Source organism: Rhodococcus sp. NCIMB 12038, assembly GCF_002165735.1.
Lineage (GTDB): Bacteria > Actinomycetota > Actinomycetes > Mycobacteriales > Mycobacteriaceae > Rhodococcus_F.
Genome location: NZ_NHML01000006.1, coordinates 172,702 through 230,372, shown reverse-complemented (window position 1 = coordinate 230,372; position 57,671 = coordinate 172,702). Strand labels below are relative to the sequence as shown.

Sequence of the window (57,671 nt, the reverse complement as noted above, 5' to 3'; positions counted from 1 at the left end):
AACCGATGGCGCCTGCTCCGATCACGGCGACCGGTCGACGGGCTTCATGAACGTTCACATGGTCTTCCTGTCTGCTGATCTCAGGTGTCGAAATATCTTCCTCCAGGGCGGACGGAGTGGCCCCAGAGCACCTTTGGTGCAACCCCGTCCGATAAACCTAGTCCAGCAGGTCAGGCTGTTCGCGCAGTATGTCGTCGAACAGTGGTCGGATGCTGAGCCACGCGGCGTACGAGCTGCCGTTCTCGCGGTGGGTGAAGGTAGCCGTTTCGTGGTCCATTTCGATGGGTGTTCCGGCGGTCATCGCTGCCAGTTGTACCTGTGCACAGCGCTCCATGGCGATGAACCACCACGCTGCTTCACCCGCTGACTGGCCAGTCGTGAGCAACCCGTGGTTCTGCAGTACCGCTGCTTTAGACTGACCGAGGGCGGTAGAAATTCGTTCTCCTTCATCCCGGTAACCTGCAGGGCCGCCGTAGAAATCGTAGATCGCGTGGTCTTCGTAGAAGGCGGCAGCGTCCTGGTTGATCGGACGGATCCCCATGCCCAACGACGACAGTGTCCGACCATGGATGGAGTGGGTATGCGCTGCCGCCACGACATCGGGACGGGCTTTGTGCAGTTCGGAGTGGATGTAGAAGCCGGCGAGGTTGACGGTACCTTCGCCCTCGAGCACTCGCCCCGAGTGGTCGACCCGAAGTAGGTCGGATACCCGTATTGACTTAAAGCTTTTGATGAATGGATTCACCCAGAATTCGTCGTGGACCTCGGGGTCACGGACGGTCATGTGGCCGGCCACGCCTTCGCCGAATCCGAACTTTCCGAACAGGCGAAGGGATGCTGCGAGTTCGCGCTTCCGTAGCAGTCTTTCGTCTTCGATCGAGAGTCCGACGGGCGGCTGAGGAAGGCCCGGTTGCGGCGTGAGCACGCTGGCCGGTCGATCGATGAGACCTGCGCTGGAGGGTGTGTCTGAAGTGATTGTCATTTTCCGTTACCTTTCGCTTGTGAGGTTTGGAATGGGTGTTCGGTTGCCATCGGGAATCGTTCGATTGCCCTGCACACGAGTAGTTGTAGCGAAGCGAATCATCTGTGTGCTCAGTGACTGGCGCGGTGTTCCAGGTGCCGTCGGATGGGAAAGGTGATGACGACGCCGAGAACCGCGGCGATTAGGCAGACACCTGCCGGGGAGATAGGGCTATCCGTTTGTTCGACGAGCCAAAAGGCGACAAGTGGAGTGGTGGCGCCGGCGGTAACTGCGCCGATGTTCCAGCCGAGAGCGGTGCCGGTGTAGCGATGCTCCGTTCGGAACAGCATTGGAACGCTGGCCAGCACTGGAGCAGCTGCAGCCATGGCGGTAGACATGAGCGCGATATAGGCCACGAGCACGGCGACGAGATTGCCGGTGGACATGGCGGCGAAGGCTGGGACCGCAATCACGGCGAAGACGATCATGCCGGTACGAGTCACCGTCATCAGTCCGACCCGGTCGGAGATCCTGCCGGCGAGGAAGGACGCACCTCCCGAGGTCATCATTGCCACCACAACAATCCAGTACACCGCCGTCTGCGGTAGCGTGAGTACCTGAATGAGATGAACGCTGAGGTAGCTCAGTCCGATGTAGCACGTACCGTTCACCGCGATGCTGGCCAGAGAAGTCAAGGCCAGGCCGCGCCCGTCGTCGGAGAGCAGGCGGCGTAGCGCGCCCCGCCGACTGCGGGCAGCAGTTGGCGACAGTGTTTCTTCCGAGCGGCTCCGCAGCCACAAGCAGTACAGGCACAGCGGCAGGGTCAGCAGGAAAGGAATACGCCAACCCCACGATCCGAACTGTTCGGTTGGCAATGCAAAAGAGATGAGGCCGACGGTGACTCCGGCGACGGAGTATCCGACAGTGATTCCAATGGCGCTGGCAGCTCCGTTGGCGCCCCGCTTGCTTACGGAGGAGGACTCTGCGATGAAGGTCATTGATCCACCGAGTTCGCCACCTGCAGAAAGACCCTGGACCGACCGCACCAGTACCAGCAGCACTGTGGCCCAAACTCCGATGGTCTCGTAGGTTGGTAGCAGCCCAATGGCTGTGCTTGCCAGCCCCATCGACAGCAGTGTCGCTAGCAAGGCTTGCTTGCGCCCGTAACGGTCCCCGATTCGACCGAAGATCAGACCGCCGATGGGGCGGAGCAGGAACCCGGTGGCGAACAACATCAGTCCCGACATCAACGCGGCGGCTGGATCGGATGCCGGGAAGAACAGCGGCGAAATGGTCACTATCAGGAAGCCGAACAGCGAGTAATCGTAGTACTCGATCACGGTGCCAACGCCGCCTGCCCAGGCTGCGCGACGACCACGCGATGCGCCGAGTAAGGAGGACGGTGCGAGGTCGTCCTCTGCAGTGGCCCTGTCAGGTATCACGATTGGCGGCGGGTCTGCAGTCATCGAGGGTCTCCACATCGTTCGTCGGAAACGGCCTCTCTCGTCACTCTTGCCGAGGCCGCGGTCACATCGACCGGGTCCGAGAGTTCCATCTCGCAAGTCTGGTGGGCAAGCAGCAACAAACCTTTGACGCTCGTTTTGTTCCCCGGAACAAACTCGATCACCGTCACAGGTTCAGTTCGCGGATTAACGACCGTTCGGGTTCTCCGGCGGAGTCTTCCTGGATGTCTGGATCGGCCCGGAAACTTGCAGCCGGCGAGCCTCCGCCGCAAGGAAAAGATGGACGACGTCAAGCGGTGTCTTCAAGTCCCGGTTCAGAGCGCTCATCAGCCTGTTCAAGCGATACCGGACGGTATTGGGATGACAGTGCAGCTCAGTTGCCGCCGACTCCGGGTGGCCGCCGTTGTCAAACCACGCTCTGAGCGTGCCGATGAGGAGATCCTGGTCGACGTTTGACATCTCTTGAATCGCACCGAAAACGTGCTGCTGCAACCCCGCAGCGAGGGCAGGTGAACTGATGAGGAGACCAGCTACCTGAGCATCGTCGAAGTGGGTGACAATGTGTCGCCCCTCACGGCCGGCATTACTGGCAATTCGTGCCTGAGCCACGGCAGCAGGAACGGCGCTTAGGCCCGAGAATGGCCTGCTGACACCGACTTTGCGGAACTTGAGCCGCGAGACATGCTCCGTTATCCGCAGTATGTCGATTTGGCCGGCCACCGCGATAAGACCGATGTCCGACCGTGCCTCTGATTTCCAGACCGATTGCAGCCCGATTCCCGCCAGCGAGGTGCGCGCCGTCTCGGGCGTATCCGTGTCTGGCGCTGAATGCTCGGTCATCAAGACGACAAATGTTCCTGCGGTGGGGAATTGCAGTTGATTGGCGACGTCGACCAGCGTCTGATCGTGTCCTGGCTCGCCACTGAACAGCATTGTCAGTAACGCCTGACGCCTGCGGTGGTTCCGTTGCTGGCGCTCGGCGGCGAACGTTTGATAAGCCTTCGCGATTTCCTGCGAGTACTTTTCGAAGGTGGTCCACAAAACCGAGGCCGACATGAGTAATGCACGGCTTGCGGGTGCCGGGCCGTCCGCGCCGAAGGTCTCGCGGTCCGCTTCCTCGCAGCCCAACACCAACTCTTGCCAGATATGGATGACGCCGATTCGGAAGCCCGACAGCACGGTCTCGAGCGGCATTTCCTGTTCGGCGCGGAGGAGTCCGGTGTTGTGCGGTCCAGGCACGGATAAGGTGCGATTCAATCGCACACTCTCGATTAGTCCCTCGATGTTCTGATGGACCGCCGGAACGAGTTCCTCGATTGCCATCGCCGCTGCGAAATGCGGCAGTTCGGCACGCAGCTTTTCGGCGATTTCGATTGCGAGCTCGTCGAGGCGCACAGTCAACCCTTGGCACACTGCTGCCAGGCGCTCGTCCACTGCGGACAGGGTTTCTGCACCCGTTGGCCCGGCAGCAGTCACATCATTGCCGTCTGCTGGTCTGACGATCACACCTACCTTCGTTCATGTCCATGGCGGCGGACCTTCGCAACCGGGCTCGGCAGCACCAGTCTACGCGGGCGCTTCGCCGCCGCCATCGCTACCGGTCACTTTCCCGGCAGGTTGGCCTGTGACAGGTAGGCGGCGGCCCTCCGCAGCACCTCGCTCCTGCTCGAGCAACTGGATCCGCTTTCTCAGCTCGCGGTTCTCTCTGGACTCCTCGTTCGTCGTCCCTGGCTTGATGGCCTCTTCGAGGTCAGCCTGTCTGAGCCAGTTCGTCAGACACGATGGCAGTCACACAGCCGGAGGTCAGCCGGATCGTGAAGAGGCGCGGGACGTGGGATCAGATCGAACGGTCCTCGCGGCGACGACCGAGCGGCGTGCGCAGGCGAACGCACTCTGATCCCGCTGCTGTTTGCCACCGACATCGAGGCCTGGCGCCGCCCCGGCGAACTCCTGGAAGGACGGTTTCCGCGCCTCGATCCGCATGTTCGACCCGGTGGTTCGCCGCCGCACCCGGGATGCGATCGTCGACGCCCACCTCGCTGAGCACACCGACGTCGGGATCGGCCGCCTACTGGCAGGTTGGCTAACAGAACTGTCGGAATTCGTCGGAATCTCTTTCGAACTCCTAGGTGCCGGATTTGGTGCGAGGGATGAAGTGGAACCTTCTCTTTCGTGCTGTCGCTTTCACGGGCTTTGACCGAGGAGTATCTGGACGAATTACTCGCGGTTGGCCGGCGACCGGGCTACTCCTCGGTTGCGCGCGGCGTCTGTTCAAGTGATATCCATTCAGCTCGAGATTGGAACCACCACGCCTGAGCTTCCGACGAGTTGCGTCACCGACTTGGAAACTCTGCTCGGGCGACGACCGAAGTCCGTGCGGTGGGCATTGGAGAACAATGCGCGTCTTCAGGAAGTGGCGGTTTTCTGAGCCGACGGGTTTCGGTCGGCGGTCAGGGCGATAGCGGTGAGCTCGGAGAACCGGTGGAGCGCGTCGGTGTCGCCTGCTACGCGGGCGTGTGGGCGTGCGGTTCGATCGCCGGACAGGGTGAGAAAGACTTCTTCGGATGAGCCCTCGATGATCAGCTCTGCGGACACGTCGCTGCTCACTATCGAGGTGCTCACCCCGGTCGGACCGGACTCGAGCAACACGCTGTCGCCGTCCGCGTCGATGCGAGCGGTGAGGACGGGGAAGCCGGGCCCGCTCGCCAGTGCGCTCGCCTCTGGGAACAGCGCCATGATCGCGAAGACCAACCATCGCCCTCTGTTGTGGTCGTCGCCCGCGCCGGTCGACATCAGCGGCACTCCCCATCGTGCAAGTTCCACCAAGGGTTTCTGCAACCCGAGCCCCCACTCGGTCAGGAAGTAGACGCGCGCCGACACCGGAGCGGGCTCGTCGGATGAGGCGACGACTCCCGTTTCCTCGAGTGTCCGAAGGCGTTGCGCCAGCAGGTTCGTGGCGATGCCGGGCAACGCCCTGTTCAGGTCCGAGTACCGGCTCGGGCCGACGAGAAGCTCCCGGACGATCAACATCGTCCATCGGTCACCGATGACATCCAACGCCCGCGCCAACGCGCAGAACTCCCCATACGACTTCATCCCTCCAGCTTACACTTGACAAAATCGTCGTGGTGCTTGAAATAATAAAGTCGTGATGAATACGATCCTGCAGCGGCGCCGAACGTCGCGTGTACCTGTCCTCGTTGTGCTGTGCGCAGCGACCTTGGCCATCAGCCTCGCCACGACCGCGATCAACGTGGCCTTACCCTCGCTCGCAGTGGACCTGCGAGCAAACAATCGCGAACTCCAATGGATCGTCGACGCCTACAACCTCCTCTTCGCCACGTTCGTCCTGGCGTTCGGCAGCCTCAGCGATCGCTACGGGCGCAAAGGCGCCCTGGTGCTGGGCTTGACGATCTTCGGCGGCGGAGCCGTCGGAGCGTCGTTCGCCGAGAGCTCAGGACAGTTGATCACCTGGCAAGCGGTGATGGGACTCGGGGCGGCATTCGTCTACCCGACCACGCTGTCGATCCTGTCCAACGTGTTCACCGAGCGCACCGAGAAGGCGAAGGCCATCGGAATCTGGGGCGCCACCACAGGAGTCGGCGTCGCGTGCGGACCGATCCTGGGCGGCTGGTTGCTCGAGCACTTCTGGTGGGGGAGCGTCTTTCTGGCGTTGTCCGTCGCGGCCGTGATCGCGATCGCCGCGGCGGTCGTCGTGGTGAGCACTTCCCGCGATCCCAGCACACCGCGTATCGACGTCGGTGGTTTGATCCTGTCGGTGCTCGCCGTCGGCACCTTGGTCTATACCGTCATCGAGGCGCCGGAACACGGCTGGGCCAGCACCTCCACACTGGCGGGGTTCATCCTCGCGGCAGCGCTGATGTTCGCGCTGGTGCTGTGGGAGCGTAGCCACGAGGATCCGATGATCGACGTCACGCTCTTCACGAACATGCGCTTCACCGCCGCGAGCGCCTCGGTGACCTTCGCCTACTTTGCGCTGTTCGGGTTCATCTTCCTCATATCCCAGTATTTCCAGCTCGTCCGCGGGTTCGGCCCTCTCGAAACCGGGTTGAAGTTCATCCCGGTGGCTACGTCGATCGCGGTCGGTTCGATACTCGGAACGATCCTTGCCGTCCGGCTGGGCAACAAGCTGATCGTCACCGTGGGGCTCGTGCTCTTCACGTCGGCGTTTCTCTGGATCGCTACTCTGAGTCAATCGACGAGTTACGTGGAGGTCGCCGCGCAGATGGTCCCATTGGGGCTGGGGCTGGGGCTGACGTCCGCACCGGCGACCGAAGCGATCATGGGTGCGGTACCGCGAGAGAAGGCGGGTATCGGGTCAGGGATGAACGACGCGACTCGAGAGGTCGGGGGAACGCTCGGCGTTGCGGTCATCGGCAGCGTGTACGCCTCCCTCTACGCGTCGACTTTCAATGCTTCCGATGCGGCACGACAACTGCCCGAGGCCGTCAGGTCGATGGTGGAGGAGTCTGTGGGCGCCGCCGGGATCGCTGCCGAGCAGTTGCGCAGCGCCGGCGACACCGGCACGGCGCAGGCGGTGGCGGACGCCGCGAACTCGGCGTTCCTCGACGGGCTGGCTTCCGGGGCATACGTCGCCGCAGGCGTCACGGCGCTGGGTGCGATCGTCGCCGCAGTGTTCCTCCCCTCGCGTCCGAAGTGAGCACCGCGACGGCCGGTGCCGATCCAGGCGCGACGCCACCGGTGCACGGGGCCATGTCGGCGCCGACAAGCCTCCCGGTGAACCGCTGCGCGTGTACAAGGGCGGATTCAGCTGGCCGTCGCAACACTGTGTCGTGCGCGAGTGTACTTGTTCGACAAAGACGTCCGCCGCCTGGCGCCAGATGGAGACCACACTCGGACCCATTTCCGGGTGCGCGACGGACACGGCATCGACCACCTGGAATTGGCTCGGTAGCCACGACGGATCGTCGATGTCGATCAGGACCGCGACGTCGGCCATGGTCAGGGTGTCGGCGGCGGCGCGACGGATCAGCTCGGCGGCGACCTCCTCGGGGAGAGGGTGGCCGGCGGCGGCTTTGAGGACTTTGTGGAAGGTGCGGGCATCGAGGACGGTCAGGTCCCGAGCGGCCTGGCGGGCGACGTGGCGTTGGTCGGCATGCTTGAAGCGGTTCTTCTTCGCGTCGCGGGCCTCACGGGTGCGGCGGTTGAGGTCCTCGCCGAGGGCGGTGAGCTGATCGCGGGTGTAGGGGCGGGACAGTGGTCGAGGTGCGCGAACACGATCCGCTGGTTGATCAGGTCGGCGACGCGCCGCAGCGGCGAGGTGATGTGGGTGTAGGCGCCCAGACGCAACCCGTAATGGCCGTGCACGGTCGGGTTGTAGGTGGCCGCCCGCAGGGTCGAGAGCAGCCGGCCGCGGAGTTTCGCGAACAGGTTCGGGTCGCCGGCCGCGGCGGCGATCTCGTGCATCAGCTCGTCGGTGCTGCCTGCGACCGGGTTGGGTCGGTGATTGCGGAAGAGGATCGGCAGCGCGTGGTCGAACACACCACAGCGCGACCGCCTCGTTGGTGGCGATCATCAACTCCTGCACGATCACGTACGCGACCGTGCGCAGCGAATCCGGGATGGCGACGATGGCGCCGTCCTCGTTCGCCGCCCAGCCGCGGGTCAGGTCGTAGAACGCGAGGGCGCCGCCCTCGCGGCGGGCGGTCAGCGACGCGTGGGTGGCCGCATGGGCGGCGGTCAGCTGCGCGTACAGGGGATGGGCCGGGTCGGACAGGATGCCGGGCACGTCGGCATGATCCACGGCCGCGCATCGCCGCGCCGGGACCTGCCCGCGGCCCACAGTGACGTCGACCAGCTGCCCGCCGGTGGTCACGGTGCCGGTGATCTGCAGGCTGGTGCGGTCTGCGTCGGTGGTCAGCGTGGCCGCCTGCTCCGCCGACGCACCCAGCATCGGGATGGTGCGGTTGGGCAGGTATCGGGTCTCCTCCCGCAGGAACGCCTGCTCGTCGGCGACCGATCCCGCCGCCACGAGGTACTCATCGTGGTAGCGCTCGGTATCCTTCTTCGATCTAGGTGACGGCGCCGGGCTGGGAACCGTCGCTCCCGCGTTGCGGCGGTCGATGGACTTCACCACCGGCGACATCGCCATCGCGACCTCATTTGCCTTCGGAGGCGCGTTCATCGGGGCACTCATCGGCGGACACCTCTCGGACCGTGTGGGCCGGTTGACCGTCCTGCGCGTCTCCGTCATTGTTGTGTCGATTTTGACGGTCGCCCAAGCCGGGGCCCAAGAGCCGTGGCACATCATAGTAATTAGACCGATAACGGGTATCGCCATTGGCATGTTGTTCGTCTGTTGCATCACCTACCTAGTCGAACTGAGTCCTATTACCCGCCGTGCGGAGCGCGCGGCAGTGGCCGCGCTCTTCGGCGTCATGGGACCCGCGGTAGTGGCAACTGTCGCGCGCATCGTGATCCCGAACGGCCTTGAGTCGTGGCGATGGGTGTTCGTGTTCTGTGGCCTCGGCATCTTGATCCTGCTGCCGACGCGCGGACTACCCGAGTCGCGGCTGTGGCTGATCGGACGAGGCAGGACAGCAGATGCGGAAGCAGCGTTGAGCACCATCGAGCGCTCCATGGGTGGTCGGTTGGCTGAGCCGATCGCTGCTGACATGCCCGAGCCGTCGACAGAGGACGGAACGCGCACGTCGGTGCGGCAGATCTTGCAAGGCAAGATCTTGCTTTCAACGATCGTGCTCTCCACCCTCTGGATCGCGTTCGCCGTGGTCACACAGACCTTCCCGACCTGGATGCCTACCATCCTCGACATGCGTGGGTTCGAGACTGAAGTGCTCCTGACAAATGCGGCGATTGCGCTGTACGGTGCTCCGCTCGGCGCGCTGCTCAGCTATCTCCTAACCAAGGTGGTGAGTCGATGGGTCTTGATGCCCCTCTACGTTCTGATTGCGAGGGGCGCCATCGCAATGTTCACTGTGACTAAGGACGAGATGGTCGTATTAATCTCGGCATTCCTCGTCCAACTCGTTGGCGGTGCGATCTCGCCGCTCGTCAATGTCACGACCGCCGAGGAGTACCCCTCGGCATTGCGTGCGACAGGCACTGGGTTCACATATTCGTCGAGTCGCTTGGCCAATACAACCGCGCCCTTCGCGGTTGCCGCGATTCTCGCTAGCGGCGTAGCGGCGGCTGGCTGGTTCCTCGTGACTGGGACGATACGGAACTCAGTCCGCGGCAGACGCGGACACCAAGCGCTCCACGACGAGCGTATGGGCGGTGTCCGCGCCCGGCGGCAGTTGCTCGCCCCGCAGATGGCGAGCTACCCATGCGTCACGTGCGGCCACGGCGGCCTTGGAGACTGCGGCCTCGGGCGCCACGAAGTCGAAGCCGTGGCTGCCTCCCGCCCAGACGTGCAGTTCTGCCTGGACGCCGGCCGCCCATAGCGCGCTGGCATAGGCGATGTCCTCGTCACGAAACACCTCGGCCGATCCGCAGTCGATGAAGGCCGGAGGGAGTCCCGCGAGGTCGACGGCACGTGCCGGGGCCGCATAGATGGAGACGGTGTCGGTGCCGCGGCGCTCGCCCAGTAGCGCGGTCCAGCCCATCCGGTTGCTGACCCGGTCCCATGGCCCTATGCCCACGTACTGCTGAGTGGACATCGTCTGGTCGCGGTCGTCGAGCATGGGGCCGATCAGCAGCTGGCCGTTGAGGCGGGGGCCGTTGCGGTCGCGGGCGAGCAGCGCGGTTCCGGCGGCGATCCCGGCGCCGGCGCTGGCTCCGACGATCAAGATCCGGTTGGCGTCGATGCCCAGGTCTGCGGCGTCTTTTGCCATCCAGACGAGGGCGGCGTAGCAGTCCTCGACCGGGTACGGGTCGGGGAATTCCGGAGCCAGCCGATACTCCACCGTCACCATCACCGCGTCGTGCGTCACGATCCAGGGCAGCATGGCGCTCAGGCCGGTCATCCGGTTGCCGGCCACCATCCCGCCGGCGTGCGTGTGCAGGATGCCCGCTCCGGTGCCGGTGTGGTCGGCGCGGGCGATCGTCGAGACGACGATCGGCGCGCCCTTGAAGCCGTCGATGGTGAGGTCGCGTCGCACGAGACCGTGGGCGGCGATCGTCTCGTCGGTGACGTCCGCCGGGCTGCCTTCTCGCATGATCGGGATCATCGCTTCGGTAATTCCTGGCGGCAGTTGCTCGGCGAGGGCTGCGAGCATCGGCTCCAGGGAGGGATCGAACGGCGGGCGCGGGAGGTGATCAGACATGACAGTCCTTTTCATAGATGTTCAGGAAATCGAGTTCGCGATGTGCTCGCCCGGGATACGTTGGGGCGGAAGTAAAGTGGTCTAGGGCGAACGCCCTGTGGCCTGTCTCGGCCAGGTTGTCCGTGGCTTAGATCTTTCGATGCTGGGTGCGGTGACATGTCAGGCATGCCCTGGTAGAGGCTATCGGCGCTGAAAGTCGCTGAGGCCGACCTCAGCGGACCTGATTCTTGCCGACGAAAAGGGTGCCGAGGACGGCGGCGAAGGCGATGGTGGCAGCCGTGGTGAAGGCTGTGTGCGCCGCCGAGACGGCTTGGGCTTGGGTGAGTGCGCCGGCGTGGGAGGCGTCTGCGCCGATTGTGTAGGCAGAGACGAGGATTGCCCCGCCGACGGCGCCGGCCAGTTGCTGGATGGTGCCGAAGGCGGCACTGCCGTGCGGCTGGAGCTCGGCGCGCAATGACGCGAGGGCGGTCGTGGTCATCGGTCCCCATATCAGCGCCTGCGCGCCGGACATGACCAGGTAGATCGTCAGGATGGTCCAGACGCTCGTGCCCTCATCGATCCGGGTGAACAACCAGAAGGTCGCCGTCAAGATGATCGCGCCGGGGATGGCCAGGGGGAGTGGTCCATAGCGGTCGTAGACCCGGCCGCTGAGGGCGGAGACGATCGTGATGATCACACCGCCGGGGACCATGAACAAGCCCAGCGCGAAGGTGCCTATCCCGGTCACCGCGGTCAGGACCAGGGGTAGGACGATCAGCGTGCCGAAGCCATTGACGCAGACGACGAACATGACCAACGAGGACACCACGAACGACCGGGCGCCGAAGATCCTCATGTCGAGCAACGCGCCACGATCGCGCTGCAGCACGATCTGTCGCCAGACGAATGCCGTGACGCCGGCCAGCCCGATCGCGATGGGTAGCCAAGGAGCGATCGGGGTGTGGCCGGACACCGCTTCGCCGATCAAGGACAGTCCGTAGACCAGTGCGCCGAACCCGGTGGCGGACAGCAACAGCGACAGTATGTCGAGTGTGATCGGCTCCGGCGTGGTGATGTTGCGCAGCTTCGCCGCTCCCATAGCGAGCGCAGTAATCGCGATCGGCAACATCAGGATGAACAACCACCGCCAATTCAGTTGGGACAGCACGATTCCAGCCAGGGCGGGTCCGAGTGCGGGCGCGATACCCGGTATGGCCGTGGCCAGTGCCATCAGCCGGCCGCGGCGACTAGCGGGCGCCAAGCGCATGGTGGTGGTGATCAGCAACGGCACGAACACGGCGGTGCCGACGGCCTGGATGATGCGCCCGGCCAGCAGCAGTTCGATGCCCGGCGCGAGGGCGCCGACCGTTGTACCAACGGTGAACAGTGACATCGCGGTCAGGAAGATCGTGCGTAGTTGGTAGCGTCGCATGATGAACCCGGTTGCCGGGATCAGTACTGCCATCGTCAGCAGGTAGGCCGTGGTGACCCACTGCCCGATGCTCGGGGTTATGCCGAGGTCGATGATCAAGGTAGGGAGGGCCACACCGAGCAGCATCTCGTTGAGCAGGACGACGGACGCCGAGGCCATTAGCAACCCGATGATCAGACCATCCCCGGGCGCCAGCCGGTCGCCGCGCCCGGTGTCGGGTGCCGGCGTCTCGACGGTTGATGTTGTCGTGCCTTCATTTATCACGTGTGCTCCGCTTCGCGCGATGAGTGGTACAAGACCACGGGGGCAGCCGATGGGAGAGCATCGGGCCGAGGTTCCACTCGAACTTAAAAGGAGGTAGTCTCCACTTGTTGCCACCGTAAGTTACGGAGACCGTCTCCGTTTTGTCAACGAGAGGTGGTCATGTAGTGACTGGAAACACAGAGCCGAGCGGGCGGCGGCCGCGCTCGGACAAGCAGCGCAATCGCTCGCACATCCTGCAGATCGCCGAGCAGTACTTCACCGAGCACGGCATCAACGGATCGCTCGACGCCATCGCCAAACGCGCCGGCATCGGCCCGGGCACCCTCTATCGGCACTTTCCCACCCGGGAATCGCTGCTGGCCGCCCTGCTGCAGGCGCGCGACGAAGAGCTGGACGCCCGCCGCGAGGCGATTCGCCAGGAGCCGGACGCAGCAAGAGCGCTCGCTCGTTGGCTGGACGCCGTGGGCGAATGGGCCACCGCCTTCGACGGCCTGCCCGAACCGCTACGCGAGGCCCTCACCGAGAACAAGTCCCCGCTGACCTTGACCTGCCAGGGCTTCATCACTTACACCGACGAGTTCCTGCACGCGGCTCAACGGGACGGCAAAGCCCGCAATGAAGTACGCGCCAGGGACCTGTTCCTGAGTGTGATCGCCACCAGTTGGGTGCGCAACGCCGCCATGGCCGAGGAGTCCTCACCGTCAGCACTGCGCGACTTGATGCGGACCGGCTGGGCGGCGCCGGCCGGCGTCGACGACTGATGAGTGCCGAATCGGGATACGGACCCGGACCACTCGCAGTCGATCGGCCCGTCGCGCACCGTTAACCCGAAAACGACTACCAGTACCTCGCGACCGGGACCTCGCCCCCGCGTCGCTTCAGTTGTTCGAGAACGGGCCGAAGGTGAATGTTGCAGACAGTTCGATCAACCTGTCCTCGACCCCGTCCGCGGCTGGTTCAAGCGTGCCGCGGTTGGGTCGGGACAGAGGTTGACACGTGCGGTGTTCCGCTCAGGTCGCCGCCGAACTCGCCGAGACAGCCGATGTGGTCCTAACCAGCCGAAAACCCGTGAAGTTCGCGCCGCAACGTCCGTTGCGGTGGGACATGCACTTCTGGTTCAACTACACCGGAATCGACACCCTCCCGATCGGGCATCTCCTCTCGCATCCGCCGACTTCACCGGTGTTCGACACCGGCCGCTACCGCGCCGCCCTGACCGCTGCCAAGGGCGCAACGCCGTGTCATGTTCCCCGAATTCGAAGGCAATTAAGCCTTCTGGCCCGACAACACCACCACGGCGGTCGACACCGTCATCCTGGTGGCGCTGGTGTGGTTCAGGTGGGGAGAGGATGACGCTGTGTCGGTGATGATGCGGGCGACGAGGTCGCGGCCCGGGCTGTGGTCGGGTGGCAGGGGGTGGTGGGGTCGGTGGCCGAGGCGGGCGGGGTGTGATCGGCGGGTCGGTCGTCAGGACCCGGGCGAGGTGTCCTCGTTGTGCCGCGGACGGTAGGCGAGGCCGTCGATGTCGGGGTCGGCGGTCCGCACGGCATCACCCAGCGGTGGGCTCGCACCATTCGGGCGGCGCATCCCGGGCTGGACGGGATGCACCCGGGGTGGTGGGCCGGAGTCTACGGCCGGCTCGGGCGGGTCCACTCACGCGGGCCGTGCTCGGTGTGGCGCGGGTCGACCGGGCACGTGCTATGCGTGGCGTGCACCGGCTCTGGATGTCCGTGGTTGGTGTCTATTCATGTGGGCGACAGGAATTCGCCGATGGTTGTGTTCGACAGCGCCGAGAAATGGGGGCGCCGTCGGTGCGGGCGACGGCCTGGCCGATGCGGGCGGGGAACTGCTTCGAACAGCGGGTGCCATGTCCGAGAAATCTCACGTTGGAAACGGGGCTCGCGGTGGTCGCAGTTGAGCACTACACACGCAGTGTCGGCAGTGGTCGGCCCGGGGCAAGGGCCTATGCCAGCTTCAGCGCCGCCCGTGCAGAGTTCGTTGTCGGCATGCGCGGTAGTGGGTGTGGTTCACGCCGTTGGGTGTGGTGCTGCGGTTGAATGGGGGTATGGGGTCGTCTGCGGTAGATGCACCGACCGTGCAGCTACTGCCATAGTCAGCTGTGGCAGGCGTTGGCGGAGAACGAGGTGGCGTTGGTGTGTGTCCGCGGGCCACACTGCAGCCGGTGGGAGGATCTGATGACACCGGGGAGCGACGCGTTGGGGAAGTTGATGTGGTTTGCCCGGGCGGCGGGAGGTCGCGGAGCAGTGTTGCGGTGCGGACAGCGGGAGTGGGGCACCGGCGGGATGATTTTCGGTGTTGACACCAGGGCGCAGTGTATTTGCGGTGGGGGCCGGTCACGGTCGGTCTGTGCGGAGAATTGTCGCGGATGCCGCGCAGCTCAGTGTTGCGGCCCTGCTGAAGGCGGTGTCCGAGTCGCCGCAGACGCGGGATGCGCTGATGCAGTCGCTCGCCGCCCTCGGGCAGTCCACCGTCAGGGGCAGCGACACCGACGCCGGGGCGTCCGTACCCGCCCGCCGGGCTCCGGACGGCGCCAGCACGACCGGATCCGGCCGGACGGCCCGGTCGGCGAGGACGGCCGACCGGTGAGCCCGTCGCCGCGGTCCACGCAGGCGGTGCGGGCGAGTATCACCGACCGCCTCGACCGGTACGCCACCGACAACGGTCAGAACATCGCTGTGGTGCGCCGCCGATTCGTCATCGCCCGCTTCCTGACCCGCGACGCCGGTCCGCCCGCGAAATTAAATTCTCAGTGGGACAAACCAACACGAGAACTTGTCCGCTGACCAACTGTTTCTCGACTGGCGCGCTATGGGCAGAACCGGACGTCGGCGTACACCTGCTCGTGCTGGTTTCCGCGAGTGAGGATGTCGAACGGTTAGTTGGTGTGGGCGATCTGGTCCCAGCCCTCGACGGACTCGGGGGTGCGGGGAGCGGGCCCGGTGTAGATGGCGGCGGGGCGGACGAGTTTGCCGAGGCGCTTCTGCTCGAGGATGTGGGCGCACCAGCCTGCGGTCCGGCCACACGTGAACATCGCNGGCATCATGTGCGCCGGGACCTCGGCGAAGTCGAGNATGACCGCGGCCCAGAATTCGACGTTCGTCTCGATGGCCCGGTCNGGGCGGCGTTCGCGCAGTTCCGCGAGCGCGGCCTGCTCGAGGGCGGCGGCCGCCTCGTANCGGGGTGCGTTCAGGCGCTTGGCGGTGGCGCGCAGCACCCGGGCGCGGGGGTCTTCGGCGCGGTAGACGCGGTGCCCGAAGCCCATCAGCTTTTCCTTGCGGTCGAGGATGCCCTTGACCAGGGCGCGGGCGTCGCCGGACTTCTCGGTGTCCTCGATCATCGGCAGCACGCGGGCGGGGGCGCCGCCGTGCAGCGGGCCGGACATGGCGCCGATGGCCCCGGACAGGGAGGCNGCGACGTCGGCGCCGGTGGAGGCGATGACGCGGGCGGTGAAGGTGGAGGCGTTCATGCCGTGTTCGGCGGCGGAGACCCAGTAGGCGTCGATGGCGGCGACGTGGGCCGGGTCGGGGTCGCCNTTCCAGCGGACCATGAACCGTTCGGTGACGGTNNTGGCCTCGTCGATCCGNCGCTGCGGGACGGCGGGCTGGTAGATGCCNCGGGCGGACTGGGCGACGTAGGACAGGGCCATGACGGAGGCGCGGGCGAGTTGTTCGCGGGCGGTGTCGTCGTCGATGTCGAGGAGGGGCTGGTATCCCCAGATGGGGGCGAGCATGGCGAGGCCGGCCTGGACGTCGACGCGGACGTCGCCGGTGTGCACGGGGAGGGGGAACGGTTCGGCCGGGGGCAGTCCGGGGCCGAAGCGGCCGTCGACGAGCAGGGCCCACACGTTGCCGAANGTGACGTGCTTGGAGACGAGTTCCTCGATGTCGACGCCGCGGTAGCGCAGGGCGCCGCCGTCCTTGTCGGGTTCGGCGATGTCGCTGGTGAACGCGACCACGCCTTCCAGTCCGCTGACGAAATCGTCCGGTATTGCCGCGCTAGCTGACATAGCTCGTGGACTCTCCTCGTTCGAGTGCCCCCGGTCAGAGCGGCACTGTCTCGGCGTTCGACAATTGCGCTGGGCGTGCATGCGGGATGGGCAGGCACCCTCGTCCGCGCAATCGACTTGCCGTCCCCGGGCATCGCACGAACGCGGCTGCAATCCGAGGGGACGGGTTCGGTCCCCAAAACTTTAGCCGGTGTCACCGGAGAGCAGATCAGTGCATACCCGGGAGTAGCGTTCTCGGCTGTGTCTCCAGATGCAGAACAGCCGAAACCGGTGAACAAGGACCTCGCGGCGATGCGCGTCGGCTACGGGCAGCAGGGCGCCGACGGACGATACGACGACGCCGATCTGGACGCCGACCAGCTGAGCGACGGCTGGCTTCCCCTGATGCGCCGGTGGCTCGAGGACGCCGTGGAGGCCGGGGTTCCCGAACCCAACGCGATGACACTCGGCACCGTCGACGAGCACGGTCACCCGTGCACCCGCACCGTCCTGTGCAAGGGACTGAGTGCCGACGGCGTGCTGTTCTTCACCAACTACGAATCGGACAAGGGCCGCCACCTCGACGCGGTGCCCTACGCATCGGTGACGTTCACGTGGGTGCCCGTCGCCCGGCAGATCACCGTCCGCGGTCCGGTCGAGCGGGTGAGTGCCGAGGTCACGGACGAGTACTGGCACAGCAGGCCCCGCGGATCCCGTCTGGGCGCGTGGGCGTCCGAACAGTCGCGGCCGATCGCGTCGCGGGCCGAACTGGACGCGGCACTGCTGCATGCGGGCGAGCGTTTCCCCGTCGACGTCGACATCCCGGTGCGGCCGGACTGGGGCGGAATCCTGATCCGCCCCGCGGTGGTGGAGTTCTGGCAGGGCCGCGCCAATCGGATGCACAACCGCATCCGGACGTCGCGGGCCGACGGCGCGTGGACGGTGGAGAGGCTGCAGCCGTGACCGTCCGGGAATAGTGAGCATGGGAAACGAGCTAAGGGAAGAATGACCGACACCGTCACCGAGAAGAGGAAGCGGCGGCTGCTCGCCGACACGGCGCCGCTGCAGAACCGGGACTACCGGCGCCTCTGGGCGGCCGGGATCGTGACGGTGATCGGCGGGCAGCTCAGCGTCGTCGCCGTGCCGCAGCAGGTGTACGAGATCACCCGCAACTCGGCGTACGTGGGCCTGACCGGTGTCTTCGCGCTGGTACCGCTGATCGTGTTCGGGCTGTGGGGCGGCGCCCTCGCCGACGTCATGGACCGGCGGAAACTGCTCACCATCACCACCGTCGGACTCGGTCTCACCGCGGTGCTGTTCTGGGTGCAGGCGGCGCTCGGCCTGAACAACGTGTGGCTGGTGCTCGTGCTGCTGGGCCTGCAGCAGGCATTCTTCGCGGTCAACCAGCCGACCCGCAGCGCGATCATCCCGCGGCTCATCCCGCCGGAACAACTGCCCGCGGCCAACTCGCTCAACATGACGGTCATGCAGTTCGGCGCCATCGCCGGACCGCTGCTCGCCGGGGTCATGATCCCGGTGGTCGGGCTGTCCACGCTGTATCTCGTCGATTCGATCGCCCTCCTGGCCACCCTGTGGGCGGTCCTCCGGCTGCCGGCCATCCCGCCGACGGGGGAGTCCCGGCGCGCCGGGCTGCGCGAGGTGTTCGACGGGTTCGCCTACCTCGCCACCCAGAAGGTGCTGCTCGCGTCGTTCGTCGTCGACATCATCGCGATGGTGTTCGGCATGCCGCGGGCGCTGTTCCCGCAGATCGCGCACGACACGTTCGGCGACCCGGCCTCCGGCGGTGTGGCGCTCGGCCTGCTGTTCGCGGCGATGTCCGTCGGCGCGGTGGCCGGCGGCGTGTTCTCCGGCTGGCTGCCGAGGGTCCGGCGCCAGGGCCGCGCCGTGATCGTGTGCATCGCCCTGTGGGGTCTGGCGATGGTCGGCTTCGGCGTCGTCGTGGGACTCGCCTCGCCGGACGGCAGTCCCGCGCTGTTGTGGATCGCTCTGGCGTTCCTCGCGTTCGGCGGCGCCGTCGACATGGTCTCCGCCGCGTTCCGCAGCACCATGCTCCAGCAGGTCGCCACGGACGAGATGCGCGGACGACTCCAGGGCGTCTTCATCGTCGTCGTCGCCGGGGGTCCGCGGATCGGCGACGTCCTGCACGGCGCAGCAGCCGCGGCGGTCGGAACGAGCGTCGCCGCAGCGGGTGGCGGCGTCCTCGTCGTCATCGGCGTGGTGATCGCCGCGCTCGCGTTCCCGGCGCTGATGCGATACAAGGTCACGCGCTAGGTTCCTGTGCGCCATCACATATCTCGTGCGGATCTCGTGCACACTGAAATGCATGGGTGAATCGCAGTCGTCGAAGACGGACAGGCCTGCCACGGCTGGATTCGAGATCCGGGGCGGCGGCTACCGGGCCGGTATCGCGGCCACCGGCGCCGGACTCCGGCTACTCGAACGGGACGGTCCGGACGGGCCGACGGCGCTCACCGAGACGTGGGACCTCGGCACCCGGCCCCCGCTGTCGGCCGGGCTGATCCTCGCGCCGTGGCCCAACCGGATCCGCGACGGCCGGTTCGTCTTCGACGGCATCGACCACCAGCTCGAGATCACGGAGCCGGGGTTCGGCAACGCGAGCCACGGATTCGTCCGTCGCCGGGACTGGCGTGTCGTAAATCACACCGACGACCGCATCGAGTTGTCGATCGACGTCGGCCTCCACAAGGGGTGGCCGTACCCGTTGCGGCTCACCGTCGACTACGCACTCGGCGACGACGGCCTCACCGTGACGCACACCGCCACCAACACCGGGGCCATCCCGGCGCCGTTCGGGATGGGTTTCCACTCCTATGTCCGCGCCGGCGACTTTCCCCTCGACGAGTGCACGCTGCGACTGTCCGCAGGCACCCGGCTGCCGCTCGACGAGCGCATGCTGCCCAGCGGGGGTTCGCAGGCCGTGGCGGGCACCGAATACGACTTCACCAGCGCCCGCACCCTGGCGGGTGTGGCCCTCGACACCCCGTTCAGTGCACTGGACGTCGACGTGGACGGCAGGTCGCGGCACGAATTGCGCGCACCGGACGGCACCGGCACGGTCCTGTGGGCGGCCCGGGAATTCGGCTGGCTGCAGGCGTTCGTCGCGGATCCCGACGCGGGCAAGTCGTACCCGGGCCGCGGCCGGGCGCTGGCCCTGGAACCGATGACGTGCCCGCCGGATGCGTTCAACTCCGGAATCGATCAGTTGGTGCTCGCCCCGGGACAGCAGTGGACCGGTGTGTGGGGCATGTCGGCGCTGGGGTCGTAGCGGTTCGAATTTCGACTACCGGGTGCCCACTTGGTGAGACGGTGTAACACCGGTCGCGGTCCGGTCGATACGTCCGGCGGGGGTTCTTCCGTCGCGGCCGGCGGCCTTTGTGCCATTCTCTGTACTCCCCTCACCGGATCGGGTGACACGGCGTGCGTTCTCCGCCGTCCCCGGCATCGGTGCAGGTAACGAGGCCAGTCCAGTTCCGGGCAACTGGTCCTCACGGATCCCGCACCCGCGCCGTGCGGGCAAATCGGACACTCGCCCAACCCGTTCGGCGACCCTTCCCCGAGGTCGCCGCGCATCCCGCGTGGAAGCCGCGTCAAAGCCTCTGAGCGGACCCGCCTTCGGCAGGCAGGCCAGAGTGGGACTAGTTTCTACCTGAATGAAGTTGTTACTCATTGGTTTGAGCTTGAGAGGGATGCTTCGTGCCTGACAATGACACAAAGCCCACGCTTACCTACCCTGGTGGTGAGCACACGATGTCCATTGCCAGGGCAACCGAGGGCAATGACGGTATCGAACTGGGCAAGCTGCTCGCCAGCACCGGGTACACCACCCTGGACCCGGGTTTCGTCAATACCGCCTCCACCAGCTCCGCGATCACCTACATCGACGGTGAGGCCGGGATTCTCCGTTACCGCGGGTACCCGATCGAACAGCTGGCCGGCAAGTCGACTTTCATCGAGGTCAGCTACCTGCTGATCTACGGTGAGCTGCCCACCACGGCGCAGCTGGAGTCGTTCACCGACCGGATCCGGCGCCACACCCTGCTGCACGAGGACCTCAAGAGGTTCTTCGACGGGTTCCCCCGGAACGCACACCCGATGCCGGTCCTGTCCAGCGCCGTCAACGCGCTGTCCGCGTACTACCAGGACTCCCTGGACCCGGCCGACCCGGAACAGGTCGAACTGTCGACCATCCGTCTTCTCGCGAAGCTGCCGACCATCGCGGCCTACGCGTACAAGAAGTCCGTCGGACAGCCGTTCCTGTACCCGGACAACTCCCTGAACCTCGTCGAGAACTTCCTCCGGATGACGTTCGGCTTCCCCGCGGAGCCCTATGAGATCGATCCCGAGATCGCCAAGGCACTCGACATGCTGCTGATCCTGCACGCCGACCACGAGCAGAACTGCTCGACGTCGACGGTCCGCCTGGTCGGCTCCTCCGACGCCAACCTGTTCACCTCGATTTCCGGTGGCATCAACGCACTCTGGGGTCCGCTGCACGGCGGCGCCAACCAGGCCGTGCTGGAGATGCTCGACGAGATCAAGGCCAGCGGCAGCAACGCAGGCGACTTCGTCCGCAAGGTCAAGAACAAGGAAGACGGCGTGAAGCTCATGGGCTTCGGGCACCGCGTCTACCGCAACTACGACCCGCGCGCGGCGATCGTCAAGCAGACGGCGCACACCATCCTCGACAAGCTCGGCGGCGACGACGAACTGCTCGACATCGCGATGGCCCTCGAAGAGGCGGCGCTGACCGACGACTACTTCGTCGAGCGCAAGCTGTACCCGAACGTCGACTTCTACACGGGTCTGATCTACCGCGCGATGGGCTTCCCCACGCGCATGTTCACCGTTCTGTTCGCCATGGGCCGCTTGCCCGGGTGGATTGCACACTGGCGCGAGATGCACGAAGATCCCGCTACGAAGATCGGCCGTCCGCGCCAGATCTACACCGGTTACACCGAGCGTGACTACAAGGACGTCACAGGTCGCTGATCGCGAACACCTGTGCCGAACCATAGAGCCCTCATCGAGGAGGACACATGACCAAGCCCGAGATCGAGTTCCAAGAGGGACCCGCCCCGACCGACCTGGTCGTCAAGGACGTGGTGGTCGGAGACGGCGCCGAAGCCGTCCCCGGTGGCACCGTCGAGGTGCACTACGTCGGCGTCGAGTTCGAGTCCGGCGAGGAGTTCGACTCCTCCTGGAGCCGCGGCGAGTCCATCCAGTTCCCGCTACGCGGCCTCATCAAGGGCTGGCAGGACGGCATCCCCGGCATGAAGGTGGGCGGACGTCGTCAGCTCACCATCCCGCCGGAGCTCGCCTACGGTCCCGCCGGCGCCGGACATCAGCTGTCCGGCAAGACGCTGGTGTTCATGATCGACCTGCTGGACGTGAAGGAATAGTCTCCACGGTCCGAAGGCCCCGCATCACCTCAGGGTGAGGCGGGGCTTTCCGCTTTCCGGGTCGTGTCGGTGTGCAGTTCCACGACGAGCCGTGCGCCGCCGAGCGGGCTGACCTCGAAACGTGCGGTGCCGTTGTGTATTGCCGCCTGCTGGGCGACGAGCGCGAGGCCGAGGCCCGACCCGCTCTTCGTCGCGTTCGAACCGCGGTGGAACCGTTCGAACACCACTGCCCGCTCGGCCTCGGGTACCCCGGAACCGTTGTCGTCGACGACGACGGTGGTGATGCCGTCGGCCGCTCTCAGCGTGATCGTCACCGCGGTGGCGCCGCCGTGCCGGACCGCGTTCTTGATGGCGTTGTCCAGGGTGAGGCGCAGCCCGCCGGGCATGCCGCGGACCGTCACCGGGGCCGCGTCGACGGTCACCTGCAGGCCCGGATTGTGACGCATCGCCTCCTCCGCGGCGAGGTCGCTGATGTCGACGAGATCGCAGTCCACGAAGTCCTTGTCGGTGGACAGTTCGCCGCGGGCGAGACGCTCGAGGTCGGACAGCGTCGACTCCACCCGCCCCTGCGCCCGGGTGAGGTCGCGCAGGATCTCGTTCTGCTGCGGCTGTGTCAGGTCGTGGGTGGTGAGGACCTCGAGGTCGGTGCGCATCGCCGTGAGCGGCGTGCGGAGTTCGTGCGCGGACACGGCGGCGAAGTCGCGGGCGGTGGCGAGGGCGGCGGTGGTCGCGTCCTGCGCCTCGGCGACGTCGCGCAGCATCGACTCCGCGGCGGAGGCCAATTCGTCGGCCTCCCGGACTCCCGAGGATGTGGGTGTCAGCTTCGGTTCGCGGCGCACGATGCGGCCGGTCAGGTCGACCAGGGGCCGCACCGCGCGACCACCGAACAGCCACCCGAGGCCGCTGGCCGCGGCAACCGCGAGAACGCCCACGAGGGCCACCTGCCGTTGCTGCTCGGACGTCACGTCCTGCGCCTCGGCGTACGGCACGGCGAGGGAGATCCGGGTGCCGAGGAGAGGAACGGTCGCGGTGTACGCTCGGTACTTCGTGTCGCCCACCTCGACGGTCTGCGTGCCGGGGTCGAGTTCGGGCAGCTGGGTGGGGGTGCTGACGAGCACGGTGTCGCCGTCGGCCGAGCGGATCGTGATGGCGAACGCACCCTTGTCGCCCAGCGCGCCGAGGAACAGCCCGGCGGTGGCCGCATTGGGAACGAGTACGTCGGACGCCGTCTCCAGCCGCCGGTCGAGTTGCGACAGGTTGTTGCGGTTGATCGCCAGCGACACCAGGATTCCGAGCGCGACGACGATGATCGTCGCGCCCAGGGCCGTCGCGGCGGCCACGCGGGTCCGGAGGGAGAACGACCGTTTCACGACGGTTCCCGCAGCACGAACCCCACTCCGCGGACCGTGTGCAGGATCCGCGGCTGACCTCCGACCTCGAACTTGCGCCGCAGGTACCCGACGAAGACGTCGACCACGTTGGTGTCGGCGACGAAGTCGTACCCCCACACCAGTTCGAGGAGCCGCTCCCGGCTCAGCACGATTCCGACGTTGCGGGCGAGGACCTCGAGCAGTTCGAATTCCCGCTTGGTCAACGTCACCTCCTCGCCTGCCATGAAGACGCGGCGTGCGGACATGCGGATCTCGAGCGCACCGATCCGGATCGGCGGGGTCGCGGGCGAGTCCGCGGGCGCGGCGGTGGTCGTTCCGTGCCGTCGCAGCATCGCCCGGATCCGCGCGATCAGTTCGGCGAGGACGAACGGCTTGACCAGGTAGTCGTCGGCGCCCGATTCCAGGCCGGAGATGCGGTCGTCGACGGTGTCACGGGCGCTGAGCACACAGATCGGGATGTCGTTGCTCATGGCGCGCAGCGCGGTCACCACACCGGTGCCGTCGATGACCGGCATGTTCATGTCGAGCACCATCGCGTCCGGGCGTTGCTCACTGACCACCCGCAGTGCGTCGGCGCCGTCCACGGCCGTGAGGACGGTGAATCCGGACAGGCGCAAGCCGCGTTCGAGGGACGTCCGCACGTCCTCGTCGTCGTCGACCACGAGGACACTGGCTGAGTCTGTGACGGTCACCCCTGCATTGTGCCGTGACGCGACCGGCGGAGCGTGCGGATGGCAGTTGTCGGAGCGTGTCTCGTCCGTACACTCGTTGGGGATGTTTCCTTCGCTGCAGGCCTTTGAACTGACCGAAACCAACCGTGACTGGCTGATTCACCGGCCGGCCGAGATCGCGGCCTACGTCGTTCTGGCGCTCGTGCTGCGTTTCGCGTTGCACCGGATGATCGAACGGATGACGCGTCCCCGGGAGCCCTCGGACAAACCGGCCATGCTCCGTCCGCTGCGGGAACGCGCCCCGCGCGGTGTCAAGGAGGCGATGGTCAACGAGCGTCGCGCGCAACGCGCCCGGACGATCGGGTCGGTGCTCAAGTCGACGGTGTCGATCGTAGTGCTCATCTGGGTGGTGCTGCAGGTGCTCGCCGTCGTCGGCGTCAACGTCGCGCCGTTCATCGCGTCCGCCGGTGTGATCGGTGTCGCACTCGGTTTCGGTGCGCAGAATCTCGTCCGGGACTTCCTGTCGGGCATCTTCATGCTCCTCGAGGACCAGTACGGGGTCGGCGACGTCGTCGACCTCGGGGAGGCCGTGGGAACGGTCGAGACGGTGGGTCTGCGGGTCACCACGATCCGCGACGTCAACGGCACCCTCTGGTACTGCCGCAACGGTGAGATCGTGCGGGTCGGCAACATGAGCCAGGGGTACGCGGTCGCGGTGGTCGATCTGCCGATCGCGCACGCCGCCAACGTGCAACGGGCGTGCGAGGTGGCGCTGGAGGCCGTCACGGAGGCGGCCAAGGGCGACGCGATCGCGGCGGACGTGCTCGAACCCCCGGAACTGCTGGGCGTGAACTCGGTGACCGCGGAATCGGTGACGCTGCGGATCACCGCGCGGACCAAGCCCGGCAGGCAGTGGGCGGTGCAGCGGACGTTCGCCCGCGCGGCGCTGTCGGCGTTCATGCACTACGACATCGACGCCCCGTACCTGTCGGTGCTGTCTTCGGCTCGCTCCACCAACTGAGCGGCCCGTATTTCGTTACCGTGGCAGACATGGACACCGCACTCGTCTGGTTCCGCCGCGACCTCCGGCTCGGCGACCTGCCGACGCTCCACACGGTCGCCGAGTCGGGGGCGCGTGCGCTCGGCCTGTTCGTCCTCGACGACCGGTTGCTGACCACGTCGGGCGGCGCTCGCCGGGACTTCCTGTTCCGCAGTCTCGCCGCTCTCGACGACAGTCTCGACGGCCGGTTGCTGGTGGTGAAGGGCGATCCCGTCGACGTGGTTCCGCGGGTGGCGAAGAAGGTTTCGGCCGAAGAGGTGCACGTCAGCGCCGACTACGGGCCCTACGGCCGCGAGCGGGATGCCGCCGTCGCCGAGCACGTCGACCTGGTGGCCACCGGTTCGCCGTACGCCGTGGCGCCCGGCCGGGTGACCAAGACGGACGGGGAACCGTACCGCGTGTTCACCCCGTACTTCCGGCAGTGGCTCGAGCACGGGTGGCGCGCGCCGATCGACACCGGTCCCGCGACGGTGGAGTGGATGGACCCGGATGACGTGAAGACGCGGCGGGTGCAGATCCCCGAACCCGAATCCGACGGGTGCGCCGCGGGTGAGGCGGCGGCACTGGAACGGTGGGCGGAGTTCTGCGAGGACGACCTCGGCGGGTACGAGGACGCGCGGGATCGTCCCGGGCTCGACGCGACCAGCCGGATGTCGGTGTACCTGAAGTACGGAAACATTCATCCGCGGACGATGCTCCGCGATCTCGCCCGTCGTCGCAGCAAGAGCGCCGAACAGTACCGGCGGCAGCTCGCGTGGCGGGACTTCTACGCCGACATCCTCTTCCAGCGACCCGACAGTGCACGAGAAAACTACGACCGCCGCTTCGACCACATCCGCTACGACAGCGGGCCCGACGCCGAGGAGGCGTACACGGCGTGGTGCGAGGGCCGGACGGGGTTCCCGATCGTCGACGCCGGGATGCGTCAGCTGAAAGCCGAAGGCTGGATGCACAACCGGGTGCGGATGATCGTCGCGTCGTTCTTCGTCAAGGATCTGCACCTGCCGTGGTGGCGGGGCGCCCGCTACTTCATGAACCAACTCGTCGACGGTGATCTGGCGAACAACCAGCACGGCTGGCAGTGGACGGCGGGGTCGGGGACGGACGCGTCGCCGTACTTCCGGGTGTTCAACCCGACGACGCAGGGCGAGAAGTTCGACCCCGACGGCGAATACGTGCGGCGGTGGGTGCCCGAACTGCGCGGCATCTCCGGAAAGGCCGTCCACGCCCTGAAAGACGGTCGCCCCGAAGACTATCCGCCGCCGATCGTCGACCACGCCCACGAACGGCAGGAGGCCCTGGCTCGGTACGGCGAGATCAAGACCCCGTGAGTACTTGTCAACCGCGGGCGGTTAACAAGTACTCACGGGTGCACGGCGCACGAGGGCCGCCGCGGCGAGGACGATGACGAGTCCGCCGTAGATGCGGGTAGTGTCGACGAGCCCGACCTGCCCGACGAGATATCCGGCGACCAGTGCCGGAACGCTGTTGGCGAGGTAGGCGATCACGTAGATGCTCGACAGCAGTCCCGCCCGCTCGTGCGGTTCGGCGAGCGGCATGACAGTGCGGATGGTGCCCTGGAAGCCGGCGCCGAATCCGATGCCCGCCACCGCGGTTCCCGCGAGGATCAAGGGCGCCGAGGATGTTTCGGCGCCGACGAGGGTGACGGCGACACCGGCGACGAGGGCCGACGCTCCGACGACGAGGATGCGCCGTGCCGCGACGTTGCGCAGCAGGAACACCGCGAGTGCGCCGGTCCCGGTGAGCGTCGCGACCATGATTGCGCCGATCAGCGACGTGTGCACGTCGAGGGCGTTGCGGGCGAGTGACGGTCCGAGCGACAGGTAGAAGCCGCCGAGCGCCCACACGGCGATCAGGCAGGGGCCCGTGGCGACGAGCATTCTCCGCGCGGTGGACGGGACCGCGAGCGCCGGCCGCATCGACGCCAGCGCGCCCTTCTGCCGGACCGCCGTCTCGGGTGCGGCCCAGATGCCGAGGATCTCGATCACGAACAGCGCGAGGAACACCAGGAACACCGTGCTGGTGGGCCGGGGAAGGTGCTCGCTGATCAGGCTCGATCCGATGGCGCCCAGCGCGAGACCGGCGGTGGGCGCCATGCTGTTGACGGTGGCGCCACGGCCCGGTGTGCGCTCGAGGTCGAGCAGGGTGGAACCGAGGGCGCTGATTGCGGCGCCGGTCGCGAAACCCTGCACCACCCGGGCGAGCAGCAGGAGTCCGATACCTCCGGCGGTCGCGAACATGATCATCGAGACCGCCTCGAACACGAGCGCCGTGATCAGCACCGGCCGCCGGCCGACATAGTCCGACAGCGACCCCACGGTGAGCAGCGCCAGCAGCAGGCTCAGGGCGTAGATGCCGAAGACGAGCGTCGACTGCAGCGAGGAGAAACCCCAGTTCGACTGGTACAGCTCGTACAGCGGTGTCGGGGCGGCGGACGCGCCGAGCAGGGTGGCGATCACGACCGCGACCAGCGTGAAGGCGGCGCCGCGGCGCAGTGCGGGTCGAGAGGCCGGTGGTGCTTCGGGTGCAAGGGTCGGCATGGGCGTACTCCCGGAGAACGTTAAAGCAAAAGGTTTGCGTTAACGGACGCTACGCCGCAGCCATTCTTAATGCAACATCTTTGCGTTAGCATGGGGTCATGAGTCCGGCTCCAGGTCCACGCCCCGGAGGGCGCAGCGCCCGCATCCAGCAGGCGGTGCACGCGTCCACCCGCAAGCTCCTCGACGAGCGCGACCGAGCAGACATCACCGTCCCGATGATCGCCGCCGACGCCGGGATCACCCCGTCGACCATCTACCGGCGCTGGGGCGACATCAACGAGGTGTTCGCGGACGTCGCGATCGAGCGACTGCGTCCCGACGCGCCGCCGCGCGAAACCGGCAGCGTGCGAGGCGACCTCGTCGCCTGGGCGCAGGAGTACCTCGAGGAGATGTCCTCGCCGGTGGGGCGGGCGGCACTGCGCGACGTCGTGATGAGCGGCGACACCAATCCGCTCAAGTGCGCGACGTTCTGCCGCACCCAGATCGAGACGATCGTCGGACGCGGGGAGCCGCTCGGCACGAGTGTTCACGTCGCGGTCGAGCACGTGATCGACCACGTGGTGGCGCCGATCATCTACCGCATCCTGTTCGACCTCGACCCCCTCGAAGCGGACCGCGTCGAGGCGCTGGTGGATCAGGCGCTCGACGCGGCCGTCCGGGTCTGAACGGTCAGCCGCCCAACTGCTTCTTCAGCGCGTCGAGGACGGCGACGTCCTCGATGGTGGAGGGCACCGTGTACTCCTCGTGGTCGGCGATCTGCCGCATCGTCTTGCGCAGGATCTTGCCGGAGCGGGTCTTGGGCAGCGCCTGCACGACCGTCACGTCGCGGAACGTGGCGACGGCCCCGATCTGCTCGCGCACCATCGCGACCAGTTCGGTGCGGAGGGTCTCGGGGTCGACGTCGACGCCGGCCTTGAGCACCACGTAGCCGCTGGGCCGCTGGCCCTTGAGTTCGTCGCGGATCCCGACCACCGCGCACTCGGCCACCGCGGAGTGTCCCGCGACGACGGCCTCCATGCTACCGGTCGAAAGCCGATGTCCGGCAACGTTGATGACGTCGTCGCTGCGTCCCAGGACGAACACGTACCCGTCCTCGTCGATGTACCCCGAGTCGCCGGTCAGGTAGTAGCCCTCGAACGTGGCGAGGTACGACTTCACGTACCGCTCCGGGTCGCGCCACAACCCGGCCAGGGTGCCCGGAGGCAGGGGCAGGCCGATAACGATGTTGCCCTCGGCCCCCGCCGGAACCAGGTTCCCGTGCCCGTCGACGACCTGAACCCGGTACCCGGGGACGGGGACGGTGGGGGAGCCGGCTTTGAGCGGCATCGGTTCGAGCCCGCGCAGGTTGGAACAGATCGCCCAGCCCGTCTCGGTCTGCCACCAGTGGTCGACGACGGGACGGTCGAGGACGCGGGTGGCCCACACGTACGTGTCGGGGTCGAGGCGCTCGCCCGCCGCGAACAGCGTCTTCAGTGAGGAGATGTCGTACTTCTCGATCTCCTTCGCGTCGGGATCGGCCTTGCGCACCGCGCGGATCGCGGTCGGTGCCGTGAACAGGGCAGACACCCCGTGATCGGAGATCACCCGCCAGAACGCCCCCGCGTCCGGGGTCCCGACCGGCTTGCCCTCGTAGAGCACCGACGTGGCACCGGCGAGGAGCGGCCCGTAGACGATGTACGAGTGGCCGACCACCCAGCCGACGTCGGACGCGGTCCACCACACGTCGCCCGGCCCGATGTCGTAGATGTTGCGCATCGACCACGTCAGCGCGACGGCGTGCCCGCCGTTGTCACGGATCACGCCCTTCGGCTTCCCGGTGGTGCCCGACGTGTACAGGATGTACAGCGGGTCGGTCGCGGCCACCGGAACCGGCTCCGCGGGTGCGGCATCCGCCGCCAGTGCGTCCCAGTCGAACCACGCCGCCTCGCCGCCCTGGTAATCGGCGGCCGAACCGGGGACCTGCTCCCGGTCCTTGACGATCACCGTGTGCGGAGGGGTGGCGGACAACTCCAGCGCCTTCGCCACCATCGGGAGGTATTCGACGGTGCGCCCCGGCTCGAGGCCGCCCGACGCCGTCACCAGGACCACCGGTCCGGCGTCGTCGATGCGGGTCGCGAGTTCTTTCGCGGCGAAACCCCCGAACACCACGGAGTGCACGGCGCCGATGCGGGCGCAGGCGAGCATCGCGATCGCCGCTTCGGGGATCATCGGCATGTAGACGATCACCCGGTCCCCGGCCACCACGCCCTGGTCCTTCAGGACACCGGCGAACCGGGACACCTCGTCGAGAAGTTCTGCGTAGGTGTAGGTACGGGACGCGTCGGGGACCATCGCCGAGTCGTAGATCAACGCCGCCCGGTCGCCGTTGCCGTCGCGCACGTGCCGGTCCAGCGCGTTGAAGCAGGTGTTCAGCGACGCGTCCGGGAACCACCGGTACATCGGGGCGGCAGAATCGTCGAGCGCCCGCGTCGGCGGCGTCTCCCATTCGACGGCACCGGCGGCGGCCAGCCAGAACTCCTCGGGACTGTCGGCGCTCCGGCGGTAGACCTCGGCGTAGCTCTGGCCATGGTTGTCGCTCGAAGGCGCAGTTCCCGGGGAGCTCATCGATACACGTCCTCTCGTCGTCCTGTGACCCGAAACACCCTATGCGACGTTGGGTGTCCGGGGCACCGTCCGGACGGAGTTGTGCGGTGTGCCGGTCAGAGGCCCAGGGAACCGGCGATCATGGGCCACGAGTTGTGCAGGTCGTCCTGCCAGTAGCCCCACGAGTGGGTGCCGGTGGGCCGGAAGTCGTACGTCGCGGGGATTCCCAGCGAGTTCAGCCGGTCGGCCAACCGGTGGGTGCACTCGTTCGTTCCGGCCTCGATGATGCCGCCCACGATCACCTGATTGGCCAGCACGCCCACATCTCCGTTGATGTCCGGGCCGTTGAGGTTCTCGTGGACGCCGGGCAGTCCGGTGGCATTGCTGATGTACAAGTCGATTCCGCGCAGCTTCTCGGCATTGATGACGGGGTCGTTGGCCACCCAATCCGGATCGTCGTACGGTCCCCACATGTTCTCGACGTCGCCGCCGCGGACGCTCACGACGAACGTGACGTAGTCGCGGCCCGGCTGGGTACTCGTCTCGGCACACCCGCTGAACGCGCCGACCGCCCGGTACAGCGAGGGCGCCGCCTCGGCCAGGCCCAGGACGGACGTGCCCGACATCGACAGTCCCGCGATGGCATTGTCGCCGGTCGTTCCGAGCGTTGCGTCGACGATCGGGGGAAGCTCCTCCGTGAGGAACGTGGTCCATTTGTTGACGCCGAGGACGGGATCGGGTTTCTGCCAGTCGGTGTAGTAGCTGTAGGCGCCGCCGACGGGGGTGACGACGTTGACGTTCTTGTCGGCGAAGAAGCTGACCACGTCCGTCCGCGCCTGCCACGTCGCCGAATCCTCGCCGCCACCGGCACCGTTGAGCAGGTACAGGGTCGGCCGGGGCACGCTCGTGTCGGCGGGGCGGATGACCTCGAGAAGGATCACCTTATCCATCGCCGCCGAGTAGACGAACATATTCAGCTGACGGCCGTTGATCTCCTCGACGTGATCGAGGACGGAGCCGTCCGCCGAGGCCGGCTTGTCGGCGGGAAGGGCCCGCCACACGTCCGCAGATGCCGTCGCCACCTGACCGAACATGGCAGACGAGGCAATGACGGCGACCGCCAGGAGTGCCCGACAGTGTCCGATCGCGCTCATAGCCGCTCCTCGTGCTTGACTGCGGTGCCCGACAACCGTCCGCTGATACCCGGAAACATTCCCCCTTCACGGTAACCGGCAAACATTCCCCGGGGCGGCTGAACGGACACCGGACTTCGCGGCGAAGTCCGCCCTGTCGTGGTCGGGACGGCGCGAGGCCCCAGGATCCGCTGCTCGGCCGGGCAGACGATCTCATCGGCACGTTCAACTCATCGGCACGTCCAACTCATCGGCACGTCCAAGCCGCTGAAACCGGAAGCAGCGATCGAGAAGCTCACCGAGAACCTGCGCGAAGAACTCGCTGCGCGCATCGTCGACGCGGGATGCGTCCGCGAGGAGAAGGGCAAGGTGCTCGGCATCTTCCCCACCACCCGGTGGCCCGAGGTCGACGGCAGCCACGAACGCACGGTCCGGAACGAACTGAGTGCCGCACTCCTCGACGGGGTCACCCCCACCCCGCGCACCGCCGCACTCGTCTCGCTCCTCTCCTCCGTCGTCGCTACCGTCCCCGTCATCGTGGCGGGGAGTCGGTAGGCGGTGTCGGACCCACCGGTGTTGCGGGGTCTTGTGGAACACAAGGGGTTTCGCTATGGTAGAACACATGTGCCCCTCCTTACGTTTGTGTGGGCAGTTTTACCTCGATTCCGCCGAGATTGAGATAGATCATCGCCGTCAGTGATTTTGCTGAATGATGACCGTAACCGCGGGCATTGATTAGTCTGATCTTCGAGTTGATCCCCTCGATCAGGGCATTGGATATCCCCAACTCGATTGCTGCACAGATTTGCTCGGATTTCTTGTCGATCATGCGGGCCAGTTGTACGAACGCGTTGATCCCGCAGGACTGCGCTTCTTCGATCCACCGCCGTAGATACCGTGCAGCGTTCTGGGGCGCGATCTTGCGGTAGAGATCGCGGAACTGCTCCTTCAGACGCCACGCTGTCCCGACCTCGGTATCGGCTGCGGTCACCGTCCGCAGCAACGACTTGTGTTTCTTGGTGAGCCGATTCTTACCGAGCCGCAACACTGTGCGAGCTTTACGCCATTCCGGGGCTTGCATCGACAAGGTCCGGCGAACAGACGCCGCGTCGGAGAACACACGATCCAATGCTCGGTTCACCCACTGCATCACATGAAAGGGGTCCATACACTGACGAGCCTGCGGGACGTGATCCTCTGCGGCGGCACGGAAGGCGGGAGAGCCGTCCATCGACACCACCTGCACCTTGTCGCGCTCTTTCGCCGACTGCTGCTCGAAGAACTCCGAAAACGAGTCTCGGCCCCGGCCCTCGGTAATGTAGACGACCTTGCCGGTGTCGTGATCGCCGACGATGGTGAGGTACTTGTGCGGATGCCGGTAGCAGATTTCGTCGACTCCGATTCGATACAAATTCTCGAGCCTGCGCGAGTCGATCAACGCATCGACTGCCCGCGTGACGATGGAGGTGACCGTCCGCCATGCACAGCGCATCAAGGTCGACACCGAGGTCCGATCGGTGCGGGTGACCAACCACAGCACCATGTCCTCGAAGTCGCGCGTATGCCGTGCTGTCGGACGCGCCCACGGAATGTCCTCGGTCCGGACGCCGCAGGTCGGGCACTCGATCCGTCGGATCGGATACTTCAACCACACCTTGTGGCGGCCGAAGTCGAGATGGCGCCAGCGCCGCGGCGCGTGGTCGTAGGCTGCGGCGCTCGTGTAGCCGCATGGGCACTTCACACGGCGTGCTGCGAGCCTGACGGTGACCTCGACGGAGTCGTCTGTGATCGACACATCCGACACCGATGCACCGGGGATTTGAAGCAGACGGTTAAATGCAGTACTGACGCGCACGTGTAGCGGTCCTCCGGGTTGAGGTTGGTGTAGGAACCCCGAAATCTAGAGGCCCAACACGTGCGCGTCCCTCATTTCACCGGCAACTCGCCGAACGCTGCGTCGAACAACACAACCCACCCTGAACAGCAGAAATGACGCCCACACAAACCTCAGGAGCGCCACACATGTTCGATACGGGGGTATTGGATCGGGGGGTTCGCGAGACGGTTTGCTGTCTCGCCGACGCGGAATCCGACGCGGAATCCGACGTGGGTCTGGTCGAGTTGATGACCGACCTGCATCGCAGTGAGTCGGTGGTGGCCGAACGGAAGCTGGCGGTGATCGCGGAGCTGTTCGTGCGCCGCACTGCCGAGATCGAGACGGACGGGGCGTGGACGTCGACCGCGCACGAAGTGGTCGAGGCCGAGATCGGTGCCGCACTCACCATGGGGCGAGCGGCGGCAGGCCGGCTGATCGGCCTGGGAATGTCGCTGCGCACCCGGTTGCCAGCGACCCGCGAGGCCATGGCGCGCGGCGACCTCGACATGCACCGGGTCCGCCTGATCGAGGACGCGACGGCGAACGTCACCGATGACTGCATCGGCGAGGTCGAACATCAACTCCTCGAACAGGTTCTGGCCCCACAACGCTCCGGTGGAACCGGGTTGACCGGCCGCAGGCTGACGAACGCCGCCAACCGCATCATCGCGAGGCTCGATCCCGCAGGGGTGCGGGCCAAGCGGGAGAAAGCGCAGGCCGACAGGTTCGTCGGAGTCAGCGCCGCCGAGGACGGCATGTGCCGCATCCTCGGATCCCTCCCCGCCGTGCAGGGCCGGGCATTCGACGCACGCCTGCGCGAACTGGCAAATACGGTGTGCCCGAAAGATCTTCGAACCTACGAACAGCGACGGGCCGACGGACTGTCCGCCCTCGTCGACGGTGCCGGGTACGTGAAATGCGAATGCGGGCGGGTTGATTGCAGTCAGGACTCGCGAATCGTGCCCACGGCGCGCAAGCCGCTCGTGCACCTGATCATGCTCGACTCCACCCTCGCGGGCCACGACGAACCGGGCTACCTCGACGGCTACGGAATCGTCGACGCCGCACACGCACGCGAGATCGCAGCCGACGCCGACGTCGAAACGGTGCGGCCACCGAGCGTCACCGCGGCGACCACGTACCGTCCCGGAACCGTTCTCGACACCTGGCTGCGGATGCTGGCCGGCGGGTGCGAATGGTTGCACTGCGATGTCGCGGCCTGGAACACGGACCTCGATCATCATCGGCCGTTCGACCACTCCGATCCCGCCGCCGGAGGTCCGACGGTGGCCGGGAACCTGACCGCCTACTGCCGAAACCATCACAGGCTCAAACATTCCGGTCATTGGCAGGTGGACGCCGAGGGTGGAATCGAGTTGATAGCGCCCACCGGGCACCGATACCGTCCGCGGTCCTCGGGAATTCTGGGCGCGCGCGGGGGTGATCGCATCGCTGACCCCGCGTCCCGCCGCCGCACCCGTGCGCAGAACACCGCTGCCCGGATCCGGGCCGAGCGCCGCCGACGGCAGGCGCACCTGGACGCGGCACGACGCCGGCGCGGGAAACCGAGCGTGTCGGAACCGTCGAACCCACCGGATCCATCGAAGGAGCCGAACCCGCCGAACAGCCCACCCGCCACTCGCGCGGCACCCGACGAAGCCGCACCGTTCTGACCGGCGGCGATTGCGGGCCCACCGCCTGTGCGTCGAAAGGGGTTACCGTGGAACATAGGTGGTTAGCGAGAGTAAAGAACTGTCAATGTGATTGCTACGGTTCGGACTCGGTTCACCGCCTCGCAACTGACCATGCGCCGAAGGAAGAGCGCCAGCGACAGCCGGAGGAACACATGTGCGGAATCACCGGATGGATCTCGTTCGACCGCGACCTACGCGTCGAGCAGTCCACCGTGGATGCCATGGCCGAGACGATGAACTGCCGGGGGCCGGACGATCGCGGCACGTGGGTCGTCGATCATGCAGCGCTCGGGCATCGACGGCTCGCGATCATCGACCTGCCGGGCGGGCATCAGCCGATGAGTGTGGGCACCCCCGGCGGGACCGTGGCAATGGTCTACTCCGGGGAGGTGTACAACTTCGGTGAACTGCGCGAGGAACTGTACGGGCGCGGTCACCGGTTCGCCACGAACTCCGACACCGAGGTGGTGCTCCACGGATATCTGGAGTGGGGCGAGGCCGTCGCGGAGCGGCTCAACGGCATGTACGCGTTCGCTGTCTGGGATTCGCGGACCGACACCCTGGTGATGATCCGCGACCGCATGGGCATCAAGCCGTTCTACTACTACGAGACCCCCGACGGTGTGCTGTTCGGTTCGGAACCCAAAGCGATCCTTGCCAATCCGATCGCCGAGCCGACCGTCACGATGGACGGGATCCGTGAGCTGTTCGCGTTCGTGAAGACGCCGGGCCACGCCGTGTGGGAGGGCATGCGTGAGGTGGAGCCGGGCACGGTGGTCACCGTCTCGCGCACCGGACTGCGGACGCACCGGTACTGGACCCTACAGACCCGGCCGCACACCGACGACCGGGACACGTCCGTCGCGCACGTCCGCGAACTGCTCGACGACATCGTGCGCAGGCAACTGGTCGCCGACGTGCCGCGCTGCACGCTGCTGTCCGGTGGTCTCGACTCCTCGGCGATGACGGGCATCGCCGCCGAGCAACTCGCCGAGGTGGGGGAGACAGTCCGCACGTTCGCCGTCGACTTCGTCGGGCAGACCGAACATTTCGTCGCCGACGAACTGCGGGGCACTCCGGACACCCCGTACGTGCACGACGTGGCCCGCAGGTCCGGGACCGCGCACCAGGACATCGTCCTCGACTCCGACGACCTCGCCGATCCTGCGGTGCGCGCGAAGGTCATCCGGGCACGCGACATTCCGATGGGCCTCGGCGACATGGACGCGTCGCTGTATCTGCTGTTCAAGGCGATCCGTCAGCACTCCACCGTGGCGCTGTCCGGCGAGTCGGCCGACGAGGTGTTCGGCGGCTACAAGCAGTTCTTCGACCCGAAGGCGCAACAGGCGAGCACCTTCCCGTGGCTCGTGCAGTTCGCCGAGCACTTCGGCGACGAGAGCAACATCTTCACCCCGGACGTGACGGCGGGCCTGCACATCGACGACTACGTGCAGGATTCGTACGATGCGGCGATATCCGGGATCGACCGGCTGGACGGCGAATCCGACTTCGAATGGCGGATGCGCAAGATCTGCTACCTGCATCTGACGCGGTTCGTCCGGGTCCTGCTCGACCGCAAGGACCGCGCGAGCATGGCCGTCGGACTCGAGGTGCGGGTGCCGTTCTGCGATCACCGGCTGGTCGAGTACGTGTACAACACGCCGTGGTCGCTGAAGACGTTCGACGGCAAGGAGAAGTCCCTGCTGCGGGCCGCGACCAGGGATGTGCTGCCGCAGTCGGTGATCGACCGGGTGAAGTCGCCGTACCCGTCCACCCAGGACCCGAAGTACGCGGTGGCGTTGCAGCAGCACGGCAAAGACCTGCTCGGTGACCCGTCGCACCCGGTGTTCGGCCTGGTCAGCGCGGACTGGCTGTCGCGGGCGGTGTCCGTCGACACCCCGCAGATCACTCAGGTGTCGCGTCGCGGACTCGAACGCACCCTCGACCTCGCACTGTGGATGGACATGTACAAGCCGACCATCAAACTGTCCTAGTTCAGGCCGAGGTTCCGGTAGCGGGCGAGCCGGGCCGCGAAGCGCTCGCTCTCCGGAACCCCGGTCAGGGCGCGGAGTTCCCGGGAGATGGCCTCGCCGACCCGCTTGGAGAAGTCGACGGCCTCGTCGGCGGCGTCCGGATGCTCGGGAATGATGGCGTCGATGACGCCGTCCCGCAGCAGGTCGAGGGAACGGATGCCCTGGGCGGCGGCCATCTCGGGTGCGTGAGTGGTGTCGCGGTGCACGATGGCGCTCGCGCCCTCGGGAGGCAGCGGGGCCAGCCACCCGTTCTGCGCGGCGAGCACCCGGTCGGCGGGCAGGAACGCCAGCGCCCCGCCGCCCGTGCCCTGACCGAGCAGAACGGACACGGTCGGCGTCTTCAACGTCACGAGGTCGGAGATGCAGCGCGCGATCTCGGGGGCCAGCCCGCGTTCCTCGGCCTCCTGCGACAACGCCGCACCGAGAGTGTCGATCACCAGGACGAGGGGGATCTGCAACTCCTCGGCCAACCGCATGCCGCGGCGTGCCTCGCGGAGGGCGGCGGGCCCCATCGTGTTCAGCACCGACTGGCCGGCGCGGTCCTGGCCCAGCAGCACGCACGGCGCGCCACGGAAACGGGCCAGCGACAACAGCACCGTCCCCTCGGTCTCGCCCTGACCGGTGCCGCTGAGGGGCACCTGCTCGGTGGCCGCGTGCCGCAGCAGGTGGCGGATGCCGGGCCGGTCGGCGCGCCGCGACAGCATCACCGACTGCCACGCGGGAACGTCGGGGATGTCGACGTCCGGCACCGGTTCGGTCGCGGCGGGTGGCGTCGGCGGATCGATCAGCACCCGCAACGCACGGTGCACGAGCCTGCGCAGGCGGGTGGCGGGCACGACGCCGTCGATGACGCCGTTGCGGTACAGGTTCTCGGACGTCTGCACGCCTTCGGGGAACTTCTCGCCGTACAGCGCCTCGTAGACGCGGGGCCCGAGGAACCCGACGAGTGCACCGGGTTCGGCCACCGTGATGTGCCCGAGGGAACCCCAGGACGCGAACACGCCGCCGGTGGTCGGGTTCCTCAGATACACGAGGTAGGGGAGATGGGCGGCCTTGTGGGTGGCGACGGCCGCCGCGATCTTCACCATCTGCACGAATGCGACGGTGCCCTCCTGCATGCGGGTGCCGCCCGACGTCGGGGACGCGAGGAGGGGGAGACCCTCGCTGGTGGCGCGTTCGATGGCGGAGACGATCCGCTCGGCGGCGGCCACGCCGATCGAGCCGGCCAGGAACGCGAACTCGCACGCGATGACGGCGACCGGGCGACCGCGGACGGTACCTACGCCGGTGATCACCGATTCGTCGACGCCCGACTTCTCAGCGGCCTTCTGCAGGTCGGACCGGTACTTCTCGTTCGGCCGCGCGTCGACGGGAGTGGTGTCCCAGGAGACGAAGCTGCCTGCGTCCAGTACCAACTCGAGCACGTCGTGGGCGGAGATCTTGGCAGCCATGGACCTGAGAGTAGCGGTCGGGCCGGGCCGGTAGATGTCTGCTACGACGGGTGACGGTCGCTCGCCCCGGGTGGAACAGGGCAAAAAACGCCGAGAGGGCTACTGCGGTGTCTAGAGTCAGGTGAGTTGACGCAGGCCGGGTACGAGAACGACGACACTTTTCCCGAGTGGAGCAGTCATATGGACCTCAACACCATCACCGATGTCGTGCGGCGACCACCCGACCGCCCGGGCGCGCAGTGGCGGGACGGCGACGCGTGGCTGGCCGGGGGAACGTGGTTGTTCTCCGAGCCGCAACCCGGCCTGCGCAGGCTCGTCGATCTGACGGCGCTCGGCTGGGATTCGCTGGTGCCGAGCGATGCGGGTCTGGAGATCGGGGCGACGTGCACGGTCCGTGACCTGTATGCCTTTGCGCCGCCGGACGACTGGCTCGCCGGCTCGCTGTTCGCCACGAGTTGTGAGGCGTTCCTGGCGTCGTTCAAGGTCTGGAATTCGGCGACGGTGGGCGGCAACATCTGCATGTCGCTGCCCGCGGGCCCGATGATCACGATGGCCGTCGCACTCGAGGCGACGTACACACTGTGGGCGGCCGACGGGTCCGAGCGCACCGTGGACGCCGCCGACTTCGTCACGGGCAACCACGAGAACGTCCTCGCGCCGGGTGAGATCCTGCGGCGCATCGACATCCCGGTCGGCGCCCTGCGCAAGCGTCACGCGCACCGCCGGTTCACACTGACACACCTGGGCCGGTCGACGCTGTTCATGATCGGCACCGGGTCGTCCGATGCAGACGGTATGCTGCTCACGATCACGGCGGGCACCACCCGTCCGATCCGGTTCGCGTTCGACACCGTGCCCGACGCCGGGACGCTGCAGCAGAGCATCGACGCGTTACCCGAGGACGTGTGGTTCGACGACCCCAACGGCACCCCCGACCACCGTCGTCACCTCGCGAAGCATTACGCCGAGGAGATCCGGATCGAACTCGCGGCAGGAGGGCGGCGATGACGTACACCGTCAACGGCAGGACGTTCGACGAGGAGCCGCACCCCGGGCAGTGCCTGCGGACGTTCGTCCGTTCGCTCGGCCATCACGGCGTCAAGAAGGGTTGCGACGCAGGCGATTGCGGAGCGTGCACGGTGTGGCTCGACGGCGATCCCGTGCACAGCTGCATCACACCGGCGTTCCGGGCCGAGGGACGGGAGGTGACCACCATCGAGGGCCTCGGTTCGCCGGACGACCTGCATCCGCTGCAGCGGCAGTTCCGGGACGCCCCCGGGTTCCAGTGCGGCTTCTGCACCGCGGGGATGATCATGACGTCGGCGACGTTCACCGATGCGCAGAAAGCCGACCTGCCCCGCGCGTTGAAGGGCAATCTGTGCCGCTGCACCGGCTACCGCGCGATCGAGGACGCGGTGAACGGTGTCGCCGCGATCGAGGTCGCCGAACCGGGCCGGGCCGTCGGCACCAGCGTCGGGGCGCCCGCGGCCACCGACGTCGTCACGGGCCGCGCCCGATTCACGATGGACACGGAGATCGAGGGCCTGCTGCACATGAAGGTGCTGCATTCGCCGCACGCCCATGCCCGCATCGTGTCGATCGACAAGACGGCGGCGCTCGCGGTTCCCGGAGTGCACCGCGTGTACACGTGGGAGGACGTCCCCCGGAAGCTGTTCACGACCGCGATCCACACCGATCACCTCGTCGACCCCGACGACACGTACATCCTCGACGACACGGTCCGCTTCGCCGGACAGCGGGTGGTCGCGGTGGTGGCAGACACGGTCGGCGCCGCGGAGGAGGGCTGCCGCAGAGTGGTCGTCGAATACGACGTGCTGCCGGCGGTGTTCGACCCGGAGGAGGCGATGGCCGACGGCGCACCGCAATTGCACGGTTCGGACGACCCGTTCGTCCAGGACCCGGTGCGCAACATCCTGCTCGAACTGCACGGTGAGGTGGGGGACGTCGAGGCCGGGTTCGTCGAGGCGGACGTGATCCACGAGGGCACGTACTTCACGCCGCGGGTGCAGCATGCACATCTCGAGACGCACGGGTCGATCGCCTGGATGGAGGACGGCCGCCTGCACGTGCGCACGAGTTCGCAGTCGCCGTCGATCGCGAAGGTCAAGCTGGCTCACCTGTTCGATCTGCGCCCCGACCAGTTGCGGGTGTTCTGCGAGCGGGTCGGTGGCGCGTTCGGCGGCAAGCAGGAGGTGATCACGGAGGATCTGGTCGCGCTCGCCACCCTCGACACGGGCAGGCCCGTCTCTCTCGAGTTCACCCGGGAAGAAGAGTTCACGACGGCGTCGCCGCGGCACCCGATGAAGCTGACGGTCAAGCTCGGCGCCCGGGCCGACGGCACGCTCACGGCGTTCCAGGTGCGCAACGTGTCGAACACGGGCGCGTACGGCAACCACGGCGGCGAGACGTTGTTCGCCGCCGGCGCCGCGATATCGACGTACCGGTGCCTCAACAAGAAGTTCGACGCATATTCCGTCTACACGAACACCGTGCCCAGCGGGGCGCTGCGCGGGTACGGCATGACGCAGCCCGCGTTCGCGGTCGAGTCCGCCATCACCGAGCTGGCGGTCGCGCTGGGCATCGACCCCGTCGAGTTGCGGCGCCGCAACATCGTCCGCCCCGGCGACTCGCTGGTGGCGATCGACGACGGACCCGACGACGTCGTGTTCGGGGAGGACGGGCTCGGGCAGTGCATCGACCTCGTGGACGCCGCACTGGGACGGACGGGGAACGGGCAGGTGCCGGGCGAGGATTGGCTCGTCGGCGTGGGCACCGCGTGTGGGCTTCACGAGACCGCGCCCCCGACCGAACACATCTCGGAAGCGTGGGCGACGCTCGGCGACGACGGCGTGTACGAACTCGCCGTCGGCACCGTCGAATTCGGTGAGGGGACGTCGACGGCGCACGTGCAGATCGCGGCCACCCAGCTCGGCACCACGCCGTCGCGGGTGCGTCTCGTGCAGTCCGACACCGATCGCACGGGTTTCGACACGGGGGCGTTCGCCAGTGCGGGGCTCTTCGTCGCGGGCAACGCCGTGTCGCAGGCGTCGGAAGCGCTGCGCACCCGCATCCTGGCGTTCGCCGCCGCGCACACCGGGGTCGACGTCGCGTCCTGCTCGATGGACGACGACGCGGTGCTCTGCGACGGCACACGCGTGCCGCTGACCGAACTCCTCGACGCCGCCCGGCCCCGCGGCATCCGGTTCACGGAGGCGCGCAAGGCGTACGGGTCGCCGCGCAGCGTCGTCTCCAACGCCCACGGTTTCCGCATCGCCGTCCACCGGGTGACGGGCGAGATCCGCATCCTCGACAGCGTCCAGGCCACGGACGCCGGGGTCATCATCAACCCGGTGCAGGTGCGCGGCCAGATCGAGGGCGGCGTCGCCCAGGGCATCGGATTCGTGTTGACCGAGAACTTCCACGTCGACGACAACGGTGTGATGACCAACCCCAACCTGCGCAACTACCGCATCCCCACCTTCGCCGACATTCCCCGGACCGAAGTGCTGCTGGTCGATTCTTCGGATTCCGTCGGGCCGATGCGTGCGAAGGGAATGGCGGAGTGCTGCATCAACCCGGTGGCGCCTGCGCTGGCCAACGCGCTGGAAGACGCGACGGGTGTGCGTTTCCGCGAGTTGCCGCTCACCCCCGAGCGCATCTACAGCCGCATCGGCGAGAGCCGATCGGTTCCGACGACCTGAGCGGTGAGGAGTAGGCGATGGACACCGAGAAGGTCACCGGCAACGCCGCGACGGTCATCATCGGCCAGAAGGTGCGTGCCGGTTCCGAGGAGGCCTTCGAGGCCTGGCAGCGGGACATGAACGCGGCGGCGTCCCGCTACCCCGGGTTTCTGGGCGCCGAGATCTCCGCACCCACTGCCGTGCAACCCGACTGGGTCGTGGTCTACCGCTTCGATTCCGTCGCCCACGTGCAGGCGTGGATCAACAGCGCCACCCGGCAGGAGCGGCTGGATCAGGGGCAACCGTACTTCGACGGTCCCGCCACGCAGCAGGTCATCACCGGTGGCGGCGTGCGGGAGGCGGATCCGCTCGTGACGGTCGTCGTGACGCACCGTGTCCGCCCGGAACACGTCGACGACTTCCTCGCGTGGCAGGACCGACTGCGCTTGGAGGAGAGCAGATTCGACGGCTTCCGCGGGAGCGAACTGTTCCGCCCCGTCGAAGGTGTCCAGGACGAGTGGACCGCGCTGTACCGCTACGACAACGCCGCCGACCTCGACACGTGGCTCACCTCGACGAAACGGCAGGAACTGCTCGCGGAGGGGGAGAAGTTCCACGACTTCGAATTGCGCACCATCGACAACTCGTTCGGCAGCTGGTTTGCGTTCGACGAGAACGGCCACGAGGCGCCGCCGCCGTCCGAGACGAAGACGTCGGTCGCGGTGTGGGTCGGCCTCTATCCGACGGTCGTGATCCTCACCCTCGCGCTGTCGCCGCTGCAGATGCCGCTGTGGCTCGGCCTGCTCGTCGGAAATCTGCTGTCCAGCTTCATCATGAGCTTCGTGACGATGCCGTACTACGTGAACCGGATACTGGGGCACTGGCTGCGGCCGGCGCCTGGTGTTCCCGAAGCGAAGATGAACCGTCGAGGGCTCGCCGTCGTCGCCGGGGCTATGGTGTTCTGGGTCGTCGTCTTCTACTTGGTGACCACCCAGTTCTGGACCCTGCCCTGACACCGGCCCCTACCGGCCGCCGAGCGGCACGGATCCGTGCGCCGCGGGGAGCGCGGGGAGCGCACCCAGGGGTAGCGGCACCAGCGTCGTGGACTGCGGGTCCGGGCGCCCCAGCCCGAACTTGCGCACCTCGGCGCCGCCCGGCCCGCCGCCGCTGACGAGCAGGTCGGCGCCCGTGGTGGTGCTGGTCGTGGCCACCTGCACGCCGGTGCCGGGAGTGCCACCGGCGAACGGCGCGAACGAGGCGATCTGGGTGAAGGCGACGGCGCCGTCGGAGTGATGGTTCGGGCTCTCCACATACATGCCCGGCTCGCCGTCGAGGCGTGACCCGCTCGACCACACACGGACCGTGCCGTCGCCCCCGAGCATGCCGGTGACGATGCTCTTCGCTCCGCCTTCGGCGCCCGCCACCCAGCCCGTCGAGAGGGAGACACCGCCGAGGTAGTTCTCGTCGAAGGCCAGGAATTCCGACGTCATCCGCGGGCCGCCGGTGTGGCCGGCGTGCTCGTCCGCGGTGCCGTCGGCCTGAGCCGCGGCGGTCGGCTCGAACAGGTCGTACCGGAACGTCTTCACGCGCGGCGCTTCTCCCGGCCCCGGAGCGGTGACGATGCTCGCCCGGCCCGACGCGGTGTCGACCAGACCGGTGGCGACGGTGACCCCGGACTGCGAACCGGGGTACGGCGTGAACGTCGCGAAGGTCTCGGGTGCTGCGCCCTTGTCCGTGGGCAGGGTGGACGAGAACACCTTCACCTGCGACTCGGTGCCCGGCCCGGTGCCGACGATGATGTTGTCGGCCAGCGCGTTTCCGTCGATGTCCGCGCCCGCGACGTTCACACCCCCGCGGAAACCGGCGTCGAACGGGGCGAATCGGGTCAACTCCGCGGTGAACGGTCCGGAGCCGACGTCGTTGCCGTCGTACGCGACGACCTCGGGCGCCACACCCGCACCGGTGCCGGCGACGAGGTCGAGAATCATGTCGCCGTTGACGTCGGCCATCCCCACCGTCGGGGTGCCCTCGAAGGCCGGGAACGGGGTGACGGCGGCGATCACCTTGTCGCCGTTGCCGTCGTGGACCTGCACGGTGGCGGGGGTGCCCGGCGTTCCCGGCACCGCCACCGCGTACGTCGACACTTCGGGAATCACGTTGACGGTGGCCATCAGCCCGTTGTCCTCGTGGTTGAGGCGGTGGCAGTGGATCACGAAAGTGCCGGTGTACTCGGTGAATTTGGTGCGCAGCGTCACCGATGCGGGCTCCAGCGCGGTCTCGTTCGCGTCCGTGACGGGCGCGGGCACGTTGACGTTGTCCTCACCCCAGGGCTGCACCCCGGTCCTGGTGCCCGCGACCGGATCGACGATGTCCATCACCTGGAAGTCGTTGACGTGGATGTGCATCGGATGCTCGTCGTTGTTGAGGTTCGTGATCGTCCATTCCTCGACCGAATTGAGCCGCGGCTGGATCAAGGGGATGTTCGGGAACGTGTTGTCGTCGAACTCGTACGTGAACGCCTTCGGGTCGCTGTTGCTGGCCTTCTCGTTGCCGAACCCGCCGGACACTGTGAGGGTCCGCTTCACGTCGGGCGTCATCACCGACGTGTCCACGAACGACGTGTAGGCGTCGAGGTTCTGGCCGGGTTCGAACGGCGTGGTCCGGCCTTCCCCGCTGTCGGGGGTGACGTGGACGAGAGTCTGGGTGGGGAAGGTGAAGAAGCCGTCGGCGTAGCTGATGACCGACGGGTCGACGGTCACGGTGCCCAGTTCGGCGGGCGGATTGTCGGTGCCGTTGTTCGTGTAGAGCACCCCGGGATTGGTGACGGGTTTCGCCCCGTCCAGCGGCGGCATGTCGAGCACCAGGTCGCCGGTGTCCGGCATGGTCACGGCGATCGCGTACCGCGACCCCGGCGGGATGACGAGCCGGGTGCCGTCACCGCCGACCGGCCGCTGCACCTGGGTGAAGGGGTTGCCGTCCTGGCCGACGATCGAGAACTGGGGATGCTTGCCCGTCGCGGTCTCGGTGAGCCGGAGCGGCATGTACGCGAAATCGCTGATGTTGGCCAGTACCCAGATCTCCGTCTGGCCCGGCTTCAGTTTCAGATCCGGCTGGAACTGCCCGTTGATCGTGTACTGCACGTCGCGCTCGTTGTCCGGTAGTGACGGATCGGCGGGGATGTTCGTCGAATCACTGCGGAAACTCTGCAGATTGCCCGGCACGAACTGGTTCTGCCCGCGGTGATTCGCCGGGGACAGCGGCCCGGCGTACCAGTTGGTGACGTACTGGGCACCCTCCGTCGTGTCGGCGAAGTTCACCGGGGCGAGGCTCGGCGAGTACGTGCCGTCGGCGAGTTGCGATCCCTCCGGGGGCTTCAGGGTGCTCACGAACTGCGGCCAGTTGGGGTCGTTCAGCTGGTGCCCACTGCCCTTGCGGTCGAAGACGAAGTTGTACTGCAGCGCCATGTCGCGGATGGGAACGTCGTTCTGCGTCACCCGGGGAAGGTTGCCATCGGGCCGCCCGATCTCCAGCAGACCCGCGAGCCCCGCGTACGTCTGCTGCGCGGTCAGTGTGTGACGGTGACTGTGGTACCAGTACATTCCGTTCGGCATGTCCTTCGGCACCGCGTAGTCGTAGACGTTGCCCATCCCGGCAGGGATGTCGAGCAGCACGTTGTCGGCGTTGCCGTCCGGGCTCACGTGCAGACCGTGGGTGTGCAGATTCAGCGGCGCGGACTCGAGGGCCGGCGGATAGATCGGGACGTCACCGCCCGCCGGCGTGAACGCGGGATCGTAGAAGTCCTCGATCGTCAGGTCCCGCAGATCGTTGTCGTAGTGGATGATCAGGCGCTCGCCGGGATCGACGCGCAACGTCGGCGCCGGATAGACGTCGTCGCCCGTGGTCGAGCCGTTCGAACTCGTGCCCTGCAGAACCTCGTATCCGAAGACCAGGAAGTTGGACACCGGTTCCGAGACGGTGTCGAGGTCGACGGTGCCCTGATGGGCGGACAGCCGGACTTCGAGCACACCGTTCTCGCTCGACAGCTTGACCGGTTCCTCGTACGCGACGGGGGAGCCGTCGGGCCCGGCGTTGCCACCGGCCGAGGAGGTCGGCTCGTCGGACGTGCACGCCGTCAGCGCCGACGTCATGGACACGACCACGGCGACGGCGATGGCGACGAGCGGCTTCCTGCGGCGGACGACCATGGTGTTCCCCGTTCCGAAACGGCAGCTGAGCAGCATCGATCGACGATTCGAAGACTACTCGGGGAACTTGGTCGGGCGCCGGGAATTCACTACCTCCCGAGCGCCTCCTTCCACGACACGACCTTGCCGATCCGCAGGATGGAACGCTGGTAGATCTTCGCGGCCAGCACGCTGAGTGCGGCGGTCACCGCGAGCATCAGCGCGATGGTGACGACGACCTGGACCGGGGACGCCACCCCGGCGGCGATGCGCAGCGGCATCAGGATCGCCGAGAACGGCGGAATCCAGCTGAGGACGTTGCTCAGGGTGCCGTCCGGGTTGCTCACCGAGGAGAAGGCGCTGAAGAACATGATGACGATCAGGACCATCAGCGGCGAGGCGGTGGCGTTGACATCCTCCTGCCGCGACACCATCGACCCGGCCGCGGCGTACAGGACGGCGAAGAACGCGAATCCGAGCACGAACCAGCCGAGCGTCCCGGCCAGCACCCCGATCGCCGTCCCCGTCACGGTGAGCACGCCCGTCGCGAGACCGGCCGCGACCCCGGCGACACCGTAGGCGGTCAGCTGGACGAGACCGACCGCGCCGATGCCGATCACCTTGCCCCACAGCAGTTGCAGGGGGCGCAGCGTCGACAGGAGCAGTTCCACGACGCGACTCGACTTCTCCTCGACCACACCCATCGCCACGTACATGCCGAACATCATGATCTGCATGTACAGCAGGACGACCACTGCGACGGACAGGGCCACGCGCTGGCCCTTCTCCGGGTCGGGCGGGTCGAGAGCGTCGACGGTGACGACCGCCCGGCCGGTCGCGGCGGCGAGTTCCGCGGGGTCCACACCCTGCGCGGCGAGGGCGCCGGCCTGGGCCTGCTGGATGACGGCCGCATCGATCACGGTGCGGAGTCCGGAACCCAGCTCGGATTCGGTGACGGCCGTGACCGATCCGCCGGTGCCGGGAATCAGCGCGACGTCGAGGTCACCACTGCCCACCTGGTCCCGCGCGGCCTGTTCGTCGGCCGCCGGAACGACGTCGACCGGTGTCCCGGTCGCGTCACCGGTGGCGACGAGAACCGGCGCGAGCGACTGGTCGCCGACGAGTCCGATGGTGGCGCGGTCTTCGTCGCCGCCCGAGAACAGCGAGTACGCGACGATGCCACCGACGATGGCCAGCAGGATGATCACGTTGCTGATGACGAAGCTCTTCTTCGCCACCTGCGTGAGGAATTCGCGGCGGGCTACGAGGCCGATCGCGCGGGCGGGGCTCAGCGGGGCACTCATGCGGTGACCACCTCTCGGAACAGATCGGTCAGGGTGGGCCTGTGCAGCGAGAACTCGTGCACCGGTCCGGTTTTCAGGGCCGTGTGCAGCACCAGCTGGTCGTCCACGTGGGCGTCGAGCGACAGCAGGGTGCGGCCGTCGAGGTGACTGATCGTGGTGACTCCGGCCAGGTGATGGGCCCAGCCGACCGGCGCCTCCGGTGCGTGGACTTCCAGTTGGGCGTTGCCGCCGCCGCGCAGTTCGTCGACGGTGCCGACCGCACGCATCCGGCCGTGGCTGATGATCCCGACGCGGTGGCACAGGCGCTGGACGAGTTCGAGTTGATGGCTCGAGAAGATCACCGGCACTCCGGTGTTCGCCTTCTCCACCAGTACGTCGCTCATGACGTCCACCGCGACGGGGTCGAGCCCGGAGAAGGGTTCGTCGAGAACCAGCACCGCGGGATCGTGGACCAGCGCGGCGGCCAGTTGGACGCGTTGCTGATTGCCGAGCGAGAGTGCGTCGACGGTGTCGCCGACACGGTCCGCGATGCCGAGACGTTCGGTCCAGCGTGCGACGGCGTCCCGCGCCGCGGAGCGGGGAAGGCCGTGCAGTTCGGCGAGGTAGGCGAGTTGCTTGCCCACCTTCATCTTCGGGTACAGCCCGCGTTCCTCCGGCATGTAGCCGATGGTGCGCCGCACGTCCAGGTCCACCGGGTTGCCGCCCAGCCGGACCTCGCCGGAATCGGCGGACAGGACGCCCAGCGCGATGCGCATCGTGGTGGTCTTGCCCGCGCCGTTGCTGCCGACGAAACCGAAGATCTCACCGGGGCGGACCTCGAAGGACAGGTCGTCGAGTGCGACGACGTCACCGTACCGCTTGGAGATGCCGTCGATCGTGAGGGTCTGAGACATGGGTCCTTCCCATCTGGAGGCGGATGTTCCTACGAGGCCAGGTCGTCCGAGGCCAGGTCGTCGGGTTCGGGGTCGGGTCGGGTCCAGCCGAGGATCATGGCCGGCGTGCAACCCCCGACCATCAGCGCGGTGACGACGAGCAGTCCGGCGGCGTACGGCACGTTGCTGTGATCGGCGTCCAGCGCGCCGACGAAGATCAGATACATCGCCGGGAGGAGCGTCAGTAGCTGAGTGACCGTGAGTCCGATCGAGCGGGCACTGTTGCGTTGCTGGATCTCCCACTCGTCGAGAGCGTCGCGCGGCGCGTCCCCCTGTCGCCCGGACACGATCTGCAGCATCGTCCACAGCGGGAAGAACAACAGGCACGCGGGCAGCCAGAGCAGGGGTCCGACGGTCATGTCGACATGACACACGATCCCCACGGCGGTCATGAACACGAACGTCACCGCGAGGGCGACCACGAGGATTCGTCGACGGCTGCGCGTCCGCCACCTCGGTAGCCACGTGCGGTAACGACTCTCGTTCTGGAGGAATCTGCGCGTCCGGAACCCCTGGTACCTCTCGATCAGATTCGTCTCAGGCATGGGAACTCTCCCCGCTTCCTGTCGTGGACGGCGGTCGGTGGGTGCGGTACAGCTCGGTGGACAGGGGCCCGAACTCGGTGCGGGAGAAAATGGCTTCCACCGGGAGTTCGAACACCCACGAGATCCGGAACGCCAGGTCGAGGCTGGGGTAGTGGTCGCCCCGTTCGAGCGCACCGACGGTCTGCGGATTGACGTCGATCAGTCCCGCCAGCTGAGCCCGGCTCATCCCGCGTTCGGCACGCAGCACGCCGATGCGGTTGTAGATGGGCAGGGAGTCCCCGCGCCGCACTGGACTCATGCAACAAAGTGTTGTGAAAACCCAACAGTTTGTCAACCGTGGGCAACGGGATGTGGGTGCCGAAATGACAGGTTGACCCTGGGGAATTGAGTGGCAGAGTGGAGGCGATTCGCGCAGGACGCCAAGAAAGGACAGGATTACAGACGTGACGTACACCATCGCGGAGCCCTGTGTCGACGTTCTGGACAAGGCATGCATCGAAGAATGTCCTGTCGACTGCATTTACGAAGGCGGTCGGATGCTCTACATCCACCCCGACGAATGCGTCGACTGCGGTGCCTGTGAGCCCGTCTGCCCCGTCGAGGCGATCTTCTACGAGGACGACGTCCCGGACCAGTGGGTCGAGTACACCAAGGCGAACGCCGACTTCTTCGACGACCTGGGATCCCCCGGTGGCGCCGCGAAGCTCGGGAAGGTCGACTACGACCCGCCGTTCGTCAAGGCGCTGCCGCCCATGGCGGAGGGCGACTGACTACTCCTCGGACAGCCTGCCGCCGTCCATCCGCCAGCGGCGGGTGCTGCGCGTCGAATCCAGCATCCGCCGGTCGTGGGTGACGAGCAGCAGCGTGCCGTCGAAGTTCTCCATCGCCTGCTCGAGCTGTTCGATCGCCGGAAGGTCCAGGTGGTTGGTGGGCTCGTCGAGCACCAGCAGGTTCACGCCCCGCGCCTGCAGCAGGGCGAGGGCGGCGCGGGTGCGTTCGCCGGGCGACAGCGACGCCGCGGGCCGCAGCACGTGGTGTCCCTTGAGCCCGAACTTCGCGAGCAGCGTCCGCACGTCGGCGTCCGGCCAGTCCGGGACCTGCGCCGCGAACGCGTCGGACACCTTCTCGGCACCCTCGAACAGGCCGCGGGCCTGATCGATCTCGCCGATCGCCACACCCGAACCGAGTGAGGCGGTGCCCGCGTCCAGGGCGATCTTGCCGAGGAGCACCTTCAGCAGGGTCGTCTTCCCGGAGCCGTTGGCGCCGGTGACGATGATCCGATCACCCCAGTCCACCTGAGTGGTGACCGGGCCGAACGTGAACTCGCGGTCCCCACCCCACGCGACGGTGGCACCGTTCGCCGTCGCCACCACCGAACCGCTTCGGGGCGCGGCGGCGATCTCCATCCGCAGTTCCCACTCCTTGCGCGGCTCCTCGACCACCTCCAGCCGCTCGATCCGGCGTTGCGTCTGCCGGGCCTTCGCGGCCTGCTTCTCGGTGGACTCGGTGCGCAGCCCCTTGCCGATCTTGTCGTTGTCCTTCGCCTTGCGGCGGGCGTTGCGGACGCCGTGCTCCATCCAGTTCCGCTGCATCTGCGCGCGGTCCTCGAGATCCGACCGGGTTCCGGCGTACTCCTCGTACGCCTCCCGGGCATGCCTGCGTGCGATCTCCCGTTCGGCGAGATACGAGTCGTAGCTGCCGTCGTAGACCGCGATCTGCTGCTGCGCGAGGTCGAGTTCCACGATGCCGGTCACGGTGCGCGCCAGGAATTCTCGATCGTGACTCACCACCACCATCGCCGCGCGACTCTCGCCGACGAAGCGCTCGAGCTGCTCGAGCCCCACCAGGTCGAGGTCGTTGGTCGGCTCGTCGAGCAGCAGCACGTCGTACCGGGACAGCAGCAGCGACGCCAACCCGGCCCGCGCCGCCTGCCCACCGGACAGCGACGTCATGTGTGCGTCGAGTGGCACGCCCAGCCCGAGGTCGCTCACGACCTTCTCCGCACGCTCGGCGAGGTCGGCGCCGCCCAGCGCCAGCCAGCGTTCCAGCGCGGGGGAGTAGAGGTCCTCGTCCGACTCGCCGAGCGTTTCGGCGGCCGTGTTCATGGTGTGCTCGGCCTCGGTGACGCCCGTCCTGCGGCCCAGGAAGTCGAGCACGGTCTCGCCGGCGATCCGGTCCGGTTCCTGAGCGAGGTAGCCGACGGCGGCGTCGGGCGGGCTGAGCACGATGCTGCCCTCGACGTCCGCGGACCCGATCCCCGCGAGGGTGGTCAGCAGCGTCGACTTGCCTGCACCGTTCGCCCCCACCAGTCCGGTCACGTCGCCGGGGGCGACGGTCAGGTCGAGGTCGGAGAACAGGGTGCGCTCACCGCGCGAAGCCGACAGTCCGCTGATGCGCAGTGTTGCAGTCACCTGACGATTGTCCCAGGACCCGTGAGTACTTGTTAACCGCGGGCGGTTAACAAGTACTCACGGGCGCGTCAGCGCTTGACGAGCCGGAACCAGCGGGGGTCGGCCTTCTTGAGCGGTCCCGGCATACCGGTCGTGTCGGCGTCGACGTCCGACACGAGTTTCCACTTCTCGAACGTGCGCTCCACGTCGGAGCGGGACACACCCCGCGGCAGCGGGCCGCGATGGCCCGGCCCGAACGCGAACATCAGCAGCGTGGCGTGCGGTTCGGCCACGGTCGTGACGTTCTCGGCGTACGCGACCCGGGCGTGGTCGCTGAGCCCGTGGTAGCACCCCACGTCCAGGATCAGGTGGTACCCGCGACCGACGGCGTGCTCGAGGTCGGTGGCGTCCGCGTGCATGAACCGCACGTCGACGCCCGCCTTCCGGGCCTTGGACCGCGCCTTGTCGAGGGCCAGCTGGACGGTGTCGATCCCCGTCACCTGCCACCCCCGCCGGGCCAGTTCGATGGCGTGGTCGCCGGTGCCGCATCCGATGTCGAGGACCTCGCCCGGTGGTGCGTCGAAGGGATCGATCAATGTCTCGATCTGGTTCCCGAAGACCCGGCCCGCCTTCACCCAGGGCGTGATCTTGAACCGATAGGCCAATGTGTACCCGAGGCCCATGTCCGCCCCTTTCACCGGGCGCGTCACCACCTGAACGCCGATGCCGTCGGATTACCCGGTGATACCGAAACGACACGCGAAAGTCCACATTCTGAGACGGGCGGGAACATCGGGTCCGGGTGCCCGGTTGGACAGTCCCATGGGTTTCAACACTGCACAGAGTCCTGTACCTACGGTCACGCTGAACGACGGGAACAGCATTCCTGCCCTCGGCTTCGGCGTGTGGCAGGTGCCGGACGACGAGAGCTACGCCGCGGTCGCCGAGGCCCTGAAGGCCGGGTACCGCAGCATCGACACCGCCAAGGTCTACGAGAACGAGACCGGAGTGGGCCGCGCGCTCGCGGACTCCGGCATCGCCCGTGACGAGTTGTTCGTCACCACCAAGCTGTGGAACAGCGACCAGGGTTACGACTCCACGCTCCGCGTGTTCGACGACAGCCTGAGCCGGCTCGGTCTCGACTACGTCGACCTGTACCTCATCCACTGGCCGGTGCCGTCTGCGGACCGCTACGTGGACACGTTCAAGGCCTTCCAGAAGATCAAGGCCGACGGGCGTGCGCGGTCGATCGGTGTCTCCAATTTCACCCCGGAGACCCTCGACCGTCTGATCGCCGAGACCGGCGAGGTACCCGCGCTCAACCAGGTGGAGCTGCACCCGCGGTTCAACCAGGCCGACCTGCGTGCCTTCCACACCGGCAAGGGCATCGCGACCGAGGCGTGGAGCCCGCTGGGGCAGGGCACCGTCCTCGACGACGAGTCCATCGCGAAGATCGCTGCCGCGCACGGTAAGACGACCGCGCAGGTGATCATCCGCTGGCACCTGCAGATCGGGAACGTCGTCATCCCCAAGTCGGTGACGCCGGAGCGTATCGTCGCCAACTTCGACGTCTTCGACTTCGAACTGACCCCCGACGAGATCAACACGATCGGTTCGCTGACCCGGGCCGACGGCCGCCTCGGACCCGACCCGTACACGTTCGGCGCGTAGCACCCGTGCGCCTTTCTGGTTGCTCCAGCTACCAGAAAGGCGCACGAGCGCGAAGCGCCTACAGCTGGAAGTCCGCGAAGTCGAAGCCCGGGGTGACGACGCAACTGACGAGGGTCGGTTCGTCGCCCTCGGGCTTCGCGCGTTGCCAGTGCCGCGGCGGGACGAGCAGTTGCGGTTGCTGGCCCGCCGCGACGTCCGCGCCGAGGACCAGCGCGTCGGGGGAAGCGGGTTCGCTTCCGTCGCCGCCGAGTTCGAGCAGCAGGGGGCTGCCCCGGTGGTACAGCCAGATCTCGGCGCTGCGCACGCTGTGCCACGCCGACTGCTGTCCGGGCATCAGCAGGAACAGGATCGCGGTGCCCGCCGACCGCGGCCCTGGATAGTCGTCCGGCAGGCTCCCCTCCGGGATCGTGACGTCACTGCGCCACGTCTCGCGGTACCAGCCGCCTTCGGGGTGCGGGGCGAGATCGAGGGTGCGGGCCCACTCCGGTAATTCCGTCATGGCCGCCATTGTGCCGCCCCGGCGCCGCGTCCGGGGGTGTGGTTGCACCACCCCTGAGGTGTCTTATCTCGAAGGCCCGGAGCGGCGAGAGTCGTAGGTGTTCAGAAAGCGGGGGCACGACATCCCGTACACCATCGACGACAGGAGACAACATGCTCGGAATCATGCTCGGATTGGGCGGAGCCGCAATCGGACTCGGGATCGGCGTCATGGCCCTCGGGGTCGGCCTGCTTCTCAGCGACGCGACGATCAAGCACGATGTCGGCGAACTCCCGGACTGACTCCGTGTGGGTCGACACCCGTCGGGGGCGGGTGCGGGCGCGAACAGCGGCCCGTACCCGCCACCCGCTGGCGTGGTTTCATTCGCTGCTGACCCGCAAACGCGGGGTGGCCGTCCAGGCGCCGCCCGCCAGTGCGAGCGAGGTGCTCGACCGCCTCGCCGAGATGCCGGTCAGCGTCTGGACCTACGGTTTCGATCACGAATCGGTGCGGCACCTGGGCCCGATGGCGCAGGATTTCGCCACCGCCTTCGGGCTCGGTTCGAACGACCGCCGCATCGCCATGGTGGACGCGAACGGGGTGTGCATGGCGAGCATCCAGGCCCTGTATCGGCGGGTCATCGCGCTCGAAGCGGAAGTGGAGCGCCTGCGGGCGTAGCCGCCCCGCCCCCGTCCCCGCCGGCTGCCGCGTCGCGACGTCCGCCCGGCCGCCACCAGTTGGCGTCGCCCAGCAGGTACATCGTCGCGGGCACCAGCACTATCCGCACGATCGTCGCGTCGATGAGGACCGCGGACGCGAGGCCGACGCCCATCATCTTCACGGTGACGTCGCCGTCGAGCGCGAACCCGGCGAACACCGCGACCATGATCGCCGCCGCACTCGTGATCACCCGGCCCGTCGACGCCAGTCCCTCGACGACGCTCCGGTGCGAGTCGCCCGTGGCGAGCCAGCGTTCGCGGACCCGGGAGAGCAGGAACACCTCGTAGTCCATCGACAGTCCGAACAGGATGGTGAACATGAGGATCGGCACCCAACTCGACACCGGAAGCGCATGGGGGAGGCCGAGTAGCTCTGCACCCCAGCCCCATTGGAACACCATCACCATGACGCCGTAGGCCGCGGCCACCGACAGCAGGTTCATGGCGGCCGCCTTCACCGCGACCACCGGTGCGCGGAACACGAACGTGAGCAGCACCACCGACAGCGCGACGACGAACGCGATCACCAGCCACAGCCGTTCGGCGAGACGGGCCGAGATGTCGGCGAACACGGCGGTGAGTCCGGTGACGTGGACGCCGTCGGCGGCGTCGGACCGGATCCGTTCGAGCAGTTCGGTGCTGCGGGGATCGCTGGGTCCGGTGGCCGGCTGCACCGAGATCAGTGCGGCCGTCGAATCGGCGTTCGTCAGGACGGGCGTCACGGACGCCACCCCGGGTTCAGCCGCGAGGTCATGTGCGATCGACGGAAGCTCGGCTGCCGGAACCTTGTTCAGGTCGACCGCCACCATCAGTGGTCCGTTGGCGCCGGGCCCGAACTCGGCGTCGATCAGGTCGTAGGCCTGCCGGATCGTGTTGGCGGCCGGTGCGCTGCCCGCGTCCTGCGGCCACGTCCGCATGCCCAGCACGGGCGCGGCCAGGAGCAGCAGCACGCCGAGCGCCGTCAGCGCCCACAGCCACGGGCGACGGCTCACCCGGATCGCCCACCGTTCGGTCAGCGGCGACGTCGTCCGACGTTCGGCCCGGGCACGGGACCGTTTGCCGAGCACCCGCGTGCCCGCCAGCCCGCACAGTGCGGGCACCAGCGTGACGGAGGTGAGCATGACGATGCCGACCATCGCGAACGTGGCGTAGCCGAACGACGCGTACATCGGCAGTCCCGACAGCCGCAACCCGAACAGCGAGACGAGGACGGTGGTCCCGGCGAAGATCACCGACGTCCCGGCCGTGGAGTTGGCGGCCGCGACGGCGTCCCGGACCGGCATCCCGGACCGCAGGCCCTCGGTGTACCGGGTGACGAGCAGCAGTGCGTAGTCGATCCCGACGCCGATGCCGACCATCGTCGCGATGGTCGGTGCGATGGTGCTGATACCGGTGAACCCGGCCATGATCGTGATGAGGCCGGACCCGATGCCCACGCCGACGAGTGCCACGGCCAGGGGCAGTCCCGCGGCGACCACGGAACCGAACGCGAACACCAGGATGATCAGCGCCAGGATCATTCCCACCGCCTCGGCGGTGCCCGACGGCTTGGAGATGTTCTCGGGCACCTGCCCGCCCAGTTCCACCTGCATCCCCTGCGCCCGGGTGCCGGCGACCGCGGACTCGAGGGCGTCGACGCCCTCGCTGCCCTGGAAGTCGGTGACCGGGATGCGGTAGTTGAGGCTGATCACCGCCGTGTCGGAGTCCTGGGACAGGCGGGGCGGCGACACGGCACTCACGCCGTTCACGTCCGCCAGCCTGGTGCCGAGATCGATGAGGACGCCGGGAGCGAGCGGGCCCGTGTCGGAGTGCACGACCACCCGGGCGTCCGCCCCCGACATCTCCGGGAATCGTTCGCTCAGCAGATTCGTCCCCTGCTGCGACGGCAGACCGGGCACGTTGTAGTCGTCGTGGTTGGTGCCGCCGAACGCGGATGCGGCGGCGAACACCAGGACGAGCAGCGTCAGCCACGCGGCGATCACCCGCCAGGGACGGGTCGCGGCGGCCGCGCCGAGGCGGGCGAGCAGGGAACTCATGGGGGAGCCTCCAGGAAAGCCGGATGGTTCTGTCGCCTCCGACTGTGCGCCCGGCCGCTAGTGACCCACTTGGAACTCGCTTGGGTGGGTGGTCACCCGGGTGCGGGCGGCGTCGATCCAGGCCGGGCAGCCGCAGCGTTCGGCCAGTGCGAGCGCCGCGGCGTAGTGCGTGCGCGCCGCCTCGGGCCTGCCGAGCAGCATCTCGAGGTCGCCGAGGATGGTGTCGACGGGCCCGACCGCGAACGCCGCCGTGTCGCCGCCCCCGATCTGCCCGCTGTACGGGCTCAGTTCCGCGTGCACGGACGCCGCCTCGTCACGCTCGCCCAGCCCGGCGACGACGATGCCGCGCAGCGACATCATGAGGGAATGGAAGAAGTCGCGGCGGACGGGACGGAGGTGACGCCGGACCTGACGCGCCTGCTCCGGTTTGCCGTTGCCGAGAAGGGCGAGGGCGTGCAGATCGGCGAGCACGTCCGTGGCGGCACTGTCGACCGTCGCGATGACGGCCTCGAATTCGCCGGCCCGGCCCTCGGTGAGCCGCAGTGTGAACACCGCGAGGGCGAAGACGCTGTCTGCGTCGAGGCCGGCCCGGACCATCAACTCGTGGCCGCGCTCGTAGTGGCGTTCCGCCGAGGCCAGGTCGCCGGTGAGGTGCGCGACCATCGCCCGGTTCATCTGCCCGGTGGCCTGCGCCTGCTGGAACCGGTACCGGTCCGCCAGTTCCGACTGCAGGCCCATGTGATGTTCGATCGCCGGGATGTCGCCGTTGCCGGACGCGATCTCGGCCAGCAGGTGATGGCCGAGCATGGTGAACACCGGTAGCTGCGTCCGGTCGCCGATCCGGAGCAGTTCGTCGCCGATGACGTGGTCGCCGAGTGTGCTGGTCGGCGAGCCGGTTCCCGCGTGGACGGCGCAGAGCACCAGCCCGAGAAGCACCGGATCGTCCAGGCCGCGGGCGAGGACCTCGGCCTCCCGGACCGCGGACCCGGTGCGCTCGTGATCCTCGGCCCCGATCTCGTGGACGAGCGTGACCAGCAGCCGGCACCGCACCGCCGGCTCCGGTTCCTCGTCCCGCAGCAGCGCCTCGATCAGGTCCACGACGGCCGTGTCGACTTCGCCGTAGCGCCGGTTGATCCACGGTGTCGGGGTGTCGACGAACGCGAGCACCCGGATCGCCAGATCGGTGCGGCCCGCGTCCCGGGCGAGCGCGAGGGCCCGCTTCCGCGAACGGGCCCCGTCCAGTCCGATGCCCGCGGCGAGTTGGGTGCGGCTCAGCTCGGTGAGGATGTCGACGCGCTCGTCCACGGACGCCGCGTCGTCCGGCGGCAATCGGTCGGCCGCGCGGAGGGCGTCGTTCAGGTAGCCGATCTCCGCGTCGTGGGCGTAGCGGTCGGCCGCCTGCGCCGCGGCCGCGACGTTGTGGTCGAGGGCCTGCCGTGCGGTCG

The 57,671-nt window shown here is 67.4% G+C and carries 47 protein-coding genes and 2 pseudogenes (2 of these 49 only partly in view); 23 read left to right on the top strand and 26 right to left on the bottom strand.

Going from position 1 to position 57,671, the window contains the following annotated elements:
• The 5 genes from CA951_RS11275 to CA951_RS11245 form a co-directional block, all read right to left on the bottom strand.
• Positions 1-58, bottom strand: partial view of a ketopantoate reductase family protein gene (locus tag CA951_RS11275; RefSeq protein ID WP_087556922.1) — the beginning only. Its footprint begins 866 nt before the window's first position; only the first 58 of its 924 coding nucleotides appear in the window; it begins with the start codon at positions 56-58; the stop codon falls past the left edge of the window.
• 99 nt (positions 59-157) lie between these two features.
• Positions 158-982, bottom strand: coding sequence for a class II aldolase/adducin family protein (locus tag CA951_RS11270; protein WP_087556921.1), 825 nt, complete (start codon positions 980-982; stop codon positions 158-160).
• Positions 983-1,092: 110 nt separating this feature from the next.
• Complete coding sequence (locus CA951_RS11265) at positions 1,093-2,427, bottom strand: MFS transporter (protein WP_179220170.1); 1,335 nt, start codon at positions 2,425-2,427, stop codon at positions 1,093-1,095.
• A gap of 183 nt (positions 2,428-2,610) precedes the next feature.
• Positions 2,611-3,858 carry a CdaR family transcriptional regulator gene (locus tag CA951_RS11260; RefSeq protein ID WP_143543040.1) on the bottom strand — a complete coding sequence of 416 codons (1,248 nt, stop codon included), beginning with the start codon at positions 3,856-3,858 and terminating at the stop codon, positions 2,611-2,613.
• Between the two features lie 972 nt (positions 3,859-4,830).
• Positions 4,831-5,520 (bottom strand): helix-turn-helix domain-containing protein, encoded by a 690-nt coding sequence (locus tag CA951_RS11245; protein ID WP_087556918.1) that lies wholly within the window; start codon positions 5,518-5,520, stop codon positions 4,831-4,833.
• Between the two features lie 55 nt (positions 5,521-5,575).
• Between CA951_RS11245 and CA951_RS11240 the strand changes: the two genes are divergently transcribed.
• Complete coding sequence (locus tag CA951_RS11240) at positions 5,576-7,105, top strand: MFS transporter (protein ID WP_087556917.1); 1,530 nt, start codon at positions 5,576-5,578, stop codon at positions 7,103-7,105.
• Positions 7,106-7,273: 168 nt separating this feature from the next.
• On the opposite strand, the pseudogene CA951_RS11235 reads toward CA951_RS11240, so the two are convergent.
• A pseudogene (locus tag CA951_RS11235) lies at positions 7,274-8,557 on the bottom strand (RNB domain-containing ribonuclease); the annotation flags it as partial.
• Between CA951_RS11235 and CA951_RS11230 the strand changes: the two are divergent.
• Positions 8,517-9,593: pseudogene (locus tag CA951_RS11230) on the top strand (MFS transporter); the annotation flags it as partial. The pseudogenes CA951_RS11235 and CA951_RS11230 overlap by 41 nt on opposite strands.
• A 57-nt stretch (positions 9,594-9,650) precedes the next feature.
• Here the strand turns inward: CA951_RS11230 and CA951_RS11225 are convergent.
• Positions 9,651-10,691 (bottom strand): alpha/beta hydrolase, encoded by a 1,041-nt coding sequence (locus CA951_RS11225; RefSeq protein ID WP_087556915.1) that lies wholly within the window; start codon positions 10,689-10,691, stop codon positions 9,651-9,653.
• Between the two features lie 211 nt (positions 10,692-10,902).
• The gene (locus CA951_RS11220; protein WP_143543038.1) at positions 10,903-12,366 is read right to left on the bottom strand and encodes a DHA2 family efflux MFS transporter permease subunit; all 1,464 of its coding nucleotides are present in this window, start codon (positions 12,364-12,366) and stop codon (positions 10,903-10,905) included.
• A 164-nt stretch (positions 12,367-12,530) separates the two neighbouring features.
• Here CA951_RS11220 and CA951_RS11215 point away from each other — a divergent pair, with 164 nt between their 5' ends.
• The 3 genes from CA951_RS11215 (at position 12,531) to CA951_RS42745 (ending at position 15,170) form a co-directional block, all read left to right on the top strand.
• Positions 12,531-13,127 (top strand): TetR/AcrR family transcriptional regulator, encoded by a 597-nt coding sequence (locus CA951_RS11215; protein ID WP_087556913.1) that lies wholly within the window; start codon positions 12,531-12,533, stop codon positions 13,125-13,127.
• A 1,606-nt stretch (positions 13,128-14,733) separates the two neighbouring features.
• On the top strand, positions 14,734-14,973 hold the full coding sequence (locus CA951_RS43395) for a hypothetical protein (protein ID WP_179220169.1): 240 nt from the start codon (positions 14,734-14,736) through the stop codon (positions 14,971-14,973).
• The gene (locus CA951_RS42745; RefSeq protein ID WP_256973482.1) at positions 14,970-15,170 is read left to right on the top strand and encodes a hypothetical protein; all 201 of its coding nucleotides are present in this window, start codon (positions 14,970-14,972) and stop codon (positions 15,168-15,170) included. The genes CA951_RS43395 and CA951_RS42745 overlap by 4 nt, the downstream gene beginning before the upstream one ends.
• 92 nt (positions 15,171-15,262) lie before the next feature.
• Here CA951_RS42745 and CA951_RS11200 read toward each other — a convergent pair whose 3' ends face one another.
• Positions 15,263-16,393, bottom strand: coding sequence for a citrate synthase 2 (locus CA951_RS11200; protein WP_087556911.1), 1,131 nt, complete (start codon positions 16,391-16,393; stop codon positions 15,263-15,265).
• Between the two features lie 270 nt (positions 16,394-16,663).
• Between CA951_RS11200 and pdxH the strand changes: the two genes are divergently transcribed.
• The 5 genes from pdxH (at position 16,664) to CA951_RS11175 (ending at position 21,813) form a co-directional block, all read left to right on the top strand.
• On the top strand, positions 16,664-17,335 hold the full coding sequence (gene pdxH / locus CA951_RS11195; protein WP_087556910.1) for a pyridoxamine 5'-phosphate oxidase: 672 nt from the start codon (positions 16,664-16,666) through the stop codon (positions 17,333-17,335).
• Between the two features lie 42 nt (positions 17,336-17,377).
• Positions 17,378-18,664, top strand: a complete 1,287-nt coding sequence (locus CA951_RS11190; protein WP_087556909.1) for an MFS transporter — start codon at positions 17,378-17,380, stop codon at positions 18,662-18,664.
• Between the two features lie 52 nt (positions 18,665-18,716).
• Entirely contained in the window at positions 18,717-19,679 is a 963-nt protein-coding gene (locus CA951_RS11185; protein ID WP_087556908.1) for an aldose 1-epimerase family protein, read from the top strand.
• Between the two features lie 428 nt (positions 19,680-20,107).
• Positions 20,108-21,403, top strand: a complete 1,296-nt coding sequence (locus CA951_RS11180; protein ID WP_087556907.1) for a citrate synthase — start codon at positions 20,108-20,110, stop codon at positions 21,401-21,403.
• Between the two features lie 47 nt (positions 21,404-21,450).
• Positions 21,451-21,813, top strand: a complete 363-nt coding sequence (locus CA951_RS11175; protein WP_015888813.1) for an FKBP-type peptidyl-prolyl cis-trans isomerase — start codon at positions 21,451-21,453, stop codon at positions 21,811-21,813.
• A 29-nt stretch (positions 21,814-21,842) separates the two neighbouring features.
• Here the strand turns inward: CA951_RS11175 and CA951_RS11170 are convergent, their stop codons facing one another.
• Both CA951_RS11170 and CA951_RS11165 read right to left on the bottom strand, forming a co-directional pair.
• Positions 21,843-23,183, bottom strand: coding sequence for a HAMP domain-containing sensor histidine kinase (locus tag CA951_RS11170; protein ID WP_087556906.1), 1,341 nt, complete (start codon positions 23,181-23,183; stop codon positions 21,843-21,845).
• Complete coding sequence (locus CA951_RS11165) at positions 23,180-23,896, bottom strand: response regulator transcription factor (RefSeq protein ID WP_087556905.1); 717 nt, start codon at positions 23,894-23,896, stop codon at positions 23,180-23,182. Before CA951_RS11165 ends, CA951_RS11170 begins: the two co-directional genes overlap by 4 nt.
• An 82-nt stretch (positions 23,897-23,978) precedes the next feature.
• On the opposite strand from CA951_RS11165, the gene CA951_RS11160 reads away from it, so the two are divergent.
• Together CA951_RS11160 and CA951_RS11155 are read left to right on the top strand one after the other, a co-directional pair.
• The gene (locus CA951_RS11160) at positions 23,979-24,896 is read left to right on the top strand and encodes a mechanosensitive ion channel family protein (protein ID WP_087556904.1); all 918 of its coding nucleotides are present in this window, start codon (positions 23,979-23,981) and stop codon (positions 24,894-24,896) included.
• A gap of 29 nt (positions 24,897-24,925) precedes the next feature.
• Positions 24,926-26,266 (top strand): deoxyribodipyrimidine photo-lyase, encoded by a 1,341-nt coding sequence (locus tag CA951_RS11155; protein WP_087556903.1) that lies wholly within the window; start codon positions 24,926-24,928, stop codon positions 26,264-26,266.
• 21 nt (positions 26,267-26,287) lie between these two features.
• On the opposite strand, the gene CA951_RS11150 is transcribed toward CA951_RS11155, so the two are convergent.
• The gene (locus CA951_RS11150; RefSeq protein WP_087556902.1) at positions 26,288-27,496 is read right to left on the bottom strand and encodes an MFS transporter; all 1,209 of its coding nucleotides are present in this window, start codon (positions 27,494-27,496) and stop codon (positions 26,288-26,290) included.
• 98 nt (positions 27,497-27,594) lie between these two features.
• Here CA951_RS11150 and CA951_RS11145 point away from each other — a divergent pair, with 98 nt between their 5' ends.
• On the top strand, positions 27,595-28,161 hold the full coding sequence (locus CA951_RS11145) for a TetR/AcrR family transcriptional regulator (RefSeq protein ID WP_087556901.1): 567 nt from the start codon (positions 27,595-27,597) through the stop codon (positions 28,159-28,161).
• Positions 28,162-28,165: 4 nt separating this feature from the next.
• Here CA951_RS11145 and CA951_RS11140 read toward each other — a convergent pair whose 3' ends face one another.
• Both CA951_RS11140 and CA951_RS11135 read right to left on the bottom strand, forming a co-directional pair.
• The gene (locus CA951_RS11140; protein WP_087556900.1) at positions 28,166-30,100 is read right to left on the bottom strand and encodes a propionyl-CoA synthetase; all 1,935 of its coding nucleotides are present in this window, start codon (positions 30,098-30,100) and stop codon (positions 28,166-28,168) included.
• A 95-nt stretch (positions 30,101-30,195) separates the two neighbouring features.
• Positions 30,196-31,233, bottom strand: a complete 1,038-nt coding sequence (locus CA951_RS11135; protein WP_087556899.1) for an alpha/beta hydrolase family protein — start codon at positions 31,231-31,233, stop codon at positions 30,196-30,198.
• 138 nt (positions 31,234-31,371) lie between these two features.
• Here CA951_RS11135 and CA951_RS11130 point away from each other — a divergent pair, with 138 nt between their 5' ends.
• On the top strand, positions 31,372-31,767 hold the full coding sequence (locus CA951_RS11130) for a GPP34 family phosphoprotein (RefSeq protein ID WP_256973480.1): 396 nt from the start codon (positions 31,372-31,374) through the stop codon (positions 31,765-31,767).
• 79 nt (positions 31,768-31,846) lie between these two features.
• Here CA951_RS11130 and CA951_RS11125 read toward each other — a convergent pair whose 3' ends face one another.
• A complete protein-coding gene (locus CA951_RS11125) occupies positions 31,847-33,067 on the bottom strand; it encodes an ISL3 family transposase (protein ID WP_143543037.1) in 1,221 nt (406 codons plus the stop codon).
• A 167-nt stretch (positions 33,068-33,234) separates the two neighbouring features.
• Here CA951_RS11125 and CA951_RS11120 point away from each other — a divergent pair, with 167 nt between their 5' ends.
• Both CA951_RS11120 and asnB read left to right on the top strand, forming a co-directional pair.
• The gene (locus CA951_RS11120; protein ID WP_087556897.1) at positions 33,235-34,761 is read left to right on the top strand and encodes an HNH endonuclease signature motif containing protein; all 1,527 of its coding nucleotides are present in this window, start codon (positions 33,235-33,237) and stop codon (positions 34,759-34,761) included.
• A 173-nt stretch (positions 34,762-34,934) separates the two neighbouring features.
• Positions 34,935-36,776: an asparagine synthase (glutamine-hydrolyzing) gene (gene asnB, locus CA951_RS11115; RefSeq protein WP_087556896.1), complete on the top strand. Its 1,842-nt coding sequence runs from the start codon at positions 34,935-34,937 to the stop codon at positions 36,774-36,776.
• Here asnB and CA951_RS11110 read toward each other — a convergent pair.
• Positions 36,773-38,266: a carboxyl transferase domain-containing protein gene (locus CA951_RS11110; RefSeq protein ID WP_087556895.1), complete on the bottom strand. Its 1,494-nt coding sequence runs from the start codon at positions 38,264-38,266 to the stop codon at positions 36,773-36,775. The genes asnB and CA951_RS11110 overlap by 4 nt on opposite strands.
• A gap of 180 nt (positions 38,267-38,446) precedes the next feature.
• On the opposite strand from CA951_RS11110, the gene CA951_RS11105 reads away from it, so the two are divergent.
• From CA951_RS11105 to CA951_RS11095, 3 genes are read left to right on the top strand one after another with little or no spacing between them, the layout of a single operon-like run.
• On the top strand, positions 38,447-39,274 hold the full coding sequence (locus CA951_RS11105) for a xanthine dehydrogenase family protein subunit M (RefSeq protein ID WP_087556894.1): 828 nt from the start codon (positions 38,447-38,449) through the stop codon (positions 39,272-39,274).
• Complete coding sequence (locus tag CA951_RS11100; protein WP_087556893.1) at positions 39,271-41,988, top strand: molybdopterin-dependent oxidoreductase; 2,718 nt, start codon at positions 39,271-39,273, stop codon at positions 41,986-41,988. Before CA951_RS11105 ends, CA951_RS11100 begins: the two co-directional genes overlap by 4 nt.
• A gap of 17 nt (positions 41,989-42,005) precedes the next feature.
• A complete protein-coding gene (locus CA951_RS11095) occupies positions 42,006-42,980 on the top strand; it encodes an antibiotic biosynthesis monooxygenase (RefSeq protein WP_087556892.1) in 975 nt (324 codons plus the stop codon).
• 9 nt (positions 42,981-42,989) lie between these two features.
• Here CA951_RS11095 and CA951_RS11090 read toward each other — a convergent pair whose 3' ends face one another.
• The 5 genes from CA951_RS11090 to CA951_RS11070 form a co-directional block, all read right to left on the bottom strand.
• Positions 42,990-46,172, bottom strand: coding sequence for a multicopper oxidase family protein (locus CA951_RS11090; RefSeq protein WP_087557034.1), 3,183 nt, complete (start codon positions 46,170-46,172; stop codon positions 42,990-42,992).
• An 89-nt stretch (positions 46,173-46,261) separates the two neighbouring features.
• Entirely contained in the window at positions 46,262-47,455 is a 1,194-nt protein-coding gene (locus tag CA951_RS11085) for an ABC transporter permease (protein WP_087556891.1), read from the bottom strand.
• The gene (locus CA951_RS11080) at positions 47,452-48,348 is read right to left on the bottom strand and encodes an ABC transporter ATP-binding protein (protein WP_087556890.1); all 897 of its coding nucleotides are present in this window, start codon (positions 48,346-48,348) and stop codon (positions 47,452-47,454) included. The genes CA951_RS11085 and CA951_RS11080 overlap by 4 nt, the downstream gene beginning before the upstream one ends.
• A 29-nt stretch (positions 48,349-48,377) precedes the next feature.
• Complete coding sequence (locus CA951_RS11075; protein WP_087556889.1) at positions 48,378-48,932, bottom strand: hypothetical protein; 555 nt, start codon at positions 48,930-48,932, stop codon at positions 48,378-48,380.
• Positions 48,925-49,230 carry a helix-turn-helix transcriptional regulator gene (locus CA951_RS11070; RefSeq protein WP_087556888.1) on the bottom strand — a complete coding sequence of 102 codons (306 nt, stop codon included), beginning with the start codon at positions 49,228-49,230 and terminating at the stop codon, positions 48,925-48,927. The genes CA951_RS11075 and CA951_RS11070 overlap by 8 nt, the downstream gene beginning before the upstream one ends.
• Positions 49,231-49,375: 145 nt before the next feature.
• On the opposite strand from CA951_RS11070, the gene fdxA reads away from it, so the two are divergent.
• On the top strand, positions 49,376-49,702 hold the full coding sequence (gene fdxA, locus CA951_RS11065) for a ferredoxin (RefSeq protein ID WP_005244047.1): 327 nt from the start codon (positions 49,376-49,378) through the stop codon (positions 49,700-49,702).
• On the opposite strand, the gene CA951_RS11060 is transcribed toward fdxA, so the two are convergent.
• Complete coding sequence (locus CA951_RS11060; protein WP_087556887.1) at positions 49,703-51,343, bottom strand: ABC-F family ATP-binding cassette domain-containing protein; 1,641 nt, start codon at positions 51,341-51,343, stop codon at positions 49,703-49,705.
• 68 nt (positions 51,344-51,411) lie between these two features.
• The gene (locus CA951_RS11055) at positions 51,412-52,005 is read right to left on the bottom strand and encodes a bifunctional 2-polyprenyl-6-hydroxyphenol methylase/3-demethylubiquinol 3-O-methyltransferase UbiG (protein WP_087556886.1); all 594 of its coding nucleotides are present in this window, start codon (positions 52,003-52,005) and stop codon (positions 51,412-51,414) included.
• A 139-nt stretch (positions 52,006-52,144) separates the two neighbouring features.
• Here CA951_RS11055 and CA951_RS11050 point away from each other — a divergent pair, with 139 nt between their 5' ends.
• Positions 52,145-52,993 carry an aldo/keto reductase gene (locus CA951_RS11050; protein ID WP_087556885.1) on the top strand — a complete coding sequence of 283 codons (849 nt, stop codon included), beginning with the start codon at positions 52,145-52,147 and terminating at the stop codon, positions 52,991-52,993.
• Between the two features lie 58 nt (positions 52,994-53,051).
• Here CA951_RS11050 and CA951_RS11045 read toward each other — a convergent pair whose 3' ends face one another.
• The gene (locus CA951_RS11045; protein ID WP_087557033.1) at positions 53,052-53,492 is read right to left on the bottom strand and encodes a cupin domain-containing protein; all 441 of its coding nucleotides are present in this window, start codon (positions 53,490-53,492) and stop codon (positions 53,052-53,054) included.
• A gap of 152 nt (positions 53,493-53,644) precedes the next feature.
• On the opposite strand from CA951_RS11045, the gene CA951_RS44115 reads away from it, so the two are divergent.
• Both CA951_RS44115 and CA951_RS11040 read left to right on the top strand, forming a co-directional pair.
• Positions 53,645-53,773 (top strand): hypothetical protein, encoded by a 129-nt coding sequence (locus CA951_RS44115; protein WP_009478066.1) that lies wholly within the window; start codon positions 53,645-53,647, stop codon positions 53,771-53,773.
• 4 nt (positions 53,774-53,777) lie between these two features.
• Positions 53,778-54,149, top strand: coding sequence for a hypothetical protein (locus CA951_RS11040; protein ID WP_087556884.1), 372 nt, complete (start codon positions 53,778-53,780; stop codon positions 54,147-54,149).
• Here CA951_RS11040 and CA951_RS11035 read toward each other — a convergent pair.
• Complete coding sequence (locus CA951_RS11035; RefSeq protein ID WP_087556883.1) at positions 54,109-56,226, bottom strand: MMPL family transporter; 2,118 nt, start codon at positions 56,224-56,226, stop codon at positions 54,109-54,111. The genes CA951_RS11040 and CA951_RS11035 overlap by 41 nt on opposite strands.
• Positions 56,227-56,283: 57 nt before the next feature.
• On the bottom strand, positions 56,284-57,671 hold the 3' portion of the coding sequence (locus CA951_RS11030; protein WP_087556882.1) for a BTAD domain-containing putative transcriptional regulator. It continues 1,897 nt past the right edge of the window; only the last 1,388 of its 3,285 coding nucleotides appear in the window; the start codon falls outside the window, past its right edge — the gene reads right to left on this strand; it ends in the stop codon at positions 56,284-56,286.

Bases quoted from the DNA above. Each gene is read 5' to 3' on its own strand.
- CA951_RS11270 (WP_087556921.1), bottom strand. From the start codon at position 982: ATGACAATCACTTCAGACACACCCTCCAGCGCAGGTCTCATCGATCGA.
- CA951_RS11265 (WP_179220170.1), bottom strand. From the start codon at position 2,427: ATGACTGCAGACCCGCCGCCAATCGTGATACCTGACAGGGCCACTGCA.
- CA951_RS11245 (WP_087556918.1), bottom strand. From the start codon at position 5,520: ATGAAGTCGTATGGGGAGTTCTGCGCGTTGGCGCGGGCGTTGGATGTC.
- CA951_RS11240 (WP_087556917.1), top strand. From the start codon at position 5,576: ATGAATACGATCCTGCAGCGGCGCCGAACGTCGCGTGTACCTGTCCTC.
- CA951_RS11225 (WP_087556915.1), bottom strand. From the start codon at position 10,691: ATGTCTGATCACCTCCCGCGCCCGCCGTTCGATCCCTCCCTGGAGCCG.
- CA951_RS11190 (WP_087556909.1), top strand. From the start codon at position 17,378: ATGACCGACACCGTCACCGAGAAGAGGAAGCGGCGGCTGCTCGCCGAC.
- CA951_RS11185 (WP_087556908.1), top strand. From the start codon at position 18,717: ATGGGTGAATCGCAGTCGTCGAAGACGGACAGGCCTGCCACGGCTGGA.
- CA951_RS11175 (WP_015888813.1), top strand. From the start codon at position 21,451: ATGACCAAGCCCGAGATCGAGTTCCAAGAGGGACCCGCCCCGACCGAC.
- CA951_RS11160 (WP_087556904.1), top strand. From the start codon at position 23,979: ATGTTTCCTTCGCTGCAGGCCTTTGAACTGACCGAAACCAACCGTGAC.
- CA951_RS11155 (WP_087556903.1), top strand. From the start codon at position 24,926: ATGGACACCGCACTCGTCTGGTTCCGCCGCGACCTCCGGCTCGGCGAC.
- CA951_RS11150 (WP_087556902.1), bottom strand. From the start codon at position 27,496: ATGCCGACCCTTGCACCCGAAGCACCACCGGCCTCTCGACCCGCACTG.
- CA951_RS11145 (WP_087556901.1), top strand. From the start codon at position 27,595: ATGAGTCCGGCTCCAGGTCCACGCCCCGGAGGGCGCAGCGCCCGCATC.
- CA951_RS11140 (WP_087556900.1), bottom strand. From the start codon at position 30,100: ATGAGCTCCCCGGGAACTGCGCCTTCGAGCGACAACCATGGCCAGAGC.
- CA951_RS11135 (WP_087556899.1), bottom strand. From the start codon at position 31,233: ATGAGCGCGATCGGACACTGTCGGGCACTCCTGGCGGTCGCCGTCATT.
- CA951_RS11120 (WP_087556897.1), top strand. From the start codon at position 33,235: ATGTTCGATACGGGGGTATTGGATCGGGGGGTTCGCGAGACGGTTTGC.
- asnB (WP_087556896.1), top strand. From the start codon at position 34,935: ATGTGCGGAATCACCGGATGGATCTCGTTCGACCGCGACCTACGCGTC.
- CA951_RS11110 (WP_087556895.1), bottom strand. From the start codon at position 38,266: ATGGCTGCCAAGATCTCCGCCCACGACGTGCTCGAGTTGGTACTGGAC.
- CA951_RS11105 (WP_087556894.1), top strand. From the start codon at position 38,447: ATGGACCTCAACACCATCACCGATGTCGTGCGGCGACCACCCGACCGC.
- CA951_RS11100 (WP_087556893.1), top strand. From the start codon at position 39,271: ATGACGTACACCGTCAACGGCAGGACGTTCGACGAGGAGCCGCACCCC.
- CA951_RS11095 (WP_087556892.1), top strand. From the start codon at position 42,006: ATGGACACCGAGAAGGTCACCGGCAACGCCGCGACGGTCATCATCGGC.
- CA951_RS11090 (WP_087557034.1), bottom strand. From the start codon at position 46,172: ATGGTCGTCCGCCGCAGGAAGCCGCTCGTCGCCATCGCCGTCGCCGTG.
- CA951_RS11085 (WP_087556891.1), bottom strand. From the start codon at position 47,455: ATGAGTGCCCCGCTGAGCCCCGCCCGCGCGATCGGCCTCGTAGCCCGC.
- CA951_RS11080 (WP_087556890.1), bottom strand. From the start codon at position 48,348: ATGTCTCAGACCCTCACGATCGACGGCATCTCCAAGCGGTACGGTGAC.
- CA951_RS11075 (WP_087556889.1), bottom strand. From the start codon at position 48,932: ATGCCTGAGACGAATCTGATCGAGAGGTACCAGGGGTTCCGGACGCGC.
- CA951_RS11070 (WP_087556888.1), bottom strand. From the start codon at position 49,230: ATGAGTCCAGTGCGGCGCGGGGACTCCCTGCCCATCTACAACCGCATC.
- CA951_RS11055 (WP_087556886.1), bottom strand. From the start codon at position 52,005: ATGGGCCTCGGGTACACATTGGCCTATCGGTTCAAGATCACGCCCTGG.
- CA951_RS11050 (WP_087556885.1), top strand. From the start codon at position 52,145: ATGGGTTTCAACACTGCACAGAGTCCTGTACCTACGGTCACGCTGAAC.
- CA951_RS11045 (WP_087557033.1), bottom strand. From the start codon at position 53,492: ATGACGGAATTACCGGAGTGGGCCCGCACCCTCGATCTCGCCCCGCAC.
- CA951_RS44115 (WP_009478066.1), top strand. From the start codon at position 53,645: ATGCTCGGAATCATGCTCGGATTGGGCGGAGCCGCAATCGGACTCGGG.
- CA951_RS11035 (WP_087556883.1), bottom strand. From the start codon at position 56,226: ATGAGTTCCCTGCTCGCCCGCCTCGGCGCGGCCGCCGCGACCCGTCCC.